47 protein-coding genes and 2 tRNA genes (1 of these 49 running past the window's edge) are annotated in these 57,671 nt (G+C 58.6%); 34 read left to right on the top strand and 15 right to left on the bottom strand.

Annotation, left to right across the window (positions count from 1 at the left end):
• The 10 genes from infB to AC07X6_RS11185 form a co-directional block, all read left to right on the top strand.
• Positions 1 to 1,876, top strand: partial view of a translation initiation factor IF-2 gene (gene infB, locus AC07X6_RS11230; protein ID WP_230538711.1) — the 3' portion only. 983 nt of this gene lie to the left of the window's left edge; only the last 1,876 of its 2,859 coding nucleotides appear in the window; the start codon falls outside the window, past its left edge; the stop codon is at positions 1,874 to 1,876.
• A 114-nt stretch (positions 1,877 to 1,990) separates the two neighbouring features.
• Positions 1,991 to 2,407, top strand: coding sequence for a 30S ribosome-binding factor RbfA (gene rbfA, locus AC07X6_RS11225; RefSeq protein ID WP_076569135.1), 417 nt, complete (start codon positions 1,991 to 1,993; stop codon positions 2,405 to 2,407).
• Positions 2,408 to 2,409: 2 nt separating this feature from the next.
• Positions 2,410 to 3,345, top strand: coding sequence for a tRNA pseudouridine(55) synthase TruB (gene truB, locus AC07X6_RS11220; RefSeq protein WP_230538710.1), 936 nt, complete (start codon positions 2,410 to 2,412; stop codon positions 3,343 to 3,345).
• Between the two features lie 342 nt (positions 3,346 to 3,687).
• Positions 3,688 to 5,520 (top strand): translational GTPase TypA, encoded by a 1,833-nt coding sequence (gene typA / locus AC07X6_RS11215; protein WP_230538709.1) that lies wholly within the window; start codon positions 3,688 to 3,690, stop codon positions 5,518 to 5,520.
• 132 nt (positions 5,521 to 5,652) lie between these two features.
• Entirely contained in the window at positions 5,653 to 6,648 is a 996-nt protein-coding gene (dusA, locus tag AC07X6_RS11210; RefSeq protein ID WP_494791008.1) for a tRNA dihydrouridine(20/20a) synthase DusA, read from the top strand.
• Complete coding sequence (locus AC07X6_RS11205) at positions 6,648 to 7,109, top strand: hypothetical protein (RefSeq protein ID WP_494791007.1); 462 nt, start codon at positions 6,648 to 6,650, stop codon at positions 7,107 to 7,109. Before dusA ends, AC07X6_RS11205 begins: the two co-directional genes overlap by 1 nt.
• 534 nt (positions 7,110 to 7,643) lie before the next feature.
• Positions 7,644 to 9,386, top strand: coding sequence for a methyl-accepting chemotaxis protein (locus AC07X6_RS11200; RefSeq protein ID WP_494791090.1), 1,743 nt, complete (start codon positions 7,644 to 7,646; stop codon positions 9,384 to 9,386).
• Positions 9,387 to 9,446: 60 nt separating this feature from the next.
• Positions 9,447 to 9,794: an energy transducer TonB gene (locus AC07X6_RS11195; protein ID WP_230538705.1), complete on the top strand. Its 348-nt coding sequence runs from the start codon at positions 9,447 to 9,449 to the stop codon at positions 9,792 to 9,794.
• Positions 9,795 to 9,960: 166 nt separating this feature from the next.
• The gene (locus tag AC07X6_RS11190; RefSeq protein ID WP_230538704.1) at positions 9,961 to 10,533 is read left to right on the top strand and encodes a hypothetical protein; all 573 of its coding nucleotides are present in this window, start codon (positions 9,961 to 9,963) and stop codon (positions 10,531 to 10,533) included.
• Positions 10,534 to 10,689: 156 nt separating this feature from the next.
• Positions 10,690 to 11,073, top strand: coding sequence for a hypothetical protein (locus AC07X6_RS11185; RefSeq protein ID WP_230538703.1), 384 nt, complete (start codon positions 10,690 to 10,692; stop codon positions 11,071 to 11,073).
• Between the two features lie 291 nt (positions 11,074 to 11,364).
• Here AC07X6_RS11185 and AC07X6_RS11180 read toward each other — a convergent pair whose 3' ends face one another.
• The 3 genes from AC07X6_RS11180 to AC07X6_RS11170 form a co-directional block, all read right to left on the bottom strand.
• Positions 11,365 to 11,814: a hypothetical protein gene (locus tag AC07X6_RS11180; RefSeq protein WP_230538702.1), complete on the bottom strand. Its 450-nt coding sequence runs from the start codon at positions 11,812 to 11,814 to the stop codon at positions 11,365 to 11,367.
• 259 nt (positions 11,815 to 12,073) lie between these two features.
• The gene (locus tag AC07X6_RS11175) at positions 12,074 to 12,733 is read right to left on the bottom strand and encodes an FxDxF family PEP-CTERM protein (protein ID WP_230538701.1); all 660 of its coding nucleotides are present in this window, start codon (positions 12,731 to 12,733) and stop codon (positions 12,074 to 12,076) included.
• 276 nt (positions 12,734 to 13,009) lie between these two features.
• Positions 13,010 to 15,130 (bottom strand): TonB-dependent receptor family protein, encoded by a 2,121-nt coding sequence (locus AC07X6_RS11170; RefSeq protein WP_494791006.1) that lies wholly within the window; start codon positions 15,128 to 15,130, stop codon positions 13,010 to 13,012.
• 288 nt (positions 15,131 to 15,418) lie between these two features.
• Here AC07X6_RS11170 and AC07X6_RS11165 point away from each other — a divergent pair, with 288 nt between their 5' ends.
• Together AC07X6_RS11165 and AC07X6_RS11160 are read left to right on the top strand one after the other, a co-directional pair.
• Complete coding sequence (locus AC07X6_RS11165; protein WP_494791005.1) at positions 15,419 to 15,865, top strand: response regulator; 447 nt, start codon at positions 15,419 to 15,421, stop codon at positions 15,863 to 15,865.
• Positions 15,866 to 15,875: 10 nt separating this feature from the next.
• The gene (locus AC07X6_RS11160) at positions 15,876 to 16,676 is read left to right on the top strand and encodes a hypothetical protein (RefSeq protein WP_230538698.1); all 801 of its coding nucleotides are present in this window, start codon (positions 15,876 to 15,878) and stop codon (positions 16,674 to 16,676) included.
• A gap of 95 nt (positions 16,677 to 16,771) precedes the next feature.
• Here AC07X6_RS11160 and AC07X6_RS11155 read toward each other — a convergent pair.
• The 4 genes from AC07X6_RS11155 to AC07X6_RS11140 form a co-directional block, all read right to left on the bottom strand.
• A tRNA-His gene (locus tag AC07X6_RS11155) sits at positions 16,772 to 16,847 on the bottom strand.
• A 142-nt stretch (positions 16,848 to 16,989) separates the two neighbouring features.
• The gene (gene murI, locus AC07X6_RS11150) at positions 16,990 to 17,835 is read right to left on the bottom strand and encodes a glutamate racemase (protein WP_494791004.1); all 846 of its coding nucleotides are present in this window, start codon (positions 17,833 to 17,835) and stop codon (positions 16,990 to 16,992) included.
• 67 nt (positions 17,836 to 17,902) lie between these two features.
• Positions 17,903 to 19,444 carry a fumarate hydratase gene (locus tag AC07X6_RS11145; protein ID WP_086144995.1) on the bottom strand — a complete coding sequence of 514 codons (1,542 nt, stop codon included), beginning with the start codon at positions 19,442 to 19,444 and terminating at the stop codon, positions 17,903 to 17,905.
• Positions 19,445 to 19,611: 167 nt separating this feature from the next.
• Complete coding sequence (locus AC07X6_RS11140; protein WP_070218187.1) at positions 19,612 to 20,226, bottom strand: YqhA family protein; 615 nt, start codon at positions 20,224 to 20,226, stop codon at positions 19,612 to 19,614.
• A 294-nt stretch (positions 20,227 to 20,520) separates the two neighbouring features.
• On the opposite strand from AC07X6_RS11140, the gene acs reads away from it, so the two are divergent.
• The 6 genes from acs (at position 20,521) to AC07X6_RS11110 (ending at position 30,034) form a co-directional block, all read left to right on the top strand.
• The gene (acs, locus tag AC07X6_RS11135) at positions 20,521 to 22,527 is read left to right on the top strand and encodes an acetate--CoA ligase (RefSeq protein ID WP_494791003.1); all 2,007 of its coding nucleotides are present in this window, start codon (positions 20,521 to 20,523) and stop codon (positions 22,525 to 22,527) included.
• A gap of 208 nt (positions 22,528 to 22,735) precedes the next feature.
• A tRNA-Ser gene (locus AC07X6_RS11130) sits at positions 22,736 to 22,826 on the top strand.
• A gap of 568 nt (positions 22,827 to 23,394) precedes the next feature.
• Positions 23,395 to 25,209: an McrB family protein gene (locus AC07X6_RS11125; RefSeq protein WP_494791002.1), complete on the top strand. Its 1,815-nt coding sequence runs from the start codon at positions 23,395 to 23,397 to the stop codon at positions 25,207 to 25,209.
• Positions 25,206 to 26,489 (top strand): McrC family protein, encoded by a 1,284-nt coding sequence (locus tag AC07X6_RS11120; protein ID WP_494791001.1) that lies wholly within the window; start codon positions 25,206 to 25,208, stop codon positions 26,487 to 26,489. Before AC07X6_RS11125 ends, AC07X6_RS11120 begins: the two co-directional genes overlap by 4 nt.
• A 717-nt stretch (positions 26,490 to 27,206) precedes the next feature.
• On the top strand, positions 27,207 to 28,805 hold the full coding sequence (locus tag AC07X6_RS11115) for a DUF6119 family protein (RefSeq protein WP_494791000.1): 1,599 nt from the start codon (positions 27,207 to 27,209) through the stop codon (positions 28,803 to 28,805).
• Between the two features lie 305 nt (positions 28,806 to 29,110).
• A complete protein-coding gene (locus AC07X6_RS11110; RefSeq protein ID WP_494790999.1) occupies positions 29,111 to 30,034 on the top strand; it encodes a hypothetical protein in 924 nt (307 codons plus the stop codon).
• 236 nt (positions 30,035 to 30,270) lie between these two features.
• On the opposite strand, the gene AC07X6_RS11105 is transcribed toward AC07X6_RS11110, so the two are convergent.
• A complete protein-coding gene (locus tag AC07X6_RS11105; protein WP_494790998.1) occupies positions 30,271 to 31,359 on the bottom strand; it encodes a type VI immunity family protein in 1,089 nt (362 codons plus the stop codon).
• Positions 31,360 to 31,748: 389 nt separating this feature from the next.
• Positions 31,749 to 32,189 carry an addiction module antidote protein gene (locus AC07X6_RS11100; RefSeq protein ID WP_494790997.1) on the bottom strand — a complete coding sequence of 147 codons (441 nt, stop codon included), beginning with the start codon at positions 32,187 to 32,189 and terminating at the stop codon, positions 31,749 to 31,751.
• A gap of 253 nt (positions 32,190 to 32,442) precedes the next feature.
• Between AC07X6_RS11100 and AC07X6_RS11095 the strand changes: the two genes are divergently transcribed.
• Positions 32,443 to 33,273, top strand: coding sequence for a BPSL0067 family protein (locus AC07X6_RS11095; RefSeq protein WP_494790996.1), 831 nt, complete (start codon positions 32,443 to 32,445; stop codon positions 33,271 to 33,273).
• A gap of 182 nt (positions 33,274 to 33,455) precedes the next feature.
• On the opposite strand, the gene AC07X6_RS11090 is transcribed toward AC07X6_RS11095, so the two are convergent.
• Both AC07X6_RS11090 and AC07X6_RS11085 read right to left on the bottom strand, forming a co-directional pair.
• Complete coding sequence (locus AC07X6_RS11090; protein ID WP_494790995.1) at positions 33,456 to 35,036, bottom strand: isocitrate lyase; 1,581 nt, start codon at positions 35,034 to 35,036, stop codon at positions 33,456 to 33,458.
• Positions 35,037 to 35,372: 336 nt separating this feature from the next.
• Complete coding sequence (locus AC07X6_RS11085; protein ID WP_494790994.1) at positions 35,373 to 36,677, bottom strand: MFS transporter; 1,305 nt, start codon at positions 36,675 to 36,677, stop codon at positions 35,373 to 35,375.
• Between the two features lie 152 nt (positions 36,678 to 36,829).
• Between AC07X6_RS11085 and AC07X6_RS11080 the strand changes: the two genes are divergently transcribed.
• A complete protein-coding gene (locus AC07X6_RS11080) occupies positions 36,830 to 37,546 on the top strand; it encodes an SDR family oxidoreductase (RefSeq protein ID WP_494790993.1) in 717 nt (238 codons plus the stop codon).
• A 3-nt stretch (positions 37,547 to 37,549) separates the two neighbouring features.
• Here AC07X6_RS11080 and AC07X6_RS11075 read toward each other — a convergent pair whose 3' ends face one another.
• Together AC07X6_RS11075 and AC07X6_RS11070 are read right to left on the bottom strand one after the other, a co-directional pair.
• The gene (locus tag AC07X6_RS11075) at positions 37,550 to 38,068 is read right to left on the bottom strand and encodes a hypothetical protein (protein ID WP_494790992.1); all 519 of its coding nucleotides are present in this window, start codon (positions 38,066 to 38,068) and stop codon (positions 37,550 to 37,552) included.
• A 55-nt stretch (positions 38,069 to 38,123) separates the two neighbouring features.
• Positions 38,124 to 39,314, bottom strand: coding sequence for an Lcl C-terminal domain-containing protein (locus AC07X6_RS11070; protein ID WP_494790991.1), 1,191 nt, complete (start codon positions 39,312 to 39,314; stop codon positions 38,124 to 38,126).
• Between the two features lie 128 nt (positions 39,315 to 39,442).
• On the opposite strand from AC07X6_RS11070, the gene AC07X6_RS11065 reads away from it, so the two are divergent.
• From AC07X6_RS11065 to AC07X6_RS11000, 14 genes are all read left to right on the top strand, one after another.
• Positions 39,443 to 39,871, top strand: a complete 429-nt coding sequence (locus tag AC07X6_RS11065) for a hypothetical protein (RefSeq protein ID WP_494790990.1) — start codon at positions 39,443 to 39,445, stop codon at positions 39,869 to 39,871.
• 138 nt (positions 39,872 to 40,009) lie between these two features.
• On the top strand, positions 40,010 to 40,780 hold the full coding sequence (locus tag AC07X6_RS11060) for an HNH endonuclease (RefSeq protein WP_494790989.1): 771 nt from the start codon (positions 40,010 to 40,012) through the stop codon (positions 40,778 to 40,780).
• 221 nt (positions 40,781 to 41,001) lie between these two features.
• Positions 41,002 to 41,958: a bifunctional helix-turn-helix transcriptional regulator/GNAT family N-acetyltransferase gene (locus AC07X6_RS11055; protein ID WP_494790988.1), complete on the top strand. Its 957-nt coding sequence runs from the start codon at positions 41,002 to 41,004 to the stop codon at positions 41,956 to 41,958.
• A gap of 107 nt (positions 41,959 to 42,065) precedes the next feature.
• Complete coding sequence (locus AC07X6_RS11050) at positions 42,066 to 42,713, top strand: TetR/AcrR family transcriptional regulator (RefSeq protein WP_474295080.1); 648 nt, start codon at positions 42,066 to 42,068, stop codon at positions 42,711 to 42,713.
• Between the two features lie 107 nt (positions 42,714 to 42,820).
• Complete coding sequence (locus AC07X6_RS11045; RefSeq protein WP_494790987.1) at positions 42,821 to 43,630, top strand: alpha/beta fold hydrolase; 810 nt, start codon at positions 42,821 to 42,823, stop codon at positions 43,628 to 43,630.
• 147 nt (positions 43,631 to 43,777) lie between these two features.
• The gene (locus AC07X6_RS11040) at positions 43,778 to 45,985 is read left to right on the top strand and encodes a TonB-dependent receptor (protein ID WP_494790986.1); all 2,208 of its coding nucleotides are present in this window, start codon (positions 43,778 to 43,780) and stop codon (positions 45,983 to 45,985) included.
• 84 nt (positions 45,986 to 46,069) lie between these two features.
• Entirely contained in the window at positions 46,070 to 47,065 is a 996-nt protein-coding gene (locus tag AC07X6_RS11035; protein WP_494790985.1) for an extracellular catalytic domain type 1 short-chain-length polyhydroxyalkanoate depolymerase, read from the top strand.
• Between the two features lie 76 nt (positions 47,066 to 47,141).
• Complete coding sequence (locus tag AC07X6_RS11030) at positions 47,142 to 48,005, top strand: hypothetical protein (protein WP_494790984.1); 864 nt, start codon at positions 47,142 to 47,144, stop codon at positions 48,003 to 48,005.
• Between the two features lie 81 nt (positions 48,006 to 48,086).
• Entirely contained in the window at positions 48,087 to 50,882 is a 2,796-nt protein-coding gene (locus tag AC07X6_RS11025; protein WP_494790983.1) for a type VI secretion system Vgr family protein, read from the top strand.
• A gap of 18 nt (positions 50,883 to 50,900) precedes the next feature.
• The gene (locus AC07X6_RS11020) at positions 50,901 to 53,162 is read left to right on the top strand and encodes a T6SS effector phospholipase Tle3 domain-containing protein (protein ID WP_494790982.1); all 2,262 of its coding nucleotides are present in this window, start codon (positions 50,901 to 50,903) and stop codon (positions 53,160 to 53,162) included.
• 82 nt (positions 53,163 to 53,244) lie between these two features.
• The gene (locus AC07X6_RS11015; protein ID WP_494790981.1) at positions 53,245 to 54,861 is read left to right on the top strand and encodes a type VI lipase adapter Tla3 domain-containing protein; all 1,617 of its coding nucleotides are present in this window, start codon (positions 53,245 to 53,247) and stop codon (positions 54,859 to 54,861) included.
• Positions 54,862 to 54,874: 13 nt separating this feature from the next.
• Positions 54,875 to 55,141 (top strand): PAAR domain-containing protein, encoded by a 267-nt coding sequence (locus AC07X6_RS11010; protein WP_494790980.1) that lies wholly within the window; start codon positions 54,875 to 54,877, stop codon positions 55,139 to 55,141.
• 100 nt (positions 55,142 to 55,241) lie between these two features.
• Positions 55,242 to 55,889: a hypothetical protein gene (locus AC07X6_RS11005; RefSeq protein ID WP_474295096.1), complete on the top strand. Its 648-nt coding sequence runs from the start codon at positions 55,242 to 55,244 to the stop codon at positions 55,887 to 55,889.
• A 38-nt stretch (positions 55,890 to 55,927) separates the two neighbouring features.
• Positions 55,928 to 56,362, top strand: coding sequence for a DUF695 domain-containing protein (locus AC07X6_RS11000; RefSeq protein ID WP_494790979.1), 435 nt, complete (start codon positions 55,928 to 55,930; stop codon positions 56,360 to 56,362).
• Here the strand turns inward: AC07X6_RS11000 and bla are convergent, their stop codons facing one another.
• Both bla and AC07X6_RS10990 read right to left on the bottom strand, forming a co-directional pair.
• Positions 56,363 to 57,256: a class A beta-lactamase gene (bla, locus tag AC07X6_RS10995; protein WP_494790978.1), complete on the bottom strand. Its 894-nt coding sequence runs from the start codon at positions 57,254 to 57,256 to the stop codon at positions 56,363 to 56,365. It lies immediately after the preceding gene.
• The coding region (locus AC07X6_RS10990; protein ID WP_494790977.1) for a response regulator at positions 57,249 to 57,671 on the bottom strand (423 nt) is incomplete at its 5' end. The genes AC07X6_RS10990 and bla, both read right to left, overlap by 8 nt.

The following is a 57,671-nucleotide window of genomic DNA, read 5'->3' as shown; positions in this document are numbered from 1 at the left end:
CAAGCCACGCGGCAATAGCGGCCCAGGCGGCCGTGATAGCTGGCGCGGTGGCGCGAAGGGCCGTCGCCCGACGCACCATGACGACCGTGAATCGAACTTCCAGGCACCGACGGAAGCCGTCGTCAAGGACGTGCACGTACCGGAAACGATCACCGTGGCCGAACTGGCGCACAAAATGTCCGTCAAGGCATCCGAAGTCATCAAGCATTTGATGAAATTGGGCCAGATGTGCACGATCAACCAAGTGCTGGACCAGGAAACCGCCATGATTCTGGTGGAAGAAATGGGCCACAAGGCGTTCGCCGCCGAACTGGACGATCCGGAAGCGCTGCTGGCCGACGTGGGCGAACACGCGCACTTCGAAACCAAGCCACGCGCACCGGTGGTCACCGTCATGGGTCACGTCGACCACGGCAAGACCTCGCTGCTCGATTACATCCGCCGCGCCAAGGTTGCTTCCGGCGAAGCGGGCGGCATTACGCAGCATATCGGCGCTTACCACGTCGATACGCCACGCGGCATGATCACCTTCCTCGACACCCCGGGCCACGAAGCGTTTACCGCCATGCGTGCCCGTGGCGCCAAGGCAACCGACATCGTGATTCTGGTGGTTGCCGCCGACGATGGCGTGATGCCGCAAACGAAAGAAGCGATTGCCCATGCGAAAGCAGCCGGCGTACCGCTGGTGGTGGCGATCAACAAGGTCGACAAACCGGGCGGCAACGTGGACCGCGTGACGCAGGAACTGGTTGCCGAACAAGTCGTGCCGGAAGAATACGGTGGCGAATCGCCATTCGTGCCGGTATCGGCCAAAACGGGCCAGGGTATCGATGACCTGCTGGAACAAGTGCTGTTGCAAGCCGAAGTGCTGGAACTGACGGCACCGGTCGATGCGCCAGCGCGCGGCCTGGTAGTCGAGGCGCGTCTGGACAAGGGCCGTGGTCCTGTCGCGACGATCCTGGTGCAGTCGGGTACCTTGCGCCGCGGCGACGTGATCCTGGCTGGCTCTTCGTATGGCCGTGTTCGCGCCATGCTGGACGAGAACGGCAAGCCGATCGCCGAAGCGGGTCCTTCGATTCCGGTCGAAATCCAGGGTCTGACGGAAGTGCCGGTCGCCGGTGAAGAAGTCGTCGTCATGGCTGACGAGCGCAAGGCGCGTGAAATCGGTCTGTTCCGTCAAGGTAAGTTCCGCGACGTGAAACTGGCGAAACAGCAAGCTGCGAAACTGGAAAACATGTTCGACCAGATGGCCGAAGGCGAAGTGAAAAACTTGCCGTTGATCATCAAAACCGACGTGCAAGGTTCGCAGGAAGCGCTGGTTGGTTCGCTGCAGAAACTGTCGACCTCCGAAGTGCGTGTACAAGTGGTACACGCAGCCGTCGGCGGCATCACGGAATCGGACGTCAACCTGGCAGTTGCCTCGAAAGCGGTCATCATCGGCTTCAACGCCCGTGCTGATGCCCAGGCACGCAAGCTGGCCGAGTCGAATGGCGTGGACATTCGCTACTACAACATCATTTACGATGCGATCGACGAGATCAAATCGGCGTTGTCGGGCATGTTGGCACCAGAGAAACGCGAAACCGTCATCGGCCAGGTCGAGATCCGCCAGGTTATCCTGGTCTCGAAAGTGGGCGCGATTGCCGGTTGCCTGGTCACCGATGGCGTGGTCAAGCGTGCTTCTTCCGTCCGCCTGTTGCGCAACAACATCGTGGTGTGGAGCGGCGAGATCGACTCCCTGAAACGCTTCAAGGACGATGCGAAAGAAGTTCGCGCCGGTCTGGAGTGCGGCCTGTCGCTGAAGAACTACAACGACATTCAGGTTGGCGACACCCTGGAAGTGTTCGAAGTCCAGGAAATCGCTCGTACCCTGTAATCACAGCAGTAATGGCGCGGACATATCGTTGTCCGCGCAAACACGTGGGGCGCATTGGTCAACGGGCAACCGTTTGACCCATGCGCCCTGCGGCACTTAGGACAGCATAAAATCATGGCTAAACATAGCAAAACCATGCCGGCGCGCGGCTTGCGCGTGGCGGACCAGATCCAGCGCGATCTGGCTGAAATCATCGCCTACGAATTGAAAGACCCGCGCGTGGGCACGATGATCACCATCACCGAAGTACAGATCACGCCCGATTACGCGCACGCCAAGGTGTTTTTCACGATGTTGAAAGACAGCAAGGAAGCCATCAAGAACACCACCGAGGGCCTGATGGCCGCAGCCGGCTTCATCCGTGGCCTGCTGGGCAAGCGCCTGCACATCCACACCCTGCCGATGCTGCATTTCGTGCACGACAGCTCGACTTCGCGCGGCATGGAAATGTCCTTGCTGATCGACAAGGCCAACGCCACGCGCGCGGCCGATGCCGAGCCGGATGTCAAACCAGAAGCGGACGAGCAATAACAGTGGCCGGACCGAAGAAACCGCCCGGCATCAAGCGGGTGCGCGACCTGGTCGACGGCGTCTTGCTGCTCGATAAGCCCGTGGGCTGGTCCAGCAACGACGCCCTGATCAAGGCCAAGCGTGTCTTGAACGCGAAAAAGGCGGGCCATACGGGCACGCTGGATCCGTTCGCCACGGGCTTGCTGCCGTTGTGCTTTGGCGAGGCGACGAAGTTCTCGCAGGACTTGCTGGAAGCCGATAAAACCTACGAAACCCTGGTGCACCTGGGGCAGACGACGGATACGGGCGACACGGAAGGCGAAGTGCTGGAAACGCGTGAAGTCAACGTCACCGAAGAGCAGATCGAAGCCGTGCTGGCGCAGTTCCGTGGGCCGATCCTGCAGACGCCGCCCATGTACTCGGCCTTGAAAAGGGACGGCAAGCCCTTATATGAGTATGCAAGGGCAGGCATCACGCTGGAGCGCGAAGCGCGTCCGGTGACCATCCACAAGCTCGAGTTCCTCGGCTATGAAGCCCCGTTCCTGAAATTGTCCGTGATGTGCAGCAAAGGCACGTATATCCGCGTGCTGGGCGAGGACATCGGCCACGCGCTCGGTTGCGGCGGCCATCTGAACGCCTTGCGCCGCACGCAGGTCGGCAACCTGACTTTGGACGGCGTCGTCACCCTCGATGAGCTGACGGCGCATGCCGCGCCGCTGAGTCTGCTGGCGCCCGTCGATGCATTATTGTCGAGTTTCCCCGCCGTCCAGTTGACGGAAGAATTGGCCAAGCGTTTCCTGCATGGCCAGCGCATCGCGCTGGGCAAGGAAGATGTCGCCGTGCCAGCCGAACCGGGCAGGGTGCGCGTGTATCACGACGCCAAATTGCTGGGCACGGGCCAGTTGCAGGAATACAGCATCCTGGCGCCCGAACGGCTGATCGCCACAGCGCATCAGTGACCACCTGACCAAACCTACTGCGCGTCGTGATTTGCGGCCTGCGATGCTCACTGTGCATGCGCACAGCTGCGCTTCTTAGCCACAACTCCCTTCCGCTCGCTACGGTTTTGTCAGGTGTCGTTAAGTCATAGGTAAGTCATGGTCAAGTCATATTGATCAGCGACACTGCTAACCCGGTGTCGTATTTTTAAACAATCCGTCCCCGACTGCGGGAGCCGCCAGCATTTTTAGATAGCGTTGCAACGCAACATGCTATACTACGCGGTTCCGGAAATAGATTAGCATTCGGGTATCTCGTACATCTTGTACGCACTCCGCAGTTTTTCAGTAACTACTACGACCATGTCAAATACAAAACGCGCAATTCGTAATATCGCCATTATCGCCCACGTTGACCACGGCAAAACCACGCTGGTGGATCAGCTGCTGCGCCAGTCCGGCACCTTCCGTGAAAACCAAGCGGTCGACACCCGAGTCATGGACTCGAACGACCTGGAAAAGGAGCGCGGCATTACGATTCTGTCGAAGAACTGCGCCGTTGAGTACGAAGGCACCCACATCAACATCGTCGACACCCCAGGCCACGCCGACTTCGGCGGCGAAGTGGAACGTGTTCTGTCGATGGTGGACTCGGTTCTGCTGCTGATCGATGCACAGGAAGGCCCGATGCCGCAAACCCGTTTCGTCACGCGCAAGGCGCTGGCACTGGGTCTGAAGCCTATCGTGATCGTCAACAAGATCGACCGTCCAGGCGCACGTCCGGACTGGGCCATCAACCAGACGTTCGAACTGTTCGACAAGCTGGGCGCTACCGACGAGCAACTGGATTTCCCTATCGTTTACGCTTCGGGCCTGAACGGCTATGCCGGCCTGACCGAAGACGTGCGCGGCGGCGACATGAAGCCGATGTTCGACGCCATCCTGGAACACGTTCCAGTGCGTGACGACAATCCGGAAGGCCCGCTGCAAATGCAGATCACCTCGCTGGACTACTCGTCGTACGTCGGCAAGATCGGCATTGGCCGCGTCAACCGCGGTACCGTTAAAGTTGGTCAAGACGTGCTGGTCATCAATGGCCCAGGCGCCACGCCAATCAAAGGCCGCATCAACCAAGTGCTGAACTTCAAGGGCCTGGAGCGCGTGCTGGTGGACGAAGCCGTCGCCGGCGACATCTGCCTGATCAACGGTATCGATGAAATCGGCATCGGTTCGACCCTGTGCGCAGTGGACACGCCTGAAGCGCTGCCGATGCTGACCGTCGACGAGCCGACCCTGACCATGAACTTCATGGTCAACAACTCGCCACTGGCTGGCCGCGAAGGCAAGTTCGTTACCTCGCGCCAACTGCGTGACCGTCTGGAAAAAGAATTGAAAGCCAACGTTGCTCTGCGCGTAGCGCCGACCGACGACGACACGATCTTCGAAGTATCGGGCCGCGGCGAGCTGCACCTGACGATTCTGATCGAAAACATGCGTCGCGAAGGCTTCGAGCTGGCCGTATCGCGTCCACGCGTGGTCTTCAAAATGGTCGATGGCGTGCGCCACGAGCCGTTTGAAAACCTGTCGGTCGACGTGGAAGAAGCCAACCAGGGCGGCGTCATGGAAGAACTGGGCCGTCGTCGCGGCGACCTGCAAAACATGGAATCGGATGGCAAGGGCCGCGTGCGTCTCGAGTACCTGATCCCGGCACGTGGCCTGATCGGCTTCCAGGGCGAATTCATGACCCTGACCCGCGGCACCGGCTTGATGAGCCACGTATTCCACGAATACGCGCCAGTCGACAACACCCGTGGCGAAATGGCTGGCCGTCGCAACGGCGTGCTGATCTCGCAAGACGACGGCGCCGCTGTCGCCTACGCGATCTGGAAACTGCAAGACCGCGGCCGCATGTTCGTGTCGCACAATGACCCGGTCTACGAAGGCATGGTCATCGGCATCCACTCGCGCGACAACGACCTGGTCGTCAACCCGATCAAGGGCAAGCAGCTGACCAACGTGCGTTCGTCGGGTACCGACGAAGCAGTGCGCCTGGTGCCGCCTATCCAGATGTCGCTGGAATACGCAGTCGAATTCATCGAGGACGACGAACTGGTGGAAATCACCCCGAAATCGATCCGTCTGCGCAAGCGCTTCCTGAAAGAGCACGAGCGTAAAAAAGCGTCGCGCGACGCGTAATACCCGCGTGAGCATGGATTGACGTCCATGCCGCTTTCGGCCCGCTGCGCCGCATGACTTTAACCGGTGATGCGCGCAGCGGGTTTGTTGTTTGTAGAAGCTGTTGTGTATTGACCTGTTTTTATTGATCCTATGACTACGTCCTCCCTGCCTTCCCGCCGCCTGTCCGTTGCCCCCATGATGGACTGGACCGACCGCCATTGCCGCAAGTTCCACCGCGAAATCACGCGTCACACCTGGCTCTACACCGAGATGGTGACGACGGGCGCGCTCGTGTACGGCGACGTGGAGCGCCATCTGCGCTTCAACGAGGAAGAGCATCCCGTCGCCCTGCAGCTGGGCGGCAGCGATCCGATGGACCTGGCCACCAGCGCGAAGCTGGGCCAGCAGTGGGGCTATGACGAAGTCAACCTGAACTGCGGCTGCCCGTCCGAGCGCGTGCAAAAAGGCGCGTTTGGCGCCTGCCTGATGGCCGAGCCGCAGCTGGTGGCCGACTGCGTGAAAGCCATGCGCGACGTGGTCGACATCGACGTCACGGTGAAACACCGCATCGGCATCGATGACAGCGAATCGTACGACTTCGTGCGCGATTTCGTCGGCACCGTGGCCGATGCCGGCTGCAAGACATTTATTGTGCATGCGCGTAACGCCATCCTGAAAGGCTTGAGTCCGAAGGAAAACCGCGAAGTGCCGCCCCTCAAGTATGACTATGCCTACCGTTTGAAGCGTGATTTTCCGCAATTCGAGTTCATTATCAACGGCGGCATCAAGACACTCGATGAGATCGACCTGCATTTGCAGCACCTGGACGGCGTGATGCTGGGCCGCGAGGCCTACCACAACCCGTATGTGATGGCGCAGTTCGACCAGCGCTATTACGGCGACGACGCACCCGTGAAAACGCGCGAGCAAGTGCTCGAGGCGATGATTCCGTATATCAGCGCGCAGCTGGAGAAGGAAGCGGGGAGATTAAAACTGAACAGCGTGACGCGCCACATGCTGGGCCTGATGCAAAACCTGCCCGGCGCGCGCGGCTTCCGCCAGACTTTGTCCGATTCGAAGAAGCTGGCGTCGGGCGACCCCCGTTTGCTGCTGGAAGCGGCGGCGCGCCTGTCGCTGCCCGCGTAATGGACGACTGCCACGGCCTTGCGCGCGTGATCGAAGGCTACTTGCTGGCCGTCAGCGCCCTGAAGGATGACGGCAGCCTGTTTCTTTGCGAATACCTGGGGCCCGTCGCGCCGCAGGCATCTTTCGATGCGCTGTGCCGCGTGCTGCGGATTGCGCCGGAGGGCTTGTCCTTGCAGCCGCTCGAGAGCGTGGCATGCAGCGGCATCGCCTGCACGCCGCGCCAGTGGCTGCTGGAGCGTATTCGTCCCATGAGCGAGGCGGACCGCCAGCCGCTCGATGCGCGTGTATATGATGGTTTCGAGCGCGAACTGGCCGAACTGCTGCGCGGCGAGCCCCACTGGTATCAACTGGTATTGTCTGGCCAGCGCAGCCTGGCCGGCCAATTGGGCGCCATCTGGAGCGTCTTTGTCTTCGGCACAGAGTGCCACGCCTATGTGATGCATTGCAGCTGGGACAGCTGATCCAACTTGTCTATGCCGCTGCCCCTGCGCAGTGGTATTGTCCGTACTTCCCCCTCCTCTGAGCACCCCTCCCAAAACGATGCAATATGGCTATGCCATGTGTTGTAAATGCGCTGTTTCGGCGCACGCCCGCACTGTCGTGGGGCGTTTCTATGGGGCAAGAATCGGCGTTGTTGCCATTTCCCCGAAGAAAGTTAATCTGCCATTTATTCAGGTACTTATTGCTTGCTTTGAGGCAAAATTTACACCTATAATTGATTATAGACAAATATTTCTCATATGAATGTTTGATGTTGATCTCGCATCATCAGTGTCAAAAATTCAGGGTGTGGAACAAGTTTGCATTCGCAGTCACTGGCGTTTTCAGGGCTGTTGTAGATCAGGAAGTACCCCAGGCTGCGTGCGGCCGGATACCGCCAGCATACCAATGGGTAAGGGCGGATGCCGGTGTTACGCAGCCTTCGTCTTGTCGTGCCGGGCAAAAATCCTTATCAATAGTTTCATTTACGAAGAGCCGAAATGAATTTAGCAAAAATGAAGGTTGGTACCCGCCTGGGCCTGGGTTTCGCCCTGGTACTGGTTCTGCTGGTGGCCGTGACCGTCCTCGGCATCGCGCGGATGGCGCAAATCCAGGAACGTCTCGATCACGTGATCAATGTCAACAACGTCGTCACCCGCCTGGTGATCGATATGCGTGGCAACGTCAGCGACCGCATCACCTCGCTGCGCATCCTCACCCTGATGACGGACGCGGGCGATATGGAGCCGGAAATGGCACGTATCAAGACGCAGACCAGCACCTATCAGGAAACGCAGAAGAAGCTCGAAGAGAAATTCGCCATCGAGTCGACCTCTGAAGAAAAAGCCTTGCTGGCCTCGATCAAGGAATACGAGGCGGCCGCCATGCCAGCCATCGCCAAGGCGTCGGCACTGTGGATGGCCAACGATGCGGAAGGCGCCACGCGCGTGATGATCAAGGAAATCCGCCCGGTACAGAAAAAATGGATGGAAGCGCTGGAGCAACTGGCCGTGCTGGAAGACAAGCTCAATGAGCAGATGCAATCGGATGCCCGCAAGGCCTTCGACAGTGCGCGCCTGTTCATGATCATCCTCGGCGTGCTGGCCGTGGCGATGGGCGTGGCCGCGGCACTGGTGATTACCCGCGGCCTGCTGAAACAGCTGGGCGGCGAGCCTGACTACACGGCATCGATCGCCGGCAGCATCGCCAATGGCGACCTGTCGATCGGCATCCACACCCAGCCATCGGATAATTCCAGCCTGCTGGCGGAAATGAAGGAAATGCGCAACAGCCTGGTGGGCATCGTCGGCCAGGTGCGTGTCGGTACGGAAACCATCGGCACGGCCTCGCGCGAAATTGCCGACGGCAATATCGACCTGTCGTCGCGCACGGAGATGCAGGCCAGCGCGCTGGAAAAAACGGCGTCGGCCATGGAAGAGCTGACCTCGACCGTGAAACAGAATGCGGACAATGCGCGCGAAGCCAATAAACTGGCCGCCACTGCGTCGGACGTGGCCCTGAAAGGCGGCTCCGTGGTCTCGCAAGTGGTTGACACCATGAGCTCGATCAATGAATCGGCGAAGAAAATTGTCGACATCATCGGCGTGATCGACGGCATCGCCTTCCAGACGAATATTCTGGCGCTGAACGCGGCCGTGGAAGCGGCACGTGCCGGCGAACAAGGCCGCGGCTTTGCCGTGGTGGCGTCGGAAGTGCGCAACCTGGCCCAGCGCTCCGCTGGCGCCGCGAAAGAAATCAAGATCCTCATCGACGATTCGGCCGAGAAGACGGAACGCGGCACGCGTTTGGTGGGCCAGGCCGGCGTGACGATGGGCGAAGTGGTCGACAGCGTGCGCCGCGTCACCGACATCATGAGCGAGATCGCCAGTGCCAGCCAGGAACAAAGCGCCGGCATCGAACAGGTCAACCTGTCGATCATCGAAATGGATGGCATGACGCAGCAAAATGCGGCCCTGGTGGAGCAGGCAGCCGCCGCGGCGCAAAGCCTGCAGGACCAGGCGGCCGAACTGGCCCACGTGGTCAGCATCTTCAAGCTGGTCGAAGGCGAAGAGAAGCCGGCGGCGTACGTGCCGGCCCCCGTGGCCGCCGCGGCGCCAGTGGCCGCGCGCAAGCCTGCGCCAGCATTGCGCCCGGTCAAATCGCTGACCCGCAAGGTGGAAGCGGCCGCACCCGTGGCCGCCCCGGCGCCGCGCAAGGCGGCAGCGGCGAGCAGCAATGACGAGTGGGAAGAGTTTTAAGCGCGGCCAACAGCGCACAGGAAATCGTAATTACCGTATCTGATAATCATGGGGAAGCACATGTTTGAGAATAAGCGTTTGATGAGTGTTGCAGCAGCCTTGCTGGTATCCGTTTCTTCCGCCGCCTTCGCGGCCGAGGTGCCGGCGTCGTTCGATGCCAAGAACTGCAAGGCCGACTATCCGAAAGCCTCGCTGATGAACGAAGAGCAGGGCACCGTCTCGATGTCCTTCCTGGTCAACGCCGACGGTAGCGTTGCCGATTCGAAAATCGAGAAGAGCAGCGGCTTCAAGAACCTGGACAAGGCCGCCATCAAGGCCTTGTCCGCGTGCAAGTTCAAGCCGGGCACCAAGGATGGCGCTGCTGCGCAAACCTGGACCAAGGTCGATTACGCCTGGAAGCTGGACTGATCCATATATTGCTGGGAGGTAACTCCCGGCATGCGTTCTCCGCTACGGGCGGCGCCTGCGAGGGCGCCGCCCGTATTGTTATGTGCGCCAGCCAACGGCGCCGGCGCCGCCGATTCTGTTACCCTCGAAACATACCTTCGGGATCTCCCACCACAAGAGGCCTACCATGCAGCGCATCCTGACACTTTCTTCCCTGGCGGCCACCGGCTTGCTGCTTTCCGCCTGCGCATCGCTGGGCACGCCTGTCGGCTTGCAGGCGGGACAAACCGTCGCCGTCGTCAACAGCTTGAGCTGGGACAATCCCCTGACGGGCAAGCGCGACGGCGTGCGCACCAGCTGGCCCATCAAGGATGGCAAGATTGCCCCTGAATATTTCCCGCTGGCGCAATTGAAGCAATGCGAGGCCGGCGGCACGCCTTGCGCCTGGGGCGTGATGCGGGCGCAGCGCAGCGCACCCACGCTGAGCTTTGTAGACGGCGGCGTGGACGTGGCGCTGAGCGTATCGATCGACGTGGCGCGGCGCCAGGACGCGCGCCAGGGCGAGACGCAGACGGCGATGGCGATACCGCAGGACGTGCCGGCCCTGGCGGGCAAGCAGCGCGTGCAGCCCAGCTGGAAATTGAAGTATGGCAAGGTCGAGCAGGTCGAGCTCGATTACGGCGTGCGCTACCAGGTGTGCGTGCAGCGCTACGATGCGGCCGGCAAGGCCATCGACACCTGTGCGATTCCATTTATCTGAGGAAACATGCCGCGTGCGCCGCTTGTGGCGCGATTGCGACATTTCATGTTGCGGCGTGCGTCGGGGTGTAACAATAGGTAAAAGCACAGCAAAGCACGGCGTAATTTCTTATAGTACTTCATTAGAGATCGGTATTGGTACAAGAGGAGAATTGCGATGAAAACCCTGTTGGCAGTAATCTCGCTGGCCGCCCTCGGTGGCTGCGCCGTGGCGCCGCCCGGGCCCGCGTATTACGGTTCGCGCGCGCCACAGGCGGCCTACAATCCCTATGAATGGCATACGGTCTCGTCCGAACCGGTGCAGTCGGGCCGCGTGATGAGCGCGCCGCGCGTCGAATACACGAATGAACCCGTCTACGTGCAGCAGCAGCCGGTGTACGTGCAGCAGCCCGTATATGTGCCGGCACCCGTCTACGCGCCGCAACCGTATTATTACAATCCGCCCGTATCGATCGGGCTTGATTTCGTGTTTGGCTTTGGGCGCTACGGTGGACACCGCGGCGGCTGGGGCGGGCATGGCCGTTACCACGGCAGGCGCTAGCCGGCGCGCGTTGTCCGGTGACGGGCTGCGGCGGCGCCTGATGACATCAGTGGAAATACACGGAACTCTGGTGCAGCACGTCCGCCGAGCACAGGATGTACATCGCCGCCGCTGCCAGACCTATTTGCAAGGCGCCAAAGCTGATCGGGATGAGGCGGGACATGTCGTACTCCTGAGTGTGTGAGGTGTGGTCAGGCTTTCATCATAGGATGAATTGATGCCTTTGGGCATCGGATGAATGTCCGCCGCCATGTAGGACAACACCTCGTCGCTGCCTCGCTGTCCTGCCGCTTAGCGGTTTTTCCAGCGCAGCACCGGCTCTTCCGGCGCCGTGTCCGGCACGTTCGAGATCGCCAGCCAGTGCGTCAGGCGTTCCGGATGCTTGAGATTGATGCCCATGCCATCGATGATGCCGATTTGCTCCAGCATGCGCGCATCGATCTTCGCCTTCGACACCGTGGGTGCGCCCATGACCATGCGGTCATACGCCTTGCGCGCCTTGTGTTCCCACTTGTGCAGATTGCTTTCGTCGAAGCGGTTCGCTTCGAAATACACGGTCAGGGTGCCATCGAGGTTGCCGAAGCCGACGATGCCCGCGCCCTTGCGGATGGTGGTGGTGTTGTCGATGTCAAATTCCGCCGTGGGCACGAAGATGCCGGCGCGGCCATCGATGTCGGGACGTCCCACGGGCGTTTCCTTGCCGTAGGAACTGGTTTCAGTAATGGTTTTTTCTGCGGACATGGTGCGTGTGTGGCGGCCGTGCCGGGAGCACAATCGGGCCCGGCAGCGCCAGTCATCCTGTTCAAAAAATGCGTGCTGATGATCAGGGCGGGGTAGGGGCCCTGGCGGAGCGATGCTTGGCATTGCTTGATACCCCCTATTGTAGCGCCAATTTAATTCTTCTTGGCAACATTTCCTGAAAATTATGCTCCCGTTTTCCCATGAAAAAAGCCGCCCGGCCATGGTGGCGGGGCGGCTGATTCGCGACGCTCGTTCAGGCTCAGGCAGCGTTCTTGCGGCGCGCCATGAAACCCAGCAAACCCAGGCCCAGCAGCATCATGGCGTAGCTTTCCGGTTCCGGCACGGCCGTCGTCACCGAGACGTTATCCAGGTAGGAACCATAGGTCGGCGCGGAGACGGGACCGACCGATTCGAAGCGCAGCAGGCTCGACGAGCCGAGCGCCGTCACGTTCTGGCTGTAGGTTTGCCACACGCCGGTGGTGGTGCCGACCAGGGCCGTTGGCGTGAGCAGGGTCGAACCCCAGTAGACATTCATCAGGCTGTTCGCGCCACCCGCTGTATCGGGGCGGCCCGAATAGGCAAACGACAGCGCATACGTGCCGCCAGCCGTGGTGGCGATGGCTTGCGACACGGAGGTCAGGCGCGCGGCGTTGAGTTCCAGGTATTGCGTGCCGGCGGCGGCGACGGGATTGAAGCCGCTCTGGCCGCCTTGCGTGGCGCCCTTCTGGATTTCAAACGCCGTATTGCCGCTGACGGACGAAGTCCAGCCTGTGACGGCGCTCAGTTGCGCGAACGGCGTGTTGATGGCATTGCTTTCGAAGCTGCCGTTGACGACCAGTTCGGTCGCGGCGTTGGCGGCGCCGGCAGTGATCAGGGAAGTGAGTGCGGCGATCTTGATGAGGGTGGCAGGCATGTTCATGTATGGTCTGTTATCTTATTTAATGATTAATTTAATTTCTTAAATGATATTAAAGAATATCACTAAAACTCACCGGAAGTAGATGTTTCTCGCTAAAAAATTTGTAATTATGAAATTATCTGTGTTTAAATTGAAAATAATTTCCATGGTGAACTAATATTGTCAGCCTCGAGGGTGAGGCGGCCATGTTTAGGCTTGCATTAAGCATCTTTGTGACAGGACAGGCGAAAAAAACCTGCATCGACGTGATGGCGATGCAGGTTTTGATAGGTGCGCCTAGAACGCCAGGCGTCCCTGCAGGTAGACCATGCGCGGCGCGCCCACCAGCTTGCCCAGGTTGCCGTCCGAGGTGCGCGTGAAGTAGCGCTTGTCGGCGAGGTTGTTGACGCCGGCGACCAGCTCCAGACCCTTCTGGCCCGGCACTGTCCATTTCACTTGCGTGTTCCAGGTACGGAAGCCTGGAATGACGCCCAGGCTGCCGGCCGCGTTTTCCGCCACGGTATTGGCCTCGTCGGCGAACTGGCGGCTCTGGTGGCTGCTCGACAAATCGAAACCCCAGGCGCCCAGCTGGTAGTGGGCGCCGACGGTATCCGTGGTACGCGAATAGAAGGGCACGTCGTTGCCCGCGTTCGCGCCATCCTGCAAGGTCGCCTTGGTATAGGTGTAGGTGGCGTAGGCGTTCAAGCCGGCCAGCGGGCCGGACTTGTCGAAGCGGTAGTCGACGGCCGATTCCAGGCCCCGGTGGTGCGTGGCGCCCACGTTGTAGAAGACGACGTTTTCGCCGCTGCCGACGGACTGGATCTGGTTGTCGAACTTGATGTTGAACAAGGTCGCTTCGGCCGACAGCTGGCCGCTCTTCCAGCGTGCGCCCAGCTCGGCTGTTTTCGCCAGTTCCGGCTGCAGCGGGTTCTTGCTCGACTGCGCATTGAGCTGCGTATTTTGCACGGCGCCAAACGAGCTGTTGTAGTTGCCGAACAGGGTCACGTTGTTGTTGAGCAAGTAGGCCACGTTCAGCGAGGGCAGGGCCTTGTTGTTGAGCAACTCGATCTTCTGGTCGACCGGCAAGTGATTGAAGCGTTCCGTCTTGATGTGTTCATAGCGCACGCCCGGCGTGATGCGCCACGCGTCGATGGCGATCTTGTCGTCGATGTACACGGCCTGCGCATCGGTGGCATTGTCGGCGAAGCGCGTCGGCGCCTGCCGCACGCCGCTGGCAATGACCACGTTGTAGATGGCCTCGTCGGCCCGCTCGGCCAGATAGCGGTAGCCGACGGTGACGTCCTGCGACACCTTGCCGGTAATAAAGCGCTGCGTGTAGCGGGGCTCGATGGCCGTCGTTTCATAGTTGCGCGGCTGGTGGCCCAGGCCCGTGCGGCCGGCGTTGATCAAGGTGCTTTCGCGCGAGCTCTTGTTGTAATAGGCGCGCACCTCGAATTCCTGCGTGCCGGACAGGGCGTTCAGGTAGCCGATGTCGACAGCCTTGCGCTCGCCGCTCCAGTAATCGGTGGGGCGCGTGTTCTGGAACGGGTTCTGCTTGTATTGCGCGGCGGTCAGGCCGCCCGGCGTGCGCGACGTCACGTCGTAGTAGGACAGCTTGCCGTACACCTCGGCCGTCGGGCTCAGGTCGTAGCGGAACTTCAGGGCGAAGTCGTTGACCTTCTCGTCGCTGCCCACGCGCCAGTCGCTGCCGCGGATGCCCGAGTACAGCACCGCCAGGCCCAGGCCGCTGTCGAGCTGGGTGCCGGCAAACACGCTGGCCTGGGTGTTGTGGCCCACTTCGCTGTACGAGTTGTAGCGCACGGTGGCGTCGCCCGTCACGCCTGGCGTGGTGGGCACGCGGCGCGTCTTGAAGTTGATGATGCCGCCCACGTTTTGCGGGCCGAAGCGCACGGCGCCGCCGCCGCGCACCACGTCGACCGTCTCGACATTGGCCAGGCTGACGGGCGCGAACGACAGTTGCGGCTGGCCATACGGCGCCACCGACATCGGGATGCCATCCAGTAACACCGTGCTGCGCGGCGAATAGCGCCCGGCCAGGCCCCGCACGCCGATATTCAGGGAGATGGCGCTGCCGGCGCTGCCCGAGTTGTCGCTGATCTGCACGCCGGGAATGCGGCGCATCACGTCGCTGAGGCTGGCCGCGCCCGAGTTCTCGATATCGTCCCTTTGCACCACCGTGCGGGCGCCCGCGAAATTCTTCGTGCTGGCGGCCATGCTGGTGCCCAGCAGATTGCTGCTGACCTGGATCGATTCCAGGATGGGGCCGGCGTTATCGGCTGTACTGGCACTATTGGCGTCCTGTGCCAGCGCGGCAAGCGGGGCGCCCAGGCAGGCGAGGGCGATGGCCAGCGCGCATGGGCGCAGGGAAAACGGCAGTGGGGAAAGAGTGGCGGCCATGCATGGATCTCCGTAATGACAATGTTTGCGCGTTCGCTCAGGCGGCGCGACAACATCGTGGCGTAGGCATCCGGCGCAAGGGGATGATAATGATAATGATTCTCATTTTATCCGTCAATTGCGCAAACTGCGTAGGGCTGGCTTTCTCCGCGCGCGGGTGGGGAAGTGTTGCTGGCGCGGTACAGCAGGGTGTCTGGATTGTTGCTTGGCACCATTGCTCGGGTGCGGCGGCATTGCGCGCGCTTCTTGTATACTCCCGTTTTTGCAGCCGTCAGACGTGAACGTACAATGAGCCAGACAACTGAAACGACACCAGGCAGTTCCTCCGTGGAACGCCGCCAGGGCGACCAGCCGGCAAGTGCTGCGCGCAAACTCAATCTGCTGGTGGTCGACGACAACCAGGAAGTGGGCGAATCGCTGGCCATGCTGCTCGAAGCGCTGGGCCACCATGCGGTGGTGGTGCGCAACTGGCAGATGGCCGTCGAGCAAGTCAAGCAGTGCGTGCCCGACGCCGTCTACCTCGACATCGAAATGCCCGGCATCAGCGGCATCGAAATCGGCCGCCGCCTGCACCACAATCCCGAGACGGCCAACGCTGTGCTGATCGCCGTCACCGGCCACAGCCTGCCCATGTACATGGACGACGCGCTGGCCGTGGGCTTCCGCCACTTCCTCGTGAAACCCGTGCGACTGGAAGACCTGGCGACGACGGTGCAGTCGGTGCTGGCGGGGTAGCATTTGTGCTATGGTTGCGATCCATCCCCGGGCAGCCGGACACAGGCACGCAATGACCATGCATTCCCCGCAGCAAGCAGCAAGCACCGACCTGGCCAGCCGCTATCTGGGCGTACTGGCCGATTTTGATACGGCCTTGCTGGATCGTCATGCGCCGCAGACCGATGCGGAAAAACTTTCCGGCCTCTTCCTTCCCAGCATGCCGCCCAACTTGCTTGGCGCCCGGCAGCGCATCATGATCGTGGGCTGCGAAACGCGGCAATGGAATGTGCTGCAGGCAGGCGAGCGTTTTAGTTCGCTCGAGTACTATGTCGAGCGGTCCATGGCCGTGCATCAAGATTATTTTGCGCAGCAATTGTCACGCTCGGATATCCAGGGCCGCGCCTTCCATAATTTTACGCGCGCCGTTGCACAGCGCTCCGGCAGCGATGGCTTGATCTACGCCAACCTGTTGTGCATGGCGTGGAAGCGTGGCAGCCCCGTTCGGTGCGATCACTTTGAGGTGATCAAACGCTATTCCAAACTGTTGTTGGACGTGCAAATCGATTTCTTCCAGCCCGAGATCATCATCTTTGCCAACGGCAGTGCTACGGCCGGACACCGGCGCGACTTCTTTCCGCTGGCCCGCGATGCGCAGGGCAAGGCGCTGGGCTGCGATTATGTTGAGGATGGCATACCGAATGCGCAATTGTGGCAGTTCCCGCTGGGCCACAGGACGTGCTACCGCATTCAGCATCCTTCGTCGCGTTCGCCTGATTCCGCCAGTGCGCGCCGGTTCTTGTTGGGATTGCTACCGCACAAGGCGGAGTGAAGCGGCCGATGGCGCCGTTTTTATTTATGGCTGGCGGAAATGAAAAAAGGGTTACAAGCCGAAGCATGTAACCCTTTGATTTGCCGCTAATTCTGTGGGGTGGCTGATGGGGCTCGAACCCACGACAACAGGAATCACAATCCTGGACTCTACCAACTGAGCTACAGCCACCACTGTCTTACTTACCTGTTTAGCTGTTTTGCTGAACAGGTGCCGAATTATACAAAGAACTCGGCGAAGTGGCAAATCTAAATGCAGTCTTTTTTAAAGAATCGAAAGATTGCATGAAAACGGCCGCTTTTGCTCGCACCGTTCACACGGACAGGTGTGCGACGGGCGGCTGCAAGTCCAGCAAACCGGCGAAGGCTTGCGCCAGGGATTCGACCTTGGCCGTCGTGTAGCCCTGCAGCCGCGGCGCATCGTTGTTGATGCGGCGCAAGCTGGCCGCATCGAGCAGGCGGGCCAGCTGGCGCGCCACGGCTTCGCCCGTGTCCACCAAGGTGATCGTTTCCTGCGTATGCGCGCGCACCGTGCGTTCGATGGCGTCCTGCACGAACGGGTAGTGCGTGCAGCCGAGCACAAGGGTGTCGACGCCCTGTTCCAGCATCGGGGCGATATAGCGTTCCAGCATGGCGCTGGTGGCGTCCAGCGGGTCGTGGCCCAGCTCGCATTGCTCGATGCGGTCGGCCAGGCCGATGCAGGGCTGCAAGATGAACGTGGCGCTCGTGGCGGCGCTCACCTGCTCGCGCAGGGCCAGCAACTTGTCGCCGCGCAAGGCGCGTTCCGTGGCCAGCACGGCGATCTTGCCGTTGCGGCTGATGCTGGCAGCCGGTTTCAGGCCCGGTTCGACGCCGACGATGGGCAGGTCGGGGTAGCGCGCGCGCAGCGCCTTGATGGCGGCGATGGTGGCCGTGTTGCACGCCACCACCAGTGCTTTCGCGCCTTGCTGCAATAGAAAGGCGGTGATCGCCAGCGAACGGTCGACCACTTGCTGCTCCGTCTTGTCGCCATACGGCGCGTAGGCGGAATCGGCAAAGTACATCAAATCTTCCTGCGGCAGCTGCGCGCGGATATGGCGCAGCACGGACAGGCCGCCCACGCCGGAGTCGAAAATGCCGATGGGCGCGTCTGGGTGGGCATTGCTTGCAATAGAAGTCATGGGGAACCGGAGTAGATAAAAAAACGCCGCGCTGATGTTGCCGCGCGGCGTCTATGGTAGAGCTTGTTTAAGCGACCGTCACGGGAATCTTGCTGACGCTATTGAGTTGCTCGATCTTCGCCTGCCACTCTTTCGGCCCCGTGTTGTGCACCGACGTACCCTTCGCGTCGACGGCCACCGTCACCGGCATGTCGACGACGTCGAATTCGTAGATCGCTTCCATGCCCATGTCGGCAAAGCCCAGCACCTTGGCGTGCTTGATGGCTTTCGACACCAGGTAGGCGGCGCCGCCCACGGCCATCAGGTAAGCCGACTGGTGCTTCTGGATCGATTCGATGGCGACCGGGCCACGTTCGGCCTTGCCGATCATGGCGATCAGGCCCGTCTTTTCCAGCATCATGTCGGTGAACTTGTCCATGCGCGTGGCCGTCGTCGGACCGGCCGGGCCGACGGCTTCGTCGCGCACCGGGTCGACCGGGCCGACGTAGTAAATCACGCGGTTCTTGAAGTCGACCGGCAATTCCTCGCCCTTGGCCAGCATGTCCTGGATGCGCTTGTGCGCGGCGTCGCGGCCCGTCAGCATCTTGCCGTTCAACAGCAAGGTCTGGCCCGGCGTCCACGAAGCGACTTCTTCTTTCGTCAGGGTATTCAGGTCGACGCGCTTGGATTTTTCCGTGTCCGGCGTCCAGTGCACTTCCGGCCACGACGACAGCGATGGCGGCGTCATGTAGGCAGGACCGGAGCCGTCGAGCACGAAGTGGCCGTGGCGCGTGGCGGCGCAGTTCGGGATCATGGCGACCGGCTTCGATGCGGCATGCGTCGGGTGCATCATGATTTTGACGTCGAGCACGGTCGTCAGGCCGCCCAGGCCTTGTGCGCCGATGCCCAGCGAGTTGATCTTGTCGCACAGCTCGATACGCAATTCTTCCAGTTTATTCTGCGGGCCGCGTTGTTTCAGCTCAAACATGTCGATGTCTTCCATCAACACCTCTTTTGCCATCAGCATGGCCTTTTCGGCCGTGCCGCCGATGCCGATGCCCAGCATGCCTGGCGGGCACCAGCCGGCGCCCATGGTCGGCACGGTTTTCATGACCCAGTCGACCAGCGAATCGGACGGGTTCATCATGATCATCTTCGATTTGTTTTCCGAACCGCCGCCCTTGGCCGCGACCTTCACGTCGACGGTATTGCCTTCGACCAGTTCCATGTGCACGACGGCTGGCGTGTTGTCCTTGGTGTTCTTGCGGTCGAAATGCGGGTCGGCCACGATGGAGGCGCGCAGCTTGTTGTCGTCGAAGTTGTACGCGCGGCGCACGCCTTCGTTGACGGCGTCGGTGACGGTGCCGCTGAAACCTTCGAAGCGCACGCCCATGCCGATTTTCAGGAAGACGTTGACGATACCCGTGTCCTGGCAGATAGGACGCTTGCCTTCCGCGCACATGCGCGAGTTGGTCAGGATTTGCGCGATCGCATCCTTTGCCGCCGGGCTTTGCTCGGCCGCGTAGGCGCGCGCCAGGTGCTCGATGTAATCAGCAGGGTGGTAGTAGCTAATGTACTGCAACGCTGCGGCGACGGATTCGATCAGGTCTTCTTGCTTTATGACAGTCATGGTGTTCTCGCGGTGGATAAGAAGGGTAAGACTTTGATGCTGTTTGCTGTTTGCTAATCAGTATAGGAGCGCCAGAAAAATGTTCAGGGCTAGGCGCCTTGCCGAAGGCAGTACGAATGTACGACTAGGCAAGGCAACAACGCCATGGACTTTTTTATGGATGCTCCTTAGTGGGGCGCCCTGGCTTGGTTCTGGGTAACCGTCATGATGCGGTCCGTGTACGCAATCGCCATCGCCGACAGGATGAAGACCATATGGATCACCGTTTGCGCGATGATCACTTCGATCTTGTACGAGTTGGCGTTGATGAAGGTTTTCAACAGGTGGATGGACGAGATGCCGATGATGGCCATCGCCAGCTTCGTCTTCAGCACGGACGCATTCACATGCGACAGCCATTCCGGCTGGTCCGGATGGTCGTCGAGGTGCATGCGCGAAACGAACGTTTCGTAGCCGCCGATGATGACCATGATCAACAGATTCGAGATCATGACCACGTCGATCAGGCCCAAGACCACCAGCATGATGGTCGCTTCATTGAGCTTGGTCGGCAGGGCGCCGCCCGGTACGGCCACGGCCGTCAAGACGTGCTGCAGGGCCGCATCATTGCCGAAGACGGCGCCGATCAGGTCCGACAGTTCCACCCAGAAATGAAATACGTACACGCATTGGGCAAGGATCAAACCCAGGTACAGCGGCAGCTGCAGCCAGCGCGACATGAAGATGAAGGCGGACAGGGGATGCAGTTTGCTATGTTTGGGTTTTTGTGAATGGTCGATCATCTGGAGTTTCCTGGGGGTAAATACCAATTTTTGGTATGCCCGACATTTTACACTTGCTGCTGATCACTGCGCATGCCCTCGATCTGGATTCTTGGCCTTGATGAAACGCAAAGTGGCATCAAGTAGTTGGCGTGTTATCAGTTTTTCCATCCAGAATGCTGGGCGGCGCACCCTTGACGCCCGTCGCCTGTGGCGATTATGGTTAGAATGGATCGAGGAAAACGCCGACTGTAAGGCGTCCGTAAGACAGCAGGAATATTGTGTTAGCAAACAATTACTACACTGGAGACTAGCATGGCCGCTATAGAGAACCAAGGGCAGGGCACTGAGCAGCAGGGACCGGAAGAGTCGCGCGTATTTGAACCGTCGGCAGCGTTTGCCGCACAGGCAACGATTTCCGGCATGGACGCCTACCGCGCCATGGTGGCCGACGCCGAACGCGACTACGAAGGCTTCTGGGCCAAGCTGGCGCGCGAGAACCTGAGCTGGAAAAAGCCGTTCACCCGCACCCTGAACGAAGACAACGCCCCGTTCTACAAATGGTTCGAAGACGGCCAGCTGAACGTGTCGTACAACTGCCTGGACCGCAACATCGAAAATGGCCTGGGCGACAAGACGGCCATCATCTTCGAAGCGGATGACGGCACCGTTACCAAGGCAACATATAAAGAACTGCACGAAAAAGTCTGCAAGTTCGCCAACGGCCTGAAATCCAAGGGCATCGCCAAGGGCGACCGCGTCATCATCTATATGTCGATGTCCGTCGAAGGCGTTGCCGCCATGCAAGCCTGCGCGCGCATCGGCGCCACCCATTCCGTCGTGTTCGGCGGCTTTTCCGCAAAATCCTTGCAGGAACGCATTATCGACGCGGGTGCCGTGGCCGTCATCACGGGCGACGAGCAATTGCGCGGCGGCAAGAAGCTGCCATTGAAATCCATCGTCGACGAAGCGCTGGCGCTGGGCGGCTGCGATTGCGTCAAAAACGTCATCGTGTATCGACGCACGGGCAGCGACTTGCCGATGGTGGCCGGTCGCGACACGTGGCTGCACGACCTGGTCGAAGGCCAGAGCGCGCAATGCGAGCCGGAATGGGTCGATGCCGAGCATCCATTGTTTATCCTGTACACCTCGGGTTCCACCGGCACGCCGAAGGGCGTGCAGCACTCGAGCGGCGGCTACCTGCTGTGGGCCGCGCTGACGATGAAGTGGAGTTTCGACATCAAGCCGGACGACGTGTTCTGGTGCACGGCCGACATCGGCTGGGTGACGGGCCACAGCTACATCGCGTACGGCCCGATGGCCGTGGGCGCCACGCAAGTGGTGTTCGAAGGCATCCCGACCTACCCGAACGCGGGCCGTTTCTGGGAAACCATCAAGAAACACAACGTCAGCATCTTCTACACGGCGCCTACGGCCATCCGTTCGCTGATCAAGGCGGCCGACGTGGACCCGAAAGTGCATCCAAGCAACTACGACCTGACGAGCCTGCGCCTGCTGGGCACGGTCGGCGAGCCGATCAATCCGGAAGCGTGGATGTGGTACTACAAGAATATCGGCGGCGAGAAATGCCCGATCGTCGATACCTTCTGGCAAACGGAAACGGGCGGCCACATGATCACGCCGCTGCCAGGCGCCACGCCGATGGTTCCCGGTTCCTGCACCCTGCCATTGCCGGGCATCATGGCCGCCATCGTCGACGAAGCGGGCCAGGACGTGCCGAACGGCCAGGGCGGCATCCTGGTGGTAAAACGCCCATGGCCATCGATGATCCGCACGATCTGGAACAACCCCGAGCGTTTCAAGTCCAGTTATTTCCCGGAAGAACTGGGCGGCAAGATGTACCTGGCAGGCGACGGCGCCATCCGCAACAAGGAAACGGGCTACTTCACCATCACGGGCCGCATCGATGACGTCTTGAACGTGTCGGGCCACCGCATGGGGACGATGGAAATCGAATCGGCCCTGGTGGCCAACCCGCTGGTGGCCGAAGCGGCAGTAGTCGGCCGTCCGGACGACACGACAGGCGAATCGATCTGCGCCTTCGTGGTGCTCAAGCAAGCGCGTCCGACGGGCGAGGAAGCGAAGAAACTGGCCCTGGAGCTGCGCAACTGGGTCGGCAAGGAAATCGGCCCGATCGCGAAGCCGAAGGAAATCCGTTTCGGCGACAACCTGCCAAAAACCCGCTCCGGCAAAATCATGCGCCGCCTGCTGCGCGTGCTGGCCAAGGGCGAGACGATCACGCAAGACGTGTCGACCCTGGAAAACCCGGCGATTCTGGATCAGTTGAAGGAAACGTCCTGATGTTGCTTGGGTAGCCGAAACCCAAACCAGCATCCGGGGTCGGACCTTGAAGGTCCGCCGGCCCTTACCGGGTTACCGTATAGCGCTACACTTTACTCTAGGGTAAATAACTTTGGCAGTCTGTAGAATCTTTGCTATAATCTGCGGCTTCGCGACAAGCGATATGCAGTACACAATGTGAGCAAGCAAGACGCGCGCATTGCCTTCAGGAGAGATGGCTGAGCGGCTGAAGGCGCACGCCTGGAAAGCGTGTATAGGGTAATACTCTATCGGGGGTTCGAATCCCCCTCTCTCCGCCAAAGACGAAAAAGAAAAAGCTACCCTCGGGTAGCTTTTTTTTTCGTCTGTAGGCGGAGAGAAGCACGCCCCCTGCGGGGCGTGCGCGGGGGATTCGAAGGGTCGGGCCAAACCGCCCCCCCCGCGCGCCTCCGGCGCGCGTTCGTGGTTCTAATTAGGTTTCGACTGAGCAAGCTTTTACGGCACCCCATGCATCAGTCCGTGTCCGAATGCCAGATCTGACCCTACTCCAATGACCCTGCTCCACTCACGGCGCGCGTTCGTGGTTCTAATCAGGTTTTCGACTGAGCAAGCTTTTACGGCACCCCATACATCAGTCCGTGTCCGAATGCCAGACCTGACCCTGCTCCACTGATAATTTGATGCTTGAAAAGGTTTACAACTGTTTATGAAAAAGCGTTCAGTCTGAACAGTTAAAAAAATTCTTCGATTGGGAAGTTTTTTATTGGAGATATAGCATGGTGAAGGCATCTGAAAATCATGCCATGTTAGTATTGGAAATAGTATTCTTATTCATTTGCGCGTAATGGCATCTTTGTTAATTCGTGCGTCAACTACTCATGGGTCGATATGTCGCCAGCAGATTTAAACCAGGATGGACAAATTTTTCTCAAACGACTTATAGATGATGAGCGAAATTGGGTTTTGAAAGCATTGACTTGCATCAGGCGTAATTTTGTCGATGCCGACATATGGACGACTGGCGGTGTTGATAGCAAATATATCGACATCAGGGTGGGAGTAAAAAAACCTGGCAAAATAAAAGGCCGGCCATTGCTGTATCTGCAAAAAATAGCAGGTTCGAAGGCGAGACTTTCACTCAATAGCGATTACCGGGAAGGTGCAGGGATCGCTGCCACGATTGATATGTCGACCAGTGCGGGCGATGTTGCATTGAACGCGTGGTTGAGAAAACTGAAATTGCATCTTTCGGAGTGGCCGGAGGCGATGAGCGGTGATGGGAATGTCCCTGCAAAATATGGAATTTCTGAAATTACTAAGACGGAGCCAGATGGAACGGGCTTGCCGCCATCAGTTTATGATGAGCGGATAATTCCCCTGAATCAAATCTTATACGGTCCGCCTGGCACCGGGAAAACCTTCAATACCGTCACCGCTGCGATGGAGATCGTCGCACCGGAAAGTGTGCAGAATTACAACGAGCGCGATCCGCAGTCGCGCCGGAATCTACAAACAGCATTTCAGCAATATTTGCAAAGCGGGCAAATCGTTTTTTGCACCTTCCACCAAAGTTTCAGCTACGAAGATTTTGTCGAGGGACTGCGCGCGACGTCAGAGCAAGGGCAGTTGCAATATGCTGTCGAGTCTGGTATTTTCAAACAACTTTGCGAGCGCGCCAAGCTTGGAACGACAGCGGCGGAAGACCCGTTCGATAAAGCGATAGCGGTACTTGCTGAGCTTTGCGGCGACCCTGAAGCTCGTCCCGTTCTATCAACCCGAACAGGGAAAAAATTCGAGGTCGAATACGAAGGGAGCAAGACCTTCCGCGTGTTCCCGAAAGAGTCGACGGTGCACGATGCCTACTACGTGGCCAATATTGAATTGGTGCGCAAGCTTTACCAGGGGCATGATAAAAAAGGCATGTACAACCCTTCTTACGTCGAAGGCATGCTGAATTACTTGAAAGAGCAGTGCGGCTTGCCGACTTACCAGCAAGCCCAATCGGCGGCGCAGGAGCGGCGTAATTTCGTCATTATCATCGATGAAATCAACCGCGGAAATGTTTCCCGTATTCTTGGCGAACTGATTACGCTGATCGAGCCAGGTAAGCGTGCCGGCAATGCCGAAGAGCTGTCAGTTGTCTTGCCGTATTCGAAAGAGCGTTTCAATATTCCATCAAATGTCTACATCATTGGTACGATGAATACGGCCGACCGGTCGCTGGTCGGCCTTGACATCGCTTTGCGCCGCCGTTTCGCATTCACTGAAATGGCACCAAATCCCGACCGTTTGAGTAATCTAAATATCGGTACGCTGAATATTGGGAAGTTGTTGCGTGTCATAAATCAGCGCATCGAAGTGCTGCTGGATCGTGAGCATTGCATCGGCCATGCCTATTTCCTCGGTTTGAACGAGAAATCGGATCTCGTGGATCTGGCGTACATCTTCGACCATCAGATCATTCCGCTTTTGCAGGAATATTTTTTTGAAGATTGGGAACGTATCAGCTGGGTTCTGAATGATCAAAACAAACCCGACCCGGCTCACCGGTTTATTGTCGAACCAACGCAAGCGGATGAAAGTGTGGAGGTATTGTTCGGTAAAGGGGCTGAAGCCTTGAAAAACAAGCGCTGGCGTTTGAACCGGGGCGCATTTGTGTTGGAGCAAAGTTTCATCGGCATATTGCCGGCGAGCAAAGCGTGATTGACGTAGTCGTTCGCGAATATGCCAGGCTGACAACGGCTGAGGTCATGCCGAGCCTGGATCTAGCGCAGGTGACCCAGACTGCTTTCAAGTGGCTGTGCAGCATGAACGCACAATTTCGTAAAAATGGCGTTGTCCTGTTGCAAATTCAAGACCAGCAATGGTTGTGTCTCGATAACTTCGTCGGAGTCATCGAAACGCCTTGCGGCACGCGCCTGGAAATTTTACCCAAGCATATGTACAGCGCTGACGACGCGGCCCGCTCGCGCAAATTGTTGTGCAAAATGCTCAGGGTGGTTCACGACCTGCCAGTGCGCGACGTCGGACCGGCCGATATCGAACTGTTCGACCAACCGCTGACGGAATGGGTCATGCGCCAGTTCCTGTTGTCACTAGAACATTTGTTAGTGCGCGGGATACGCTATGACTATAACCGTGTCGAGGAAGAGCAGCGCTATTTGCGGGGGCAACTGGATGTTGCGCAACAGATGCGGCAACCGCTCGGCAAGCAGCATTTTTTCCGTATCCGGCATGATGTCTTTCTGCCTGATCGTGCAGAGAACCGGCTCATCAAGAAAGCGTTGGATAGCGTCGCCAAGGCTGCACAAGATGCCGGCAACTGGCGCTTGGCGCGCGAGCTTTCCGGCGCGCTGGTCGATATCCCTGCATCCCGCAACCCTGGCATGGATTTTGGCAATTGGGCTGACGATCGTTCGATGGCGCATTATCACGACATCAAGTGCTGGTGTGAATTGGTCCTGGGTCAGCAAATGCCGCTGACGCAACAAGGCGCGTGGCATGGGATCAGCATGTTGTTTCCGATGGAGAAGCTGTTTGAGCGCTATGTCGCTACGTTCCTGACCCGCATGATGCCGGCGGACAGGCGCATCAGCACTGGTGTGGGCAGCAAGCATTTATGCACCCATCTTGAGAAAGAATTTTTCCAGCTCAAACCCGATATCCTGATCCAATCGGCTAACCATCCGCCGGTCGTGCTGGACGCCAAATGGAAAAGGCTTGCAGGCAATGGCCCAGAATCAAAACTTAATTATGGATTAAGCCAGTCCGACTTTTACCAACTTTTCGCTTATGGGCATAAGTATCTGAACGGGGAGGGTACGCTTATTTTGATTTATCCGTGCAGCGACGTCTTCCCGGCGGCCTTGGAGCCATTCCATTTTTCAGGCAAGCTGACGATGTGGGTAATTCCGTTTGACCTCGACAAAGATCGCTTGCTTGACCAGTATCTGGCCTTGCCCTTTCTGGTGGATGCCGCCTGATCGGCGAGTGTGCGAGGCGCATCGCGCCATGCTGTTCGTCCGCACAGCATCAGGCATGGAGCGATAGGGCCTGGCTGGCAAGAGGACTGAATGGGCCGGGGTCATTGGGCCGGGGTCAGGTCCGCCATTTGGACATGGGCTGATGCATTGAGCACTGCAGAAGCCCGGTCAGTTAGACCAACGAACGCACGTCCTCTGCACGCAATGCTATCGGCAAAGACCTAAGGGCTTCTACTGCAACCACAGCACCAATCCGTGTCTAAATGGCGGATCTGACCCCGTGCGCGAGCACAATGCATCAGTCTGTGTCCGAATGGCGGACCTGACCCTGGCGGCCTAAGGCGCTCAATTCATCAGTCTGTGTCTGAATGGCGGACCTGACCCTGGCGGCCTAAGGCGCTCAATTCATCAGTCTGTGTCTGAATGGCGGACCTGACCCTCGCTCCCTCGCTTCGGTTCTCCTATGAGCAAAGCTTCGTGCGAGAGACCTTAGCATCGCCGACGCCAAGTCGTGCCTCTAGTGTGTTGACAGGCGCTGAATGGTGCATTGCCACAATTTCGGAACAGTTGAGCGGCGGACGGTGGACAAGTATTGGCCATTTTTTCTTGCAAGCATCGTTTCGCGGTGACACTTTATGTATTTTTCTACTTGGCAAGATGCTATCCTGATCACATCTGTTAATTTTTTTTAGACTCATGCGAATCGAGAGGGTCGTTATGCACAATACCTACAACATATATAAGATTCGTCATGAACGATTAAATGATCTAAAACAAAAGTTAGAAATGGTCGGCCTTTTCGAACAGAAGACATTGCAGTCTAAAGAATACGAAATGAAATTTTACTTTTCTGAAAAGGTGGAGGGGAATCCTATTTGGTGGTGGCAAACATACCGTGATTTTTTCAAAGATGGACTAGATGAACCTAAAAATTATTTTTATTTTGGCGTCCTGCTTTGCTCAGATACTAAGAACGAGGAAAGAATATACGCCATCAGTTTAGGTAAAGCTCACTTCTACTTATCTAAGTTCATTAGTTCGGATTTCGGCATAAATTTAGCAGTTCGTATGGCTGACGAAAATACTATTCTTTTGAAGAAAAGTCGATATTTCGCGGGTTCCAAACGACAAGATGTTTCTTCGTACGAGAAATTTCAAAAAGATAGTTATGAGCCAGGGGAGTCAGTAGACCATTTAAAACTCAAAGCGTCGGATAAGGAAATATGGGGAAAGAAAAATATAATTTTTGCTGATTCCATACAAATGGATATGGACATTCATCCGTCGAATCTATCATCTGTTTTCGAACAGATTGATGCTCATTCTGTTAAGGACGAAATAATTCAGTTGCCAAAACTTGAACAGGTGGAAAATGAATTGGGGTATGATTTAGATGGTTTGCTGCTTGCATGTCTAAGGGATGAACAGGGGAAGGTAAATGTTGAAGAATTTTCCGTTCACGGAGTAGCGATTTGCTTTAGCTTTCACGACTATGAATATAGACTGTCAGCCAAGAATCCAGGTCAAGATAAATATCATAAGAAAAATATCGGAAACACGTTGGACATTTCGGCCATTCGTGAATTCCTTGAGGAAAACAGGGATATTGTTGATGTTAATTCAATTCGAGTCCAGTTTCAGAATGATGAACTTGGAAGTTTTACAAAAGGACTCAAGGAGGTCCTAGATCTTCCTATATTCCATGATAATTCATACTATTTCCTCCGAAATGGAGAGTGGTATAAGTTCAATCAAATATTCATGGATTATCTTAAGCGCTCGCTTGAGAGCATCGAGTTAGTTAAAATGGTTGATCTGAGCGAAAAAGATTACCTTGCGTGGAAGGCCGATAAGGAAAGGAAGATTTTAGCAAAAGAAGATGTTGATGATAAGTTGGTATATCGAGAAAGTTATTTCAATAAAAAACTATGTACTGACCATGGTTATGAATTGCTGGATCGGCAACTTACACAAATACGGTCATTGAGCGAGGGAAGGCAGAAATATAAGGTTGAAATTGCTGACCTATATAAAGAAAATGAAATAATTTCCGTTAAAATATCAGAAGCTAACCATGATCTTATTTATAATATCGAACAATCAAAAGACTCGGTTGAGTTAATAATGAGGAAATCTGTTGATTTTGAACATAAGTTGGTTTCTGCAGGATTGTGGTTCGTATTTGAAGGCGATGTTGAAAAAATTACGGATATAAATTCAGTTCAGTTTTTATTGGCAATAGAAGCTTGGGGGAAATTAGTGAAAAGTTTTAATCTTAAACCGAGAATTTATATATCGAAACATGACTTGACCTAGAATTTTATAAAGTGAAATACGGAAGGTCTAGGTGCCGCTGAGGGTATGTTTTGGGGTATGCGGCAACCTGAACATAGCCGATAATTATGCGCCACAATGGATTCGTTTATGATAGTAATCCCCCTTCTTGCCAGGATTTTGAGCAATCTCTAAGTAATTGAATTTAAATCATTTTTCCGTTTTGCACTACTCAATTTTGGCGTAGTAGTTTGGAGTAGGGAAAACGCTTTTTTCTTTCGCTTCACCATTCCTTCCCAACGCTTGTTCATTTGGGAAGTGACTGGCAACATACTAAGGCTGTGTAGATGATCAAGGATATCCCGACAAAGAGCGACTTCGATGCAATTGGGTGCGCATTATTGGATCAGTCCTGGGACATCGTGGCAGTTCTGCTCACACAGTTACAGGATGCCAAAGACTGGATCGATGTTGAAGAAGAAGACGCTTATTGGCAGTTGTCGAATACAAAACTTTCCACAGCTTTAGCGATTGCGCATCAGGGCGCAGAATTCCTGCTAAAGGGTCGAATCGCTGATGTAAGCCCTCTTCTATTGATCTTAAATGCACCGCGAGAATGGCCGAAACCGGGTCCCGATGGCAATATTGCGTTCTCGCAGTTTCGAACTGTTGACGCTCAAGATATCGTGCGCTTGCACGATGGTTGCGCTGCTACCCCACTTGACAAGGATTTCGCGACAAGTTTCGAAGCCCTGCGTATACGGCGCAATTCTATTATGCACTCCGTGAATCCTGACTTAAAGGTGAACGCTACGATGCTTGTAGACGAAATACTAACAATTTACAACTCACTGATGCCAGCCATCAGATGGGTAGATGCTCGGCGTGAGGCTCTATCCGATTCGTCTGCGTCTCACCTGTGGACTGCAGAGGGCGTAGAGGTAAGCGTTGTACGTGAATTTAATGCTATCAAAGACCTATTGACACCAAAGTCAGTGCTGCAGAATTTTGGCTTTGATAAAAAACGTCGCGCATATCTATGTTCGAACTGTACTTTTTCTACTTGCGCTGAAGATGGTTTTCAGTCTCGCTCCGCAACGCTTTTGACCAAATCGCCGACTTGCGAAGAGTTGCATTGCTTTATTTGTAACCAAACCGAGAATGTCGAGCGAACTGAATGTACTGACGCTGACTGCAATGGTAACGTGATCAGTACAGAATGGGACAAATGCCTTACCTGCGGGGGCGAGTTTGAACGACCAGAGGATTAAGCTTGAAATTGAAGGGTAAGCAGATCAACCTCTGGGTTTTTTATGATTCACGGCGGATCGCGCGCGCTGGGGCCAAGCTTAGGTACTGAACGAATCTTCGGGCAAAGAAAAATTTGCTGCTGAGGCGGCTGGCCTTGCGTTCTCAGTTCTGCAAGTCGACGAAGCAGTACAAATAGTACGCTACTAACAAATGGCGAATCCTTCCTGCTCCAGACCCTGGCACGTTTGCCCGCGCTTTAAAGCCGTTCAGGCAACGTGGTTTCCTTGGTCAGCTTAGGTTCGTCCAACAGTTTGGCCTTGACGCTTAAAAGTTCCTCTGGCGGTACATCAAACCGAGCTAACCAGCGGGCAGCAGCATCGCCACGAATACGAGGTTCGCCAAACGCAGAACCGGCGTGCAAGTCATACATCTGCTTGCATCTCACGTCCTGAAGCAGCATGTTAGGAAGCACGTAGCATGCTGGCTTAGGATCGTCCTCAACAGATGCAGCTTCCGGGCTTGGTCCAGCCTGAATGACGATGCCACTGCTGTACGGGTACAAGGCAAACCAATCCATAGGTAGCTCGGACCGAACCGCTGACATACCGCCGATCTTTTCAATCAAATCATTGCTGACAGCGGTAAGCCATGAGACGGTCTTTATCTGGTCTACTTTTACATCGCTCTCTGCGCGAGACGGGCTACCAACATCGTACCCCTTGAAATTTTCGGAAATGATCGCTTCGGTCGGTTCGTTATCTGACCTTCTCACCAGCGACAGTACTAGTCCATGCCCGCCGTATCCATGCACAGCCTTGAGCAAATCAGCGAACTTGACGAACATCGCCTGAAACGCAAGCGGATGCTCTTCCGAGTACAGTACTGGCATGCTGAAGCGTACGAAAGATAGACCCCAAGAACCCATCTTCGCCTGCCAATCACCTAGGCCGCGAGTTTGAAATTCCCATGGACCTGCGTCTACGTTCTGCTGGCCGCTCGTGTACCCGAAGCTAACGGCGCTAGACTCCCTTAGCTGCTTCATTAGTTCAGATATAGGTTTCGCGTCACGGTATGGCAGGCGATCCTTGCCATCTTTAGGTTCCTCACGCCATAACCAGGTAAGGTATTGTCCTGCTATGACTTCGTACTCTTTGAAGCATGCACAAATTGCAGCCCGTACAGCAGGCGTATGGGCGTCGTTGAAGAACAAGGTACCTGTCAAGGCAGGAATCGCCCCCACGTAGCCTTTCTTCGCACGTTGCATGAACTGACCACCGGGAATTGCCATCCTTTCCTGATTCTCTTTCAGAAGTTTAATCCTGTCGAGTTTCGATTGTTCGTCCATGCTGTTAGTCCTTCAGATTCGGGAGTTTTAGGTTGGGGAGTTTCTTTGGCAGCCTTGGACGCCTTCCACCACCACGTGCGAGCAGGGCCCGCGAGCAGGGTCAGATCCGCCATTTGAACACGGGCTGAGGCATTGGGAGCGATGGAAACCCGCTCAGTCGAAAACCTGAGCTGCGAACGCATGCCCTCAGCGTGCGAAGCGGCCCGCGTAGTTGGCAGTAGCTGTTCGATTCGAAGAGGGCCGGGTCGGTAAGTACACCCTTCGAATTCGCCAATTGACTATATTAAATTTACGCCGACAAGGATTTAATAGGCTCTACTGGCACAAAGCATCAGGCTGTGTCCAAAGGGTATACCCGACGCCAGGCAGAAGGCCTTGGCAGTTCAAGGCTAGGCCAAAGCCGTCTTGCCTCGCGAACGCTGTTTCCCAGCCACTGCCTTTTTCGCAATAGGTTTGTCCGGCAGAGTAGCCCTTGCAACGCTATCGGCCGAAGCCGCATCCCTCTTCCCAGTCCCAACAACCTCCGCCACCAGCCGCACCCCAAGCGCACCAAGTACGCAGGTCATGGTCTCCATGCGCGGCTGGCTATTCGGGCGCAGTGCCTTGTACAGACTCTCGCGGCCCAGGCCAGCCGCCTTGGCGATATCGCTCATGCCACGCGCACGCGCGATATCGCCAATGGCGGCGGCGAATATGGCGGCATCGTTCGTTGCCAGTGCTTGCGTGATGTAGGCGGCAGCCGCCTCATCGCTGGTGATGTATTCCGCTGGGTCGAAGTCTTCCAGATCCAGCTTTTCGAGGTCGGACAGCGTGATGTTGTGCTCAGTCATGATGCACCTCCTGTATTGCTTCGGTTCGCTATTATTTTGTCGGTTTTGTGACGGTTTTCTTTGGGGCAGACTTCTTCAGTTGCTGAAATGCTTGGTTTTTTTGACCGTCTTCAAAATTGTTGTATTCATTCGAATACAGATACGCAATCAAATTTGCGTAACCATTATTCCCCCGCAAACCTTATCCCATCTCAACCCCCTCACAATTTCCCCCATGTATCGTAATCCTCTCCCACCAACACCGGAGAGTCCCATGTCCTACACCTACACCAAAGTCACCGACCTGGAAAAAACCACCATGGTCGGCAACCATCAATGCGTTGCGCTGGTCCGCTACTACGCGGGCGCGCCGGCCACGTTGGCCTGGAAGCAGGGGGAGGCAGTGCTGGGAAATCGTTTGCTGCGCAAGGGTACGGCCATTGCCACGTTTATCAACGGGAAGTATGCGAATCATCAACAAGGCAATCACGCGGCCCTGTATATGGGGCAGGCGCTGGATGGGATCATTGTCATGGACCAGTGGACGGGCAAGCGCCCGAGCATTGTGACTTCGCGCACCTTGCGTTCCAAAGGCCAGTACAAGAATGGCTTGCATATCGACCCCAGCAACAATGCCGACGCTTTTTCGTCATCGAATAGGGGAGCATCCATGCAACATCAACGTTTGTTGACCGGCGCCGCCTGCTGCCTATTCCCTCTGTTCGCGCAGGCTGCGATGCCCGCCGTGAATGCTTGCCCGGACAGCGTGCCTGCGACAATGATCAGCCTGAATGCCGTGCCGGCCGGCTGGACGCCGTATATCGGCAGCCCACTCTACCTGAGTGCCGCGGCGCCGATCGACGGCGCGCCAGCGCGCAGGGGGCAGCTCGTGCCCAGCGGGGAGCGTAAGAAGCAAGGGAGAACGACGCTCAGCTACCGCCTGGAAGGCCCCTACCCAGACGGCAAGTGGCTGCAATGCAGCTACGGCGAGCATGGCGAAGTCACGCTGTCGCGGAGGATGGACGACAGCGTCAGCCTGTGCGAGTTCACTTACAGGAAAGGCCGCAAGGCCGGGCAGAACGAGATCGATATCGATTGCCGGTAAGTGAATTGGTATCAGCGGTATTGCTGCGTGAATCGCAGGCCGCTGCAATCAGTGCCTGTAGCTGTGCATGCCGGCTTACGCGTTCCCCTAAGCCGACCTACGTAATTGCCGCCCGCCAGCGGGCCAGACGCAAAAAAGCCCGCCAAAGCGGGCTTTCTCACTCTACAGCCAAACCAAAAATCTCAGAACTGGTTCATCGTATTGTCTTTACCAGCCGCCTTCAATGCCGCTTCGCCGCTGAAGTAATCCTTGTGATCGTCGCCGATGTCCGAGCCGGACATGTTTTGATGTTTCACGCAGGCGATGCCCTGGCGGATTTCCTTGCGCTGCACGCCGGCCACGTAGCCCAGCATGCCTTGATCGCCGAAGTATTCCTTGGCCAGGTTGTCGGTCGACAAGGCGGCCGTGTGGTAGGTCGGCAGGGTGATCAGGTGGTGGAAGATGCCGGCTTCGTGGGCCGAGTCGGCCTGGAAGGTACGGATCTTCTCGTCGGCGGCGATCGCCAGTTCCGTCTGGTCGTATTCCACGCTCATCAGCTGGGCGCGGTCGTAGGCGGACACGTCCTTGCCTGCCGCTTTCATGCCGTCGAAGATTTGCTGGCGGAAGTTCAGGGTCCAGTTGAACGACGGGCTGTTGTTGTACACCAGCTTGGCGTTCGGGATGACCTTGCGGATTTCGCTGACCATGCCGCCGATTTGCGCGATATGCGGTTTTTCCGTTTCGATCCACAGCAGGTCGGCGCCGTTTTGCAGCGAGGTGATGCAATCGAGCACGCAACGCTCTTCGCCGGAACCGGCGCGGAACTGGAACAGGTTGCTCGGCAGGCGTTTTGGACGCAGCAGTTTGCCTTCGCGCTTGATGATGACGTCGCCATTGCCCAGCGCATCGGCCGACACTTCTTCGCAGTCGAGGAAGGAATTGTATTGGTCGCCCAGGTCGCCTGGTTCATTCGTGACGGCGATCTGCTTGGTCAGGCCGGCGCCCAGCGAATCTGTGCGGGCGACGATGATGCCGTCGTCCACGCCCAGTTCCAGGAAGGCGTAGCGGATGGCGCGGATCTTGGCCAGGAAGTCTTCGTGCGGCACCGTCACTTTACCGTCCTGGTGGCCGCATTGTTTCTCGTCGGATACCTGGTTTTCGATCTGGATGCAGCAGGCGCCCGCTTCGATGAACTGTTTCGCCAGCAGATAGGTGGCTTCGGCATTGCCGAAACCGGCGTCGATGTCGGCGATGATGGGCACGACGTGGGTCACGTGGCCGTCGATCTTGGCCTGGATGGCTTGCTTTTCAGCACCTTGGGCCGCATCCAGCTGGCGGAACAGGCCGCCCAGTTCGCGGGCATCGGCCTGGCGCAGGAAGGTGTACAGCTCCTTGATCAGTGCCGAGACAGCGGTTTTTTCATGCATCGACTGGTCTGGCAGCGGGCCGAACTCGGAGCGCAGGGCGGCGACCATCCAGCCGGACAGGTAGAGGTAGCGGCGGTCGGTGCTGTTGAAGTGCTTCTTGATCGAGATCATCTTCTGTTGGCCGATGAAACCGTGCCAGCAGCCGAGCGACTGGGTGTATTTCGATGGGTCCGCATCGTAGGCAGCCATGTCGTTGCGCATGATCTTGGCCGTGTACTTGGCGATGTCCAGGCCGGTCTTGAACTTGTTCTGGGCGCGCATGCGGGCGGCGGACTCGGGATTGATGGCGTTCCATGCGCTGCCTTGTTGGTCTTTCAAACCGGCAACAGCTTTGATGTCGTCTTGATATTGGGACATGTGAATCTCCTAAAAAGAAAAGCTATGTTTGAGAAAATCGCCGAGTGCGCCACAACGTCTTGTCGAAGCAAACTGCATGACTAAATAGTAGGCCGATTCGCGCCGATGTTCAAGTCTTATATAAGACATATAACTTAAATTAAGTCTTTGTTTTTCAACGGCTTAATTATAATTTTTCAGGATGTGAAATGAATTTTCAAAAAGTGAGAGCGGCGGTGTGAGCCATTGCTCATCAGGATTTCGCAATATGAAACGTCTTTTCAGATTTTGGTGCAGCGCGACATTCTGGGCGAAAAAAAAGCCACCCGAAGGTGGCCTGGGCCGTAGCCAGCTGATTTATCGGCCCACGGTCTGCCGCTGATCCTTGATGAACAGCGCCGTCAGCATGCCGATTACGCACACGCCGATCACATAATAGGCGGGGCCCAGCACGTTGTTTTTCAGCATCAGGGTCACGACCACGGGCGTCAGGCCGCCGAAAATGGCGTACGACAAGTTGTAGGAAAACGACAGTCCCGAGAAGCGCACCTGGGCCGGGAACGCCTGCACCAGCACGTAGGGCACGGCGCCGACGACGCCAACGAACAGGCCCGTCATCGCGTACAGAGGCAGCAGCAGGTCGGGGCGGGTGCCAATCGTCGTGTAGAAGATATAGGTACTGATGGCCAGCAGCACGGAACCGGTGAAGATCACGCGCTTGCCGCCCAGGCGGTCGGCCAGCATGCCGGCGATGATGCAGCCGAAGGCCAGGCAGAGGGTCGCCACGGTATTGGCGACCAGCGTGGTGCGCGGCGCGATGTGGTGGATCTTTTGCAGCAGGGCGGGCGAAATCAAAATGACGACGACGATGCCGGCCGACAGCATCCAGGTCAGCAGCATCGACACGACGACGGCGCCGCGGTGGCTGCGCAGCACGGATTTCAGGGGCATTTCCGTGGCCAGCGCCTTGCGTTGCTGCATTTCCGCAAAAACCGGGGTTTCATGCAGCCAGCGGCGCAGATACATGGCGCCAAAGCCGAAGATGCCGCCCAGCAAGAATGGATAGCGCCAGGCGCCCTCGGTGATTTCTGCCGGCGTGTAGACGGTATTCAATCCCGTCGCCACGAGCGAACCCAACAAAATACCGACAGTCAGGCCGGCCGTCAGCACGCCGCAGGCAAAGCCCGTGAAACGGCTCGGCACGTGTTCGGAGACAAACACCCAGGCGCCCGGCACTTCGCCGCCCACGGCCGCGCCCTGGAAGACGCGCATCAAGAGCAGCAGCAGCGGGGCGGCCAGGCCGATGGTGGCGTAGGTCGGCAGCAGGCCGATCAGCAGGGTCGGCACGGCCATCATCAGGATGGAGAGGGTGAACATGCGCTTGCGGCCCAGCAAGTCGCCGAAGTGGGCCATGACGATGCCGCCCAGCGGACGCACGACGTAGCCGGCGGCAAAGATGCCGAAGGTTTGCAGCAGGCGCAGCCATTCCGGCATTTCCGGCGGGAAGAACAATTGGCCGATGGCGTTGGCAAAGAAGACGAAGATGATGAAATCGTAGAATTCCAGCGCGCCGCCGAGGGCGGCCAGCGACAGGGTTTTATAGTCTTGTTTGGTGAGGGGACGGCTAGCGGCGTGGATGGCGGCGGTGTTGGAAGTAGGCATGTGTCTCGTTCTTGTGTGTTATCGGAGATTGCCAGATCTAGCATACGCATTTCCGCCGCGTGAGTAAATGCGGCGCGTATGGGGAGCCGCCTCAGCTGTGCTTAATACAACGCCGCTATCATCCGCGTTGACTTCATTGGAAAGGACACAGTATGCATATCATGATCGTGGGCGCCAGCCGGGGCCTGGGACGCGCGCTGGTGGACGGTTTGCTCGCTGACGGACATGCCGTCATCGGCGTATCGCGCCAGCAACCCGCCGACTTGCCTGCCGGCCAGGATACACAGCTGCAATGGATCGCGGCGGACCTGGCCGCACCCGCCGAGGCCGTCGAACGCATCGCGCGCGAAGCGCCGGCCACGCTGGACGCGGTGATCTACAACCTGGGCATATGGGAAGAGAAGGCCTTCAGCGACGACTATGCGTTCCTCGGCGATGCGGACGATACCATCGTCGACATGGTCAATACCAACATCACGGCGACCATTCTGCTGCTCAAGCGCCTGGTGCCGCGCTTGCTGGGCAGCAACAAGCCGCAGCTGATCCTCACGGGATCGACGTCCGGGCTGCGCCAGAGCGGCCGCCCGGAAGTGACGTTCAGCGCCTCGAAATTCGCCCTGAACGGCATCGCCGATGCCTTGCGTGAAGGTTTCCGCGCACAGGGGCTGGCCGTGACGGCGCTGCAACTCGGTTATCTGAATACCTACGATGGCTTGTCCGTGCCGCTGGCGGACGCCGCCGCGCGGGGCGAAGGCGAGCTGATCCCCGTGCATGACGTCGTCGCCGTCGTGCGCATGCTGCTGAACCTGTCGAATGCCTCGTTCGTGCGCGAACTGGTACTGCCGGCGTTGCGCGACGAGCGTTTCTAGCCGCTAGACGTCTGCGCCGTAGACTTCGGACCAGCCGAGACGCTCTTCCAGCCACTCATCCGCTTCGGACGAGTCCATGTGCAGCAGCAGGGCGCCCAGCCGCAGCTGGCCATTGGCCAGGGCCAGCACGGCGAACACGGATTCCAGCATGACGGGGTCGAGCTGGCCCTGCAGGTCGCGCGCGGCGATGGCGGGCAGTTGCGCCCAGGCATCGCGGTAGCTGTCGGCCAGCCAGTCCGGCAGAGGCGGATTGTGCTGGCGGTGGCGTTCCAGTTCGATCAGGGCGATGAGCGCATAAAAATCTTCCTCGCGGGACTCGGCGCCGCCCAGCAGGTGGACGAGCTGGGGCACGGCCGCATACGAGGCGACGCCCACGTCGCCCTGGTGGTGCAGCTCTTCCCACAGCTCATGCCAGACGTCTTCGCCCGCCTGCATGGCCTTGAGCGCCCCGGCCACGTCGTAAGGCATGCGGTAGCCGCCTTCCAGGGTGGGCCAGAGGGGATCGTCGAGTGATAGCAGCATGGGATTCCTTGATGATGGGCAGCGTTCGCTTGAGCAAACGCGCACTATACAAGCACTAAGCAAGCACCCGGCGCACGCAGCGCGCATAGCCGTCAAACGCGCGCGCATTCTGGTAGGCAACGCCCGTGTCGAAATCCTTGCACCAGACTTCGTCCTCGCTGTCGCCCGGTTCGCTCGACCAGTGCCAGTTGGGCCGGAACGCGTCTATCAAGGTCGCATACAGCAAGGTCTGCTCGCGCCGATCCGGCAAGCTGTGGCCGAGGCCGGCGGCCCAGTTGGATGCGGCTTGCCAGCAATGGTTCTCCAGCTCGCACTCGTCCGGCAGCAGGACCAGATGGTAATCGGGCGAGCCATCCCGGCCGAGGATCAGGCCGGCGTAGCGTTCGCCCTGCTGCAAGGGGACAGGCGCGGCGGCCGCTGGCGGCAGTTCGGCGCGGCGCACGGCGCAGGCGCGGCCGGCGTAGGTCTTGCGATAGTTGTACTGCGTGCCGTTGTCGAAATCGTGGCTCCAGGCCATGCGGGGCAGGATGGTGTCCGCTTCCGACGACCAGTACCAGGCATCCGGGAAAGCGTGGCGCAAGTTGGCGTGCAGCAAGGCCAGCTCACTGCGCGTCGGCAAACAGGCGCCGCGCGCCGCGGCCCAGTCCAGCGCGGCTTGCCAGGGCAGGGCATCGGCCTCGCCGGGCAGCAGGAATAGCTGGTAGCCGGCGGCACCGTCCTGGCCAGGCATCACGCCCGCGTAGCGCTCGCCGGCAGTGGCGCCCAGCACGCCCGGGCAATGCTCGAACCAGCCATCGTCTTCTTCCTGGGCAATAAACGCCGCGATCAGCGCCTGCTGTGCGGGCGGCACGGTGGCCAGCAAGGTGTTGAAGCAGCTAATTGCCGAGGCGTGGGGCGTGCCGGCACCGTTGGCGATGCCGACGAGAAAGTCGCCGGCCCAGTCGGGCAAGGTAGCGATCAGGCGCGGCAGTTCATGCAGCAGGGCGGTGCAATACGCGGTCTCGCCGAAACGCCAGGCGGCGCGGTTGGCCGTCTGGTAGGCGCCGTAGTCGTGTTCGGCTTGCACGGACTGAAAAATGGCCAGCGCGTAGTGCGCGCCCTCATCACCCGTCAGCGCGTCGAGCATGGCGCAGTAGCGCTGGAAGCGCCGCTGGGCTTCATGAGGCGGCGTGGACGTGTCGTCATCCTGGACGATATTGCCCACAATTAATAATTCGGTTTTCCAGAGGTCAAAGGCTGTCGGCATGGCTGTGGCTGGCGAGAGTGGCGGCGGACATGATTATGCCCGGCTCATTGGTGTTTCAGCGTGACAATTGAGCATGCTACAGTCCGCCTTTGCCGCCAGCCTGGCGCGGCCTTGCCTGGATCAAGTTGATGCCCACCTGGACTTCCCCGCCACAACTCGTCGCCCTCGCCGCCTTTTATGCGCGGGCGCAAGCCCATCCTGAAACGATCAGTGACGCTGTCTTCCTGGACAACGTGAAAAATGCCCACTGGCCCACCAACTGCTGGAGTTATGTGGAAGCGTCGTTCGCCATCATCGCGCCCGCCTGCCTGCTGCGTCCGCATCTGACCGCCGGGCTGATCGCCTTGCCCATCGACGCCATGATAGCGGGCGGCCTGGAGGATGCGGAGCAAATCATCGCGATTGGCCTGGCCTGCGCCACGCGCGACGCGCCGTATGTGGAGGTGAGCGAGGAGGGCAGGCGCTGGCTGACGCAGGTGTGGCCGGGACTGGGGGAGGTGGTCGAGACCGTGTTCCGGGCCAGGCTGCAGGCGGCGCTGGCCGATGACGAGGAATAAGTGAAAGTCTTCGTGTGGCTGAATTGGCTGCCTCAATATGCTGCATTATCAATCTTCGATAGAATATTCTGATTGCAATAATGTCGTTCAACCAAGTAAGTGTTATTGTCTCAATGAAACTTACTTGTGGATGAATATATGGAATTTGAAGAGTGGATGATTTCCGAAGGTCTTTCGACATCAACCGCAGAAAAATACAGGAGTGCGATTGCTGGCCCTTTGACAACCTGGGCGCGAATGCACAGAATCGTTGAGGCGGACTCTTTGTATGAAATTGCCGATACGGATATTTTTGCATCTATTTCTGAGAAAATCGTAATCACGCCGGAGTTCGAAGATCGAAATTTACGTGGCCATGGTATGTACGCCGCGGCGTTGCGGAAGTATGCGGATTTTCTTGGCGAAACCTTGGCGGGGACCATAGTTGCAAATGGCCACTTTTCGAAGCAGATTTCTGCATTAGAGGTGACAACTACTATACAGACGGAATTTTGCCCTAAGGATCAGAATGATGCTCGTAACAAGGTGCTTCGTGAGATCGTTGTGCGGCGTGGGCAGCCGAAATTTCGGAAAGAACTCATAGAAGTGTATGGTGCCAAATGTGCGATCACAGGATGTGGTGTTTTATCAATACTTGAAGCGGCCCACATCACACCCTATCTCGGTCCAGCTACAAATCTCAAGAAAAATGGCATCCTTCTTCGTGCAGACATCCATTCGCTATGGGATTTGGGATTGATTGCGATTCATCCGCACGACAATAGCATCGTTGTAAACGAAAGTATTGCAGATGAAACTTATCGAGTGTTGCAAGGAAAGACTCCTTTTGTGCCGCATGCTGAGGATAGTAAGCCGTCTGTTGCAGCAATTTATCAACAGTGGGAATTATTTCAGAATAAATCTGAATGAACGTATCAGTACGTCCTGAATGGTCGGCTTTGCTTTTGTTTAACCGCGATTCAGTTTTATCATTTCGTGCATCTGCTTGAACATATCCCTATGTTTCGAGCGCTGTCCTTTCAATCTTCTGCAGATCAGCATCTTGCACTCACGCAGCATCCTCAGCCTCTTGACCCAGGATGATGGTTTGCGTTAGGGTATACGTAACTACTTACATATATCTGCCCAACATGTCTTCCACCCTGCAAACCTACGGCTCCCTGATGCTGGCCAGCCGCCTGCGCCGTCTTTCCGATCAACTGTATGCGGGTGTCGATACCAGCTATCTGGCCGCCGGCGTCGAGCTGACGTCGCGCTGTTTCCCCTTGTTATTGCTGCTGCGCGACAACGGCCCCACGGCGATCACGGCCCTGGCCGCGCAGATTGGGCAGACGCATCCGGTGGTGGTGCAACTGGGGCGCAAGCTGCTCGATGCCGGCGTGGTGGCGGAGCTGCCGGACGCCAGGGATGAGCGGCGCCGCTTGCTGGCGCTGTCCGACGCCGGGCAAGCCTTGCTGCGCAACATGGCGCCCCTGTGGGACGACGTGCGCGCGGCCGTCGACGCCGTGTTCGAGCAGGGCACGCCGCAGCTGATGGCCAGTCTGGACCGGGCTGAAGCGCGGCTGCAGGCGCAAGGCTTCGGCGAAACGATCGCTGCCTGCCGGCGCCAGCGCGAACGGGCCGCAGTGGAGATTATCGCGTACGACGCCCAGTATGCGGCCGACTTCAAGCGCCTGAATATCGCCTGGCTGGAACGATACTTTTATGTCGAGGCGCTGGACGACAAGGTGCTGTCCGACCCGCAACGTTCGATCCTCGACGCTGGCGGGCAGATTTTCCTCGCCCGCCTCGATGGCAAGATCGTCGGCACGTGCGCGCTGATCCGCACCGGCGACACCAGCATCGAGCTGTCGAAGATGGCCGTCACGCCGGAATGCCAGGGACTGGGCATTGCGCGCCGGCTGATCGAGCGGGCCTTCGACGCCTTCGAGGCCAGCGGCGCGCAACTGCTGTTCCTGGAATCGAACAGCAAACTGGCGCCCGCCATCCGCCTGTACGAAAGCAGCGGTTTTACGCACGTGGCTCGGCCCGCCGGCGACGCCCATTACCAGCGCGCCGACGTCTACATGGAGTGGCAGGGCAGGTAGCACACGCCAGGGTGCCACGCGGCGCTCCCCATCGGCCGTCTCCCGCGTTACAATACGTGCTTCCATAACGGAACCGTGGTTCCACTATCGAGAGACGCCGACGCCGCATGCCTTCCTTCCCGATGCCCTTCCCGCAGTTGATCGTTCCACCCGAGCCCACCCAGGCGCGCAGCAAGCTGGCCTTCGAGCGCTTGCTGCTGGTGGGGGAACAGTTGCTGGCGGAAAACCGTTTCGATGAAATCGGCGTGGCCGACCTGGCCAAACTGGCGGAAACCTCGGTGGGCACGTTTTACCGTTTATTGGGCGACAAGGACACCCTGAGCCGCTTGCTGCTGCAGCGCTTTTTTTCCGATATGGTGGAAAAGGTCGAAACCCTGACGGAACTGCGCCAGTGGGAAGGGCGCAGCCTGGAAGCATTCATCCGCGCCATGGTGGCCATGTTCGTGGCCGTCAACACGGGCCGGCGCGGCGTGCTGCGCGCCCTGATCACGCGCTGTTCGCAGGATGCGCAATTCCGCGACAAGGTGCACCAGATTAACCATCTGATTTCGCAGCGCACGGTCGCCGTGCTGGCCAGCAAGTCCTCCAGCATCCGCCACCCGAACCCCACGCAGGCCATGATGGTAGTGCCGCCCGTGCTGCTGGGCATCCTGAACCAGCACGTTTTGTCGGGCTCGCTGTCCTTTTTGTCGGCGGCCGCGCTGGAAGATGAACTGGTGCGTGTTGCTTTAAATTACCTGACTTCAGATATTTAGCGATTTAACTTGAAATCGGAATTCTGATTCCGTATTATGTTTCCCAACAGCAGGAAAACATATTCCTGCACCTGAACACAAAGCATGTTCAACAGCAAGGAGACAGAATGCGGCGTCACACGACATCCGATGTTCCATTGCATTACCTCGACCTGGGCAGGGAGCAGGGCGAGCCTGCGCAGTCAGAGCCTATTTTCCTGCTGCACGGCCTCGGATCCTGCGCCGCAGACTGGCGCCCGCAGATCGACGCCCTCGGCGCAAGCTACCGTTTGATCGTGCCCGACCTGCGCGGCCATGGCGCCAGTCCCGCGCCCAACGGCGACTGGCAGATCGGCGACTTCGCCAACGACCTTTTCAATTTGATGGACCAGCTCGACGTGCCGCGCGCGCACATCGTCGGCTTTTCCCTGGGCGGCATGGTGGGCCTGGAAATGGCCAACCGCGCCCCAGGCCGGGTGGCCAGTTTGTGCCTGATCAACTCGCAACCGTTCCAGGGCAGCAAGCCGGCAGCGCTGCTGTTTGCCTACTGGCTGCGGCGCACGGTGATCGCCACCTTCGGCCTGAAAGCCATGGGCAAGATCATCGGCAAGAAACTGTTCCCCGAGCCGGCCCAGCAGTCCCTCGTCGAGCGCTTCGCCACGCAGATGGCGGGCATGGACAAGCGCGCCTACCTGGCCGCGCTCGATGCCATTTTCCACTGGGATATCGATATTCACTTCCAGGCCCTGGCCATGCCCGTCTTCATCATGGCGGCGGACCAGGATTACACGCCCGTCGCCAGCAAGCGGGCCTTTGCCGCACAGTTTCAGAAGTGCGAGATCGAGATTATCGCGAACTCGCGCCATGCCACGCCCCTGGACCAGGCGCAGCGTGTGAATACCTTGTTGCAGTCCTTCCTCGCCACACATTCAAAATAAACAGGCCACTCGCCGCACGGGCAGAGGCCGGGAAACAGTCATCGCAGGGCAGGTGCTCGCATTGCGCGCGCGGGTACCGCTACGTCTTGCGATTCTGGAATCCGGCCGTCTTCCCTGGTGGTAAGCAAGCCTGACATTGGAGACGCTATGAAACTTGCTTTGAAATTGATGCCCGCCGCCCTCGCCGTTGCCGGCGCCTTCAGCTTTTCCACCCTGGCCCTGGCGCAGGAAGCCGCCGCCAGCGCCCAAAGCGCCAGCGAAGCCAGCGACGCAAAAGAACGCATGGAAACCGTCACCGTTTCCGCCCGCCGCCGCGAAGAACGGCTGCAGGACGTGCCACTGGCCGTCACGGCGTTTTCCGCCAAGGCCCTGGAACGGGCGAATATCCAGAACCTGGCCGACTTGCAGGAGCGCGTGCCGAACCTGACCGTGTACGCCTCGCGCGGCACCAACACCACCCTGACGGCGTTTATCCGCGGCGTGGGCCAGGCCGACCCCGTCTGGGGCGTGGACCCGGGCGTGGGCATTTATTTTGACGACGTCTACATGGCGCGTCCCCAAGGCGCGCTGCTCGACGTGTTCGACGTGCAGCGCATCGAAGTGCTGCGCGGCCCGCAAGGCACCTTGTACGGCAAGAACACCATCGGCGGCGCCATCAAGTACATTTCGCGCCCCCTGGCGAAGGAAAACGGTGCCTCGGCGGAAGTGGGCATCGGTAATTACAACCAGCGCAACTTCAAGGCTGCCTTCAATGTGGCCAACGAGAGCGGCACCTGGCGCGCGCGCCTGGCCGCCGCCAAGCTGGACCGCGACGGTTTCGGCCGCAACACCTTCAATGGCGAACAGGTCAGCGACCAGGACAGCACGGCCGCGCGCCTGTCCGTCGGCTACTTTCCGCAAGATATCCCTTTGACCGTCGTGCTGAGCCTGGACGCCACGGACGACAAGTCGGGCGTGCGCGGCTTCCAGCGCATGGGCGTGAGCGCTTTCGACCCGCTCAAGCGGCCGGCCAGCAAGGATGCGTATGACATCCAGAGCGGCATGCCTGGCAACAACTTCACGCACAACCGTGGCGGCTCGCTGGTGGCCAACTACACCTTGTCGAACGACTGGTCGGTGAAAGTGATCGGCGCCAAGCGGCGCAGCACCTCCGAGCAAACCATCGACTTCGACGGCTTGCCGCAACCGATTGCCGACGTGTTCGGCGACTCGCGCGACGAGCAGAAAAGCCTGGAATTGCAGGCCTCGTACAGCGGCGACTATGGCGCCGGCGTGATCGGCCTGTACCGTTTCGAAGGCACGGCCGGCGGCGGCATCTACAATAACTTCCTGGGGCGCCAGTTCACGGCCGCCGTCAGCACGGTGGAAACGGACAGCACGGCGCTGTACACGGACTGGACCTGGCCGCTGGGCAAGGTGTGGAGCATCAATGCGGGCTTGCGCCACACGCGCGAGGAAAAGCGCGCCATCGTGCTCAACCGCTCTTTTGCCGACGTGGGCTTCACGCGGCCCATCCAGACGGCGGCCGACTTCGACAAGTCCTTGTCGGTGAGCAATACCTCGCCGAAAATTTCCGTGCGCTATGAAGCGTCGAAGACGACGAATTTCTACAGCAACCTGTCGCGCGGCTTCAAGTCGGGCGGCTACAACGTGCGCGCCAACAACCTGGTGGTGCCCGATTCCGCGCGCCCCTACAAGGATGAAAAACTCGACGCGCTGGAAGTGGGCATGAAATACGCGGCGCCGGACGATACCTTCGACGCCAACGTGGCCCTGTTTACCAACCGCTACAAGGATATTCAATTGTCCGTCTTCACCAGTTACGTGCAGCCGGGCGGCGTGCCGGGCTTCTATGGCGACTTCACGAATGCGGGCAAGGCGACGGTGAAAGGCGCCGAGTTCGAGTTTTCGTGGCGGCCCAACCGCCAGTGGGAAGTCAACGGTTTTCTGGCCTTGCTCGATGCCAACTATGACGAGTTCATGAGCGGCGGCAAGAACATTGCGGATACGCAAAAGTTCAGCAACACGCCAGCCCGGCAAGTGGGCTTGAATGTGACGCGCACGGACCGCGACGTGTTCGGCGGCGCCTTGCGCAGCATGCTCGGCTATGGCTACCGCAGCAAGGTCTACCCGACGACGGACTTGAGCGAAACCCTGGCGCAAGGCGGCTACAGCATCTGGACGGCCGGCGTCGTGTGGGAAGCGCCGAAGAACTGGACGTTCAGCTTGCATGGCAGCAACCTGGGCAACAAGCGCTACCGCACGGATGGCTACAATATTCCGGCCGTGTTCATCCTCGACGGTTTCTATGGTCCGCCGCGCCAGATCATCGCCAAGGCTGGCTACAAATTTTAAGGGGTGGTAGAAGCGCCGGTTTGATGTGTATCAAACCGGTTCGTTGTCGCTGTTTTCGTCCTTAATAATAATCAGGAGACTGGCATGGCACATCTGCATCAACAACTGCGTCAATTCTTATCTGCATGCATCGCCGCCTGCGGCTTGCTGGCCGCGCTGCCGGCTGCCGCCGGGCAGTGGGACTTCGGCCTGTACGCGAGCCTGTGGGGCTCGCGTGAATACCAGGTCTGGCTGCCGAGCAATTACAATCCGAACACGCCGCTGCCCGTCGTGCTGATGCTGCACGGCTGCGGTTCCGAGCCGAACAGCATGGCCGCCGTCAGCCGTTACAACCAACTGGCCGACAGCGAAAATTTCATCGTCGTCTATCCGCGCCAGAACGTCACGGCCAACCCCATGCGCTGCTGGAATTTCATGTTGCCGCTGAACCAGGAGCGGGGCACGGGCGAGCCGGCCGTGCTGATGGGCATCTTGAACAAGATCAAGAGCAAATATGCGGTGCAGGACAGCCGCGTGTACGTGACGGGCATCTCGGCCGGCGGCGCCATGGCCTCCATCATGGCCGCCTGTTACTCCGATGTGTTCGCCGCCGTGATGGTGCATTCGGGCGGCATGTACAAGGGCGCCACCGGTATGATTACGGCCGCCGATTCGCTGTTCAACGGCAGTTCCTTCGACCCGAAAGTACGGGGCAAGGATGCCTGGCGCTGCTCCGGTTCGCCGCGCCGGCTGATGCCGACGATGGTGTTCCACGGTACTTCCGACATCGTCGTCAACCCCGTCAACGGCGAACAAACCATCGAACAATTCCTGCAGACCAGTGATTATGGCGACGATGGCCTCGACAATGACAGCGTGCGCTACCGTGCGGACAGCATCGTGCGCCAGACGGTGCCGTACGGCCGCAGCTATTCCATCGATACGTATCTGCACAACGGCGCCGTCATCGCGCAAAAGTACACGGTCGAGGGCATGAACCACGCGTGGAGCGGCGGCCCACCGGGCTGGCCATTCAGCGATGAGCTGGGCCCGGACGCCACCGTGATCAGCTGGAATTTCTTCAAGAATTACCAGCGCTGATGCAGTAAGGCAATTTACAGCTTGTACAATGGGGCGCAGCAATTGCGCCCCATTTTTTATGCCTGTGAAAGATCCCATGCCTGCTTGCCGCCTCTTGTACTGTCTTGCCGCCGTATTGCTGTCCGCTTGCGCCGATGTCGTTCCGTCCGCGCCGTCGGTCGCCGACCTGCAAGCGTTCGAGCGTGCCGCCCAGCAAGACAGCATGCGCAGCGAGTGCGACTGGGACGTGCGTTATGCACCCGTCGCGTCACAGGACGCCAGCGTGGCGCAACTGCAGGCCATCGCCACGGCGCGCCTGGCGGCAATGCAACTTTCACCCGCCTGGACCCTGGCCATGCCCGGCAGCGAGGCGCACGCCTTTACGGACTCGGCGCAGGACCGCGCCGGGCTGCAATTGTTGCTCAGCATCGTCTTGCCGGCCATGGAACGCTACCCGGCCGGCGTCTTCGCGCGCACGGGCTTGCGCCACGTCGTGCTGGTGAAGGACTTGAGCGTGGAAGGCCAGCGCCGCCTGGCCATGCCGGCGCCGGAAATCGACAGCGTCGTCTACGCCGACAACCTGCTGGCCGCGATGTGTCCGTCCGGCATGGAGCTGCGCGTGCACCACGAGTATTACCACTTCATCGAATACCGGCTGTTCGACGATTTCTATTACCGCGACCCCGCCTGGCTGGCCCTGAACCCGCCCGGCACAGCCTATGGCCAGGGCGGCGCCACGGCCTATGGCAAGGGTTTCCAGAACCTGGGCCACCCGCAGCCCGGGCTGGTGAGCCTGTACGCGGCCTACGGCCCCGAGGAAGACAAGGCAGAAGTGTTCGGCTGGATGCTGACCCCCGCGTATGCGTTGCGGCTGCAGCAGTGGACGGCGTTTGATCCCGCCTTGCTGGCGAAGCGGCAATTGTTGATGGATGTATTGAGCAGCAAGACAGATTCTTACTAAATATCAAGTATTTCCTTGCTATCCCATGGCATTGTCGGTTCTCCAGCTTGACTAGATGCAAGTGCGAATGAGGAGAGCGCCATGGACGGTGATGAGTCGATATCGGGTGGCGAACGTCCCTTGCGCCTGCGCCTGGGTGTCTCGCCCAAGGTACCGGCCGGTGCGCTGATACCGCAGCGCGTCGCCGGAAGCGAGGCCATCTGTGGCGGCATCGAGTACCGCGTGCTGTGCGTCTCGACGCATGTGGACTTGCCGCTCAGTAGTTTGATTGCCTTGCCTGCCGCTATCGATATCGTCACCGACCAGGGGCAGCTGCGCAGCATCTGCGGCCTCGTCACGCAAGCCAGTGCGGGGGACTGCGATGGTGCGCTGGCCAGCTACCAGCTGGTACTGACGGACGCCTTCGCCATCATGGAAAAGCGCTGCAATACGCGCGTCTTCCGGCGTTTGACGGATATCGACATCGTCAAGACCTTGCTCGACGAATGGATACGCAGCAATACCGTGCTGGCGCATGCCTTCCAGTATGCGTTTGCCGACTTCTTCGAAGCACAGACGTATCCGCAACGCGAATTTGTCATGCAGCACAATGAGTCCGATGCGGCCTTCGTGCGGCGCCTGCTCAAGCGCAGCGGCGTCGCCTGGTTTTTTCGCGCGCAAGGCAATGCGGATGCGCATGCCGAGCCGGCACATACCCTGGTGCTGTTCAACCATGCCGATGGCTTGCGGAAAAACATGGCCGATACCGTGCGCTATCACGCGGACCGCGCGACGGAACAGCGCGATACGCTGACGTCGTGGAACGAAGTCCGCAAGTTGCAAGCGGGAAAAGTAACGCTGCATAGCTGGAACGAGGAACATCCACGCGCGCGGCCGTTCATGACTGCCGACGCCATGGGGCAGGGCCGGCAAGGCATGCATGGCAACGCCATTGCCGCCAGTCTCGATGATTACCGCGTGCTGCCGCCGCGAGCGGGGAGCGATCATGATGCCTTGTGCCAACTGGGCATGCTGGCCATGCAGCAGCATGACTACGAGATCCATTGCTTTCATGCCGAGGGCAGCGTGCGCGACCTGTGTCCGGGCGAATACTTTAGCCTGGCCGAGCATCCCGACGTCGACGCACTTCCGCCGGCCGAGCGCGATTTTGTCGTGACGGCGCTGCAGGTGGCGGCGCAGAATAATTTACCCAGGGAACTGGCTGCCAGGGTCGCGCGTCTGTTTGCGCGCAACCGCTGGCTGGCCGATGGCACGGCGTTGCTGCAGCGCGAGCTGGCGACGGCGGTGGACGATGGCCCCTTGCGCATGCATATCGAGCTGAGCGCCGTGCGGCGCGGCGTGGCCATCGTCCCTGCCTATGATACGCGTAGCGATTTGCCGCATGTCGCCATGCAGAGCGCCGTGGTGGTGGGGCCGGCGAATGAAGAAGTTCATTGCGACGCCATGGGCCGGGTCAAGGTGCGCTTTCCCGCCACGCGCAAGCTGGACCATGAGCACGCCGGCGGCACGGGCGCCTCCGACACGGATGCCGATTCAGCCTGGGTAAGAGTCGCGTCCAGCTGGGCGGGCAACGGACCTGGCAGCATGCAGCAATGCGGCTATCTGGGCTTGCCCCGCGTGGGCAGCGAAGTCTTGCTGGCTTTCCTGGGCGGCGACCCGGACCGGCCCATCATCGTGGGGCAGCTGTACAACCACAGTGCGTTGCCGATTGCTTTGAGCAAGGCGGGCGACTTGCCGGGCAACCGCTATTTGTCCGGTATCAAGAGCCGCGAGATCAAGGGCACGCGTGGCAACCAGCTGCGCTTTGACGATGTGCAGGGGCAAATCAATGCCCAGCTTGCCAGCGACCATGGTTCCACCCAGCTCAACCTGGGCTGGCTGACGCAGGACCGGCGCAATGGCCAGGGCGAGGCGCGCGGCGAGGGCGCCGAGCTGCGTACCGATGAGCAACTGGCGATGCGGGCGGGCAAGGGCATGCTGCTCTCCGCCTGGAAGCGCCTGAATGGCGACGGCGGGCACATGGCGCGCAGCGAATATCTGGGGCTGATGGAAAATTGCCTGGAATTGTTTCGCTCGCTGGGCAGCTATGCTGCCACGCATCAGGCACTGGAGAATGCGGATGAAGCGCAGCAGGAGTTGCAGCACAGCTTGAAAAGCTGGGAAGGTGGCAGCAATACGCAGCCCCGTGCCGAGCTGGGCGGTGCGGCGGCGATTGCCGTCACGGCGCCCGCCGGCATCAGCTTTGCCAGTTCGAAGGCCATCGTCAGCTATGCCGTCAGCAATATCGATACGGTGGCGCAGCAGCATCTGCAAGCGGTGGCGGGCCAGCGCTACAGCGTGAACGCAGGCAAGGGCATCTCGCTGTTTGCCCATGCGGATGGCATCCGCGCCATCGCCCACCATGGCAAGTTCTTGCTGCAAAGCCAGCATGACGACATGGACCTTAACGCGGCGAAAAATTTGAAGCTCACCGCCAGCGAGGGAAAGCTGACGGGCATGGCCGATGAAATCGTGCTGATTTCCAAGCATGGCGCGTTCATCCGCATCGGCGACGGCATCACCTTTGGCAGCAAGTCGCCGCTGAACTTCAATGCGCCCAATTTCGTCTTCAATGACCCGCAGAGCATGGCAGTGCAATTGCCAAGCTTTGCCGAGGGCAAGGCCGACCAGCAATTCATTTTTCAATATGAGGGCGACGACAGTCCCGCCGATGGCGTGCCGCCAGCTCCCCAGCTGGCGCCGCAAGCCCAGTTTGCCGTGAAGCTGGAGGATGGCTCGTCGGCCGATGGCCGCAGCGACGGGGACGGCAAGACGGAGGTACTGGAGCGCGCGGCCATGCACCTGGCCGCCATCGAAGTGTTCAACAACAAGGATTGATGACGCCAGGAGAGTGCGATGGGCAGCTATCCGAAATTGCCGTACGTGGTGGGCGAAGACGTGACGCTCCTGCATTGCGAACGCACCGTCTGCAAGAAGGTGAAAATACGCCGCAACCTGCCGGGCAATATCATCGTTATTCACGGCGTCAACGATGTGGGCGTCAGCTACAAGGCGCTGGAAGATGGACTGTGCGAGGGATTGAAGCAAAGGCTGGGGCGCGGCTTTACGCCAGCTTCTTACCGCATGCCCGTGGCGGCGGATAAGGACAAGCTGGAAGATGATCCCGACGCCGTCTTTTTCAAGCGCACGATCGCCAAGGATACCAACAGCCCCGTGATTCCGTTTTACTGGGGCTACCGCGAAGTTGAAGGTAAGACGACTACCATCCATGGTCAGTTCGTCGACCGTTACGGCAACCGGCTAGACAAGGATCTGTCCAAGGAAGGCGGGCCGTTCGGCAACGCCACCAGCAGTTTGCCCGACATGTGGCGCAGGGGTATTTATGCACCTGGCGATCCCATGGGTGATGCCTTGCGTCCGCTGAAGACGGCGCCTGGCCGCATGTATATGGTGCTGGCGGCCCAGCGCCTGGCAGCACTGATTTCCATGATCCGCGATTACGACGCCCAGGATACCGTCAGCATCGTTGCGCACAGCCAGGGCTGTCTGCTGTCGCTGCTGGCGCAAGCCATGCTGATGGAAAAGGGGCTGGCGCCGGCCGATAATTTGATACTCACGCATCCGCCATACAGCCTGGTGGAAAATATTCCCTTTCTGCTGAGGAAGGCGAGCGGACTCGATGGTGGCGAGGATGCGGCGATGCGGGCGCACTATCATCTACTCGACGGTGTTCAGACGCTGGCCGCGCGCCTGCAGACGCTTGTCAATATTGTTGCTGGGGTAGCGAAAGGGAATGGACAACCCTGCGTTCCGTTATTTACGGAGTTGAATGGTGATCAGCATCGCGGTATGGTCGGCGCCAGTTGGAGCAATGTAGCGGATCGAGATAACCGCAGGAAAGTATATCTGTATTTTTGTCCCGAAGACATGACTGTGGCGCTCGATAACATTCAGGGAATTGGCTGGGATGGCGTACCCGATTTTGTAACAGGAACCGAGGTGAAGTCCGAAGAGGAAATTTATGCTTATGGAGGAAGAAATTACTCCACTGGTCGCTTTCATAATCGGGGTACTGAACAAGTACGAAAAGCACTCTCCGAATTGGGAACCAGGTTTTATCAACGGGTGTTCAGTAACAAGATACGTCTCGATCCAGGCACTGGAAAGAAGGCAGTGTCTCTTGTCGGCATGCCACCACCCCATGATTACCCATTGTGCCTGGAAAAAGAAGACGAACATGCACATGTGGAGGCATCTGTACGCGGCAACCGGGGTACGCACAAGGCAGTCGCATGGCCCATCAAGACCAAGCTGAAACCTGTCGAGCAGCGAAACGGTATACGCACAATTACTGGTGAAGCATTGCGCAAGCCTGTTCCTGCAGACCTGCGCGGCACCTCGCAAATTGACCCGGCAGACATACCCCGCGATTCAATAATGCATGGTAGAGCGAAGAAGGATGAGGGGCCGACGGAAGCGGTGGATCCTAACGACGCGGCAACGGCAATTGCCAGCGGTCGCGGCCTGATCAGTAAATCGGAAGAGCGTCCGGATCCTTCTGGTTATCGCAAGTTTCCAGAGAGTGTTGAGGCCTTACGCGAAACCGAATTACAAAAGATGACGGTGGCCTATAACAAGGAACAGAAGCTGGATGACAAAGGCCCGTTGGCACAACGCAAGGTGATTTCTGCGACGAGGGACAAGAAAGGCAATGTATGGGCAAATATCCAGGAAAGCCCTAACGAAGCACGTCTGCGTTGGCAACACGAGGTCAGTGCCAAATCCTTTCACAGTTCGATTATTGGCAACGTGAAGAATCATAGCCAGGTGACGGCGTATGACGTTGCCATAGGTAGTGGCAAGGCCAGCTCTGATCCGCAGTTCTACGAGTACTTATGTGCTGTGGCGGATTGGCGAGTGAAGGATTTGAAGACTAATGATAAAGGGCGTAAAGGAATGCTGATAAAGGAAAAATTCTTATCTGATTTTGCAGCATATTTATCCGTAGAACCTGCATGGAGAAGTGCTGCGATCAATGGCGGTATGGACTATTACAACACTGGAATTCTGCCCGCAGGACTTCCATTGTTATCGGGTGCTTTATGGAAGATCGTTGTGTCACAAACAAAAGACATGAAGATAGTGACTGAAAAATAATTGGATGGTCTAGGACTCGTCGAAAAACTTGTTTGGACCGATGATCTTTTCTCCTGAATAGTAGACCAAAAAGGTGAAAGCTATGATGACGCTTCGTTGGTTGGGAATATCAATAGTTATTGTAATTTTATTTTTTGGCTTGTTATGGCTAGGTGCTTTGTCGAAGAGCCAGGCGCGTGAAATTGCATTACAGGTTCAGGAAAAACAGCCAAGGAAACCGGTGGAGCCACGGCAAGAGTATGTGCTGGAAGTAATCGGATTAGGTGTGACGCTGGACAAGTATCGGCAGGGTAAATTGTGGGGAGCCTTGCAAAAAGGAAGTCCTTACACGAGCATACGCGAACAAGATCCCAAGAAGTATCCCTGGACGGGTAATGACAAGGATGGCGACGGTGGTAGCAGAGCCTACGATGCACTGGAAAATGGCATCAATTTCACTCCGATGTATTGGAACCTGCCTTCGTTTTATGCTGGAACGCCCATTCTTGACCCGGCTGCACAACCGAGCTTGATAGAGCCGATGGCGGGACTTGTGGCTGGCGCTGGTACGGGGGGCATGCCCTTGCATCTATTTTCCGTGGCTTCCTGGAAGCTGGATGAACATCCCGACCAATTGCTGATTGATGTGTTTGATTTTTTCGATAGGCATCCTGACGTACCTTACGTCGCCTTACACTCCGAGGATAGCGTTGGCACGCGGGATGGCAACCGGAAGCCAGGAACTGCAAGAAAATTGGTAAACGGGTATTTCATTCCGGATATGCCTGATGCCACGGCGGTGTTCATCCTGGCACGCCGCGAACGAATAGAACCGTTGCGTCCTTTTGTATGGGATGACCCGGAGAATAAATTCGTCCAAGAAAAACTGCGGGCCATGTATTACAACGTCATGCAGTCGTTGCCTTCACGCGCGAAACAGCTGCGACCTGAAGCCTTCAGCGAGCGTCAACCCACCGTCGCCGAATGGCTCGCCGCTGCCGCCTCTTTCGCCCAGCGGCCCGATATCCGTGGCGTGGGCTTGCATACCTTCGACAAGCTCAATCTCTGGGAAAATCGTCCGCCGCGCGACTGGAAGCCGACGCCGTGGTTTCCCATTCCGTGGAACCGGGAGCAGATGGAAACCTTTGACCGCCTGCCTTCGTTCGGTTTCGTGCACCGCCCCGTATTCGTCAAGTTCGCGGATGAGGAAGGCAAGCCCGTCACGCGGCGCGATGCGCGCCAGAAGATATTCAATGCAGGCTGGCAGCAGGCGCTGCAGACCTTGCCACAAGCCGAGCGCGGCAAGGGGCCTTCGCGTATCGTGGCCGGTACGGGAAACCAGCCGGAACAGTCGCTGATGTTGGAAAGCATGCTGCATGACTATGCGGCACAGGGCGGCCCCGAAATCGACAGTAGCAAGAGCGCGCAGTTCATCAATACCGATCTTCGCCTGGGCAACACGGGCGCGGCCACGTGGTTCATGCAGATGGCGATCGGCGTGATGGGAAGCTATCGCGATGGGGGCGCCAGTGCGGCGATTAATTTACGCGACAGCAATGAGGCCAGCATCATTTTTATTACGCCGCCATCGGATGCCAAACGCCAGCAGCAGGATGCCAATGGCGACATCTTCCGCAGCCGCATCACGCCAGCCGTCGATCCGGCCAACTACGCGGCGCCATCGGTGGAAGCCATCCTGGAAAGTCAGGCTGGGCAATAATTCTGGAGGCAGCATGCGCAAAGTCATCCGCTTGGGCGACGCCACGTCGCATGGCGGCAAGGTACTCAGTTGTGCCGCCACGCACTTTACGGTCAATGGTATTGCTGTCGCCTGTGTCGGGGACTTGTGCAGCTGCCCCATCAAGGGACATCAAGGCTGCAAGATTGCCAGCGGCTCGTCCCGGCATAACATCAACGGCATCGCTATCGCCTTCGAAGGCGATACCACCACTTGCGGCGCCAGGCTGTTGGCTGGCGGCGTCAACTTCCGGACCTCCTGACAGCCTGTCCGCCTGGCATTTCCTGGTAACTATATAATCGGCGCTTGGGCGATACCCGCCCCTGAACGTCGATTGAAGGAATGCCATGCCAGGATATTTCATGCGCTCTGTCGCGCTTTTTACCGTATCGGCCGTCTGCATCTCCGCCAGTGCCGCCGAGGCGGTGGCGGTGGATGCGCCGCAGCGTGCGTCCTTGCTGGATTTTTATGCGCAGCAATATCCGGGCGAACCGGCTGCGCGCACCGTGTTCGAAAGCGTGCCCATCGTGGGGGGACGTGGCAGCGAAGTGGTGGGCAGCGTGGAAACGCCGCCGTATCGCGGTCATGGCGCGCTGTGCCGGACGCAGCGCACCAAGTTCGTGCTGCACGGCGAAGGCAAGCAGGCGCGCTGGCAGGAGGCGGGCATGGAGTATTACGCCTGGCTCGACCGTGGCACCTGCCGCGCGGTGGCCGAACCCGTGCGCATGCTGCAACGGATTCCCGATGTGGAACTGGAAGGCGTGTTGCTGTACCAGAAGCCGCTGCTGGAGCGGGCGCGATTATTGATGGCGGGTAACACTGCCTGCGCGCCGCTACGGGCGCTGAAATTTACGCTGGCGGCCGTCGACGTGGGCGCCGCCGCCCCGCGCGCCGAAGAGCGCTATGCGCTCGTGTTCAAGAGCGACCGCGACAGCTACGCCCGCGTCTGGCTGCGCAAGAGCGGCGCCCAGTATGACGCCTGGAATGTGACTTGCCCGCCAGTGCTGTAAGCTGCGCTCCCTCGATTTATTTTTTGACTGTTGCAACCATGAACGAAAATTCCACTTCCGCCCGCAGCTGGGGCACCATCGTCACGCATAGCGACGAGATGGCCATCATCTACCGCTATGTCGACGCCTTCCATGACGACTGGGACCTGTCGTCGCAGCCGGACCGCATCATCATCGCCTGGCGTTATGAAGATGAAACAGGCATGCCCGCGCCGAACGAGCGCGAGCACATGGAAGAGCTGGAAGCGGCGCTGGCGCCCGTGGTGGAAGAAGAAGGCTTCGCTACGCTGGCGCTGGTATCGACGGGTGAAAACTTGCGTGAATGGATTTATTACACGCAGTCGGGCGAAGAATTCTTCAATCGCCTGAACACGGCGCTGGCCTCGCGCCCGAAATTTCCGATTGAAATCCGCAGCGCGGCCGACCCCGCCTGGTCGACGTATGCAGGTTTCATGGCGGCATTGCCGAAGTAATTACGCCAGCGCGGCCGTCACGATGCGCGTGGCGGCCGTGATGATGTCCTGGTTGGTGTCCGCGTTTTTCTGTTCGCGCGTGTAGTACACGGCGATGAGCAGCGGCGCGCCGCTGGGCGGGTAGGCCACGCCGATGTCGTTGACGCTGCCATACGCGCCCGAGCCCGTTTTATCCGCCACTTGCCAGCCGGCCGGCACGCCGGCGCGGATGCGCTTGTCGCCCGTCGTGTTGCCGCGCATCCAGGCGTCCAGTTGCTGGCGCTGCGGCGCCGGCAAACTATTTCCCAATAACAATTGCTGCAAGCTGTGCGCCATGGACGCGGGACTGGCCGTGTCGCGCAGGTCGCCGGGGATGGCGCTATTTAATTCTGTTTCCCAGCGTTCCAGCTGGAACACCGTATTGCCGATGCTGCGCGCAAACGCCGTCACGGCTTGCGGCCCGCCTAATATTGTCATCAGGAAATTGGCCGCGCTATTGTCGCTGTACTGCAAGGTGGCGGCGCACAGGTCGGCCACGCTCATGCCGTCGGCCAGATGCTTTTCCGTGATGGGCGAATACGTGACCAGTTCCTTTTTTTTGTAACGCACGTGCTGGTCCAGCAAGCCCGGCTGGCTGACGCTGCGGGCCAGCACGGCGCCTGCCAGCATGGCCTTGAAGGTGCTGGCCAGGGGAAAGCGTTCATCGGCGCGGTAGGCAACGCGCAGCTCGCTGCCCTGGCGCCAGGCGGCAACGCCGAGGCGTCCGCCTGCGGCCTGTTCCAGCGCGGCCAGCTGCGTGTGGGCGGCGGCGATGCCGGTGGCGGGCGCGGCAAACAGCAGCGGCGTTGGGCACAGCAGGGCAGCGCCGCTGGCCAGCAGGAGGTGGCGGCGGACGTGGTTCGTGGAGTCAGTCATGGTCTGTAGGTATTTTCGGAGTGGAAAGGGCGGCCAGCAGTTCGCCGATGGCGAGCAGGTTGGCCGGTTTGGTCAGATGGTGGTCGAAGCCGGCCGCGCTCGACTGGCTGCGGTCGTTTTCGGCGCCCCAGCCCGTCAATGCGACGAGCACGACGCTGGCGCCGGCCGGTATCCGGCGCAGCGCGCGCGCCACTTCGTAGCCGTTCATGCCGGGCAAGCCGATGTCGAGGAAGATGATGTCTGGCAAGAATTGCGGCGCCACGGCCAGCGCTTGCGCGCCGTCGTGGGCCACTTGCGTGGCATGGCCCATCATGTCGAGCACGGCGGCGAGGGTATCGGCCGCATCGATGTTGTCGTCGACCACCAGTACGCGGAAATGGCGGCCGCTGGCGGCGGGGGCGGGCGCGTCCGGTGC

The sequence above is a fragment of the Janthinobacterium sp. GW460-12-1-14-LB5 genome (assembly GCF_059423585.1).
Note: the sequence above shows the minus strand (reverse complement) of the source record. Positions and strands in the feature narration are given on the sequence as shown.

Coding starts and splice junctions, on each gene's coding strand:
- rbfA (WP_076569135.1), top strand. CDS start 1,991: ATGGCTAAACATAGCAAAACCATGCCGGCGCGCGGCTTGCGCGTGGCG.
- typA (WP_230538709.1), top strand. CDS start 3,688: ATGTCAAATACAAAACGCGCAATTCGTAATATCGCCATTATCGCCCAC.
- dusA (WP_494791008.1), top strand. CDS start 5,653: ATGACTACGTCCTCCCTGCCTTCCCGCCGCCTGTCCGTTGCCCCCATG.
- AC07X6_RS11205 (WP_494791007.1), top strand. CDS start 6,648: ATGGACGACTGCCACGGCCTTGCGCGCGTGATCGAAGGCTACTTGCTG.
- AC07X6_RS11200 (WP_494791090.1), top strand. CDS start 7,644: ATGAAGGTTGGTACCCGCCTGGGCCTGGGTTTCGCCCTGGTACTGGTT.
- AC07X6_RS11195 (WP_230538705.1), top strand. CDS start 9,447: ATGTTTGAGAATAAGCGTTTGATGAGTGTTGCAGCAGCCTTGCTGGTA.
- AC07X6_RS11190 (WP_230538704.1), top strand. CDS start 9,961: ATGCAGCGCATCCTGACACTTTCTTCCCTGGCGGCCACCGGCTTGCTG.
- AC07X6_RS11185 (WP_230538703.1), top strand. CDS start 10,690: ATGAAAACCCTGTTGGCAGTAATCTCGCTGGCCGCCCTCGGTGGCTGC.
- AC07X6_RS11180 (WP_230538702.1), bottom strand. CDS start 11,814: ATGTCCGCAGAAAAAACCATTACTGAAACCAGTTCCTACGGCAAGGAA.
- AC07X6_RS11175 (WP_230538701.1), bottom strand. CDS start 12,733: ATGAACATGCCTGCCACCCTCATCAAGATCGCCGCACTCACTTCCCTG.
- AC07X6_RS11170 (WP_494791006.1), bottom strand. CDS start 15,130: ATGGCCGCCACTCTTTCCCCACTGCCGTTTTCCCTGCGCCCATGCGCG.
- AC07X6_RS11165 (WP_494791005.1), top strand. CDS start 15,419: ATGAGCCAGACAACTGAAACGACACCAGGCAGTTCCTCCGTGGAACGC.
- AC07X6_RS11160 (WP_230538698.1), top strand. CDS start 15,876: ATGGTTGCGATCCATCCCCGGGCAGCCGGACACAGGCACGCAATGACC.
- murI (WP_494791004.1), bottom strand. CDS start 17,835: ATGACTTCTATTGCAAGCAATGCCCACCCAGACGCGCCCATCGGCATT.
- AC07X6_RS11145 (WP_086144995.1), bottom strand. CDS start 19,444: ATGACTGTCATAAAGCAAGAAGACCTGATCGAATCCGTCGCCGCAGCG.
- AC07X6_RS11140 (WP_070218187.1), bottom strand. CDS start 20,226: ATGATCGACCATTCACAAAAACCCAAACATAGCAAACTGCATCCCCTG.
- acs (WP_494791003.1), top strand. CDS start 20,521: ATGGCCGCTATAGAGAACCAAGGGCAGGGCACTGAGCAGCAGGGACCG.
- AC07X6_RS11125 (WP_494791002.1), top strand. CDS start 23,395: ATGTCGCCAGCAGATTTAAACCAGGATGGACAAATTTTTCTCAAACGA.
- AC07X6_RS11115 (WP_494791000.1), top strand. CDS start 27,207: ATGCACAATACCTACAACATATATAAGATTCGTCATGAACGATTAAAT.
- AC07X6_RS11110 (WP_494790999.1), top strand. CDS start 29,111: ATGATCAAGGATATCCCGACAAAGAGCGACTTCGATGCAATTGGGTGC.
- AC07X6_RS11105 (WP_494790998.1), bottom strand. CDS start 31,359: ATGGACGAACAATCGAAACTCGACAGGATTAAACTTCTGAAAGAGAAT.
- AC07X6_RS11100 (WP_494790997.1), bottom strand. CDS start 32,189: ATGACTGAGCACAACATCACGCTGTCCGACCTCGAAAAGCTGGATCTG.
- AC07X6_RS11095 (WP_494790996.1), top strand. CDS start 32,443: ATGTCCTACACCTACACCAAAGTCACCGACCTGGAAAAAACCACCATG.
- AC07X6_RS11090 (WP_494790995.1), bottom strand. CDS start 35,036: ATGTCCCAATATCAAGACGACATCAAAGCTGTTGCCGGTTTGAAAGAC.
- AC07X6_RS11085 (WP_494790994.1), bottom strand. CDS start 36,677: ATGCCTACTTCCAACACCGCCGCCATCCACGCCGCTAGCCGTCCCCTC.
- AC07X6_RS11080 (WP_494790993.1), top strand. CDS start 36,830: ATGCATATCATGATCGTGGGCGCCAGCCGGGGCCTGGGACGCGCGCTG.
- AC07X6_RS11075 (WP_494790992.1), bottom strand. CDS start 38,068: ATGCTGCTATCACTCGACGATCCCCTCTGGCCCACCCTGGAAGGCGGC.
- AC07X6_RS11070 (WP_494790991.1), bottom strand. CDS start 39,314: ATGCCGACAGCCTTTGACCTCTGGAAAACCGAATTATTAATTGTGGGC.
- AC07X6_RS11065 (WP_494790990.1), top strand. CDS start 39,443: ATGCCCACCTGGACTTCCCCGCCACAACTCGTCGCCCTCGCCGCCTTT.
- AC07X6_RS11060 (WP_494790989.1), top strand. CDS start 40,010: ATGGAATTTGAAGAGTGGATGATTTCCGAAGGTCTTTCGACATCAACC.
- AC07X6_RS11055 (WP_494790988.1), top strand. CDS start 41,002: ATGTCTTCCACCCTGCAAACCTACGGCTCCCTGATGCTGGCCAGCCGC.
- AC07X6_RS11050 (WP_474295080.1), top strand. CDS start 42,066: ATGCCTTCCTTCCCGATGCCCTTCCCGCAGTTGATCGTTCCACCCGAG.
- AC07X6_RS11045 (WP_494790987.1), top strand. CDS start 42,821: ATGCGGCGTCACACGACATCCGATGTTCCATTGCATTACCTCGACCTG.
- AC07X6_RS11040 (WP_494790986.1), top strand. CDS start 43,778: ATGAAACTTGCTTTGAAATTGATGCCCGCCGCCCTCGCCGTTGCCGGC.
- AC07X6_RS11035 (WP_494790985.1), top strand. CDS start 46,070: ATGGCACATCTGCATCAACAACTGCGTCAATTCTTATCTGCATGCATC.
- AC07X6_RS11030 (WP_494790984.1), top strand. CDS start 47,142: ATGCCTGCTTGCCGCCTCTTGTACTGTCTTGCCGCCGTATTGCTGTCC.
- AC07X6_RS11025 (WP_494790983.1), top strand. CDS start 48,087: ATGGACGGTGATGAGTCGATATCGGGTGGCGAACGTCCCTTGCGCCTG.
- AC07X6_RS11020 (WP_494790982.1), top strand. CDS start 50,901: ATGGGCAGCTATCCGAAATTGCCGTACGTGGTGGGCGAAGACGTGACG.
- AC07X6_RS11015 (WP_494790981.1), top strand. CDS start 53,245: ATGATGACGCTTCGTTGGTTGGGAATATCAATAGTTATTGTAATTTTA.
- AC07X6_RS11010 (WP_494790980.1), top strand. CDS start 54,875: ATGCGCAAAGTCATCCGCTTGGGCGACGCCACGTCGCATGGCGGCAAG.
- AC07X6_RS11005 (WP_474295096.1), top strand. CDS start 55,242: ATGCGCTCTGTCGCGCTTTTTACCGTATCGGCCGTCTGCATCTCCGCC.
- AC07X6_RS11000 (WP_494790979.1), top strand. CDS start 55,928: ATGAACGAAAATTCCACTTCCGCCCGCAGCTGGGGCACCATCGTCACG.
- bla (WP_494790978.1), bottom strand. CDS start 57,256: ATGACTGACTCCACGAACCACGTCCGCCGCCACCTCCTGCTGGCCAGC.